The following is a 40883-nucleotide window of genomic DNA, read 5'->3' as shown; positions in this document are numbered from 1 at the left end:
TCAGGGTGCTGAAGTTTGGCACCGCCCAATCCAAGTCGATCAGGTGCAGGAGGCTCTCGACAAACCCCGTCGTCTGCCGCAGCGCCATGCCGAACAGTACTTTCATCGTCAGACATGTCTGGATCGCAGCGTCACTGTAGTCGGGCTGTCGGCCACGTTTTCCGGTCGGCGCAGCCTCCCAGGCCATGGTGGGATCGAACCAAATCGTCAGCGAGCCACGACGCTTGAGCGCTTCGTTATAGGCGGACCAGTTCCTGGTCTTGTAGGCGAGGGGTGTCGGTTTACTCATACCACACAGCTACCATGCTGGATTCACAAGATGAATCCCTCATGGGATTTGTGCAACAGAGCCAAGTCCTATTCACGAATTTCGTAAAGCAAATTTCTGATCGGCACGTTCCGGCGAGATTCATTTTTTGTGGAATTGGTGAAAGCACTGAAAAAATAATGGCCGCACATGCCAGCGCAGATAGGTACTTTCACGCTGTTGGCTTAGGTCAGCTTCCTTGGGAAGCTAGGTTTGAAATTGTCTCAAGTGCGGCAGAGAAGATTGGAATACGAAACGATAGAGATACGACAATAAGAATAGCGCGAATTAGCGACGGCTTCCCTCATTACGTACACTTCATTTCAGAAAAACTATTTTGGCGAGTGTACGAGGCAAAGAATCAAGGCATTATCACAGCAGAGCTTTTTTCCGAAGCAATGGCAGATGCAGCAAGCGCGATGGATATCAGTCTTCGTGGTCCTTATGAGGCAGCTACTCGAAAATATAGTGACGATTATGAAAGCGTTTTATGGGCTGCCGCTGACGGCCATGAGCTTTCGCGCCGCAGCGCGGATATTTTCACTTCCTACGAAAGAATAATGAAAGCCCGAGATCAAAAGCCGCTCGACAGAACACGCTTCAATCAACGGCTAAACAGCCTAAAAAAGCCAACACATGCTTCGATATTAAGTGGAACTAGGCAAGGTTGGTACGAATTTACAGAAAAAATGCTTCGTGGGTACGTCCGGCTTAGAGCAGAACAATCCAACGTAGTACTTGATATGGACCATCCAGCTTAGCCCCCCCTCACCCAAACCTCCGCTCCACCTCGTCCATCACATCTTCCATCAGCATGCCTGTTGCCTCTGGCCCTGTGAACCGCAGGAGCCAGCCTGTGGGGGTGCGTTCTCGGCGGATGAGGAGGCCTTGGCGGGGGGCTAAGGTTCGGCGGGGGCGGCCGGGGGGTTGGGGGGTGTCGGGTTGGGGGGTGCTTTGGTTGGTTTCGGGTTGGGCGAGTTCCAAGAATATCGGTTGAAGGGCGTGCCATTGGGCGGCGGGGGATTTGCCTGTGTTGGCTTGTAGGGTTGCGATGATGAGGGGGGTGAAGTCGGCTCGTAAAGCGGCGGCGAGCCGCAGGAGTTGGCGTTCGGACCATGCTTCGGGCGTGGTGAGGAGGCCGTCGAGGTCTTCGACCACCAAAGCGCAGGCGCGCAGGCGTTGGCGGCGGGATTTGTCGGCGTGGGGGTAGAGGGCCTGTGTGGCGGCGTCCAAGGTTTCAAATTCACCATTGTCGCGCAGGGTGGTGATGATGTGCGCACGCTCCCAAGGGGATAGGTTTTGGCGGATGTCGTTTTCTTCGACCATCGCGGTCAGCGCCTCGGCCAAGGTTTTGGGGGTGCGGATGAAGGCGTCGATTTCGGCGGGCTGGCCGCGCAATTGGGCGATGTTGGTGACGGCGGTGAGGCGGCGCAGGCCGGAGATGAGGGCGTAGGGGCGGGGGCCGGTGGTGGCAAACACCTCAATCGGCATGCGCAGACCGTTTTGAGCGATGGAGGTTTGGAGTTCGTTTAGGGCCGCGGCATCAAGGTGGGTGCGATCGCGCGGCAGGGCGTTTGTGTCGATTTGGTCGATGAGGAGGCGGTGGAGCATCTAGATTGCCTTGCATGGGGGGGCGATAGCGGCCATTTATGGGGGAACGTTTGAATTAAAGGTGGGTGCGATGGATATTGAGCAGTTTATTGGTGGCAATGCGGTGTTCATTGCGGTCGCGGTGTTTATCATTGTTTGTATTTTTCTGGGGGTGCGGATTGTGCCGCAATCGGAAAAGCATGTGGTGGAGCGGTTTGGGCGGTTGCGGGCGGTGCTGGGGCCGGGGATTAACTTTGTCGTGCCGTTTTTGGATAAGGTGGCGCATAAGATTTCCATCCTAGAGCGGCAGTTGCCGACCGCGTTGCAGGACGCAATTACGACGGACAACGTGTTGGTGAAGGTGGAGACGAGCGTGTTTTACCGGATTATTGAGCCGGAAAAGACAGTGTACCGGATCCGCGATGTGGATGCCGCGATTGCGACGACGGTGGCGGGAATTGTGCGGTCCGAGATTGGCAAGATGGAATTGGACCAAGTGCAGAGCAATCGCGCCGAGGTGGCCACGAATGTGCGCGAGCAGGTGCGGCTGTTGGTCGATGACTGGGGGATTGAGGTGACGCGGGCCGAGATTTTGGACGTGAACCTTGATGAGGCGACGCGCACGGCGATGTTGCAGCAGTTGAACGCGGAACGCGCGCGGCGGGCGCAAGTGACCGAGGCCGAGGGCAAGAAGCGGGCGGTTGAGCTGAACGCGGATGCGGAGTTGTATGCGGCCGAGCAGGAGGCCAAGGCGCGGCGCGTGTTGGCCGATGCCGAAGCCTATGCCACCGGGGTGATCGCCGTTGCCATTAAGGAAAGCGGGATTGAGGCGGCGCAGTACCAAGTCGCGTTGAAGCAGGTGGAGGCGTTGACCGCCGTGGGCCAAGGGGCGGGCAAGCAGATGATTATTGTGCCTGCGCAGGCGTTGGATGCGTTTGGCGATGCGTTCAAGATGCTGAAGGGCCGGGCATGAGTTGGTTTGGCATTTGGTGGGCCTGGATTGTGTTTGGGTTCGCGATGGGGGTGTTGGAGGTGATCGCGCCGGCCTATGTCTTTCTTGGGTTTGCGATTGGTGCGGTGGTGACGGGGGTTTTGGTGGGGATTGGCGTGTTGGGGGGATTGCCCGCAACGCTGCTGGTGTTTGCGCTGGCGTCGCTGGCTGCGTGGTTTATGACGCGGCGGATGTTGGGGCCACAGGCGGGGACAGCGAAAATCTGGGACCGCGATATTAACGACAACTGAAAAAACCCCTTATGCCGATTATTTTCTTGGTTGCTGTGTTGGCTGTGGTTTTGGTGGCTTGGGTGGTGCGCCGCAGGGGTGTTTTGCACAGAGCATCGGGGTGCCGTTGGGTGAAAAGCCACCCACGGCGCAGTTCGGGGTTGCGGGAGTTTCGCTGTGAGACTTGTGGCGAGATCGGCTATAGCGCGGAAGATCGCGGGCCTGCGAATTGCCTGAAAGGGATACGCGGGGGATTGTGACCAAGGTCGGTGGGGGCGCTGCCCCCAACCCCGAGGTATTTTTACCCAGATGAAATCAGTCGCCGTTTTGAAGCAAGCTTTGTAGCCCCGCGCGGTAGGTGGGGTGGAGGAGGCTGACCCCGAGTTCGGTTTTGAGGCGGGTGTTATCCACCCGTTTGCTTTCGGCGTAAAAGCTGCGGGCCATGGGCGTCATATCCGCGTCTTGCCAGTTTTCGGCCGCAGGGATGGGCAGGCCCAAAAGTGCGGCGGCGTGAGCGATCACATCTTCGGGCGGGGCGGGGTCGTTGTCGCAGACGTTGTAGATACGGCCTGCGTTCGGGTTTGCGATGGAGGCGGCAAGGGTTTGGCCGATATCATCGACATGGATGCGCGAAAACACTTGGTTCGGTTTGAGGATGCGGCGGGCGGTGCCATCGCGGACCTTGGCGAAGGGGCCACGACCGGGGCCATAGATGCCTGCAAGGCGAAAAATATGCAGCGGCAGGCCAAGGGCGCGCCATTGCTGTTCGGCATGGATGCGCTGTTGGCCGCGGGTGGTGCCGGCGGTTAAGGGGGTTTCTTCATCCACCCATCCGCCTTGATGATCGCCGTAAACGCCCGTTGTGGACAGATACCCCGCCCATTCCAACGGTGCGGCGGCAATTTGGGCGGCGTGGGCGGCAAGGACCGGATCGCCGCCTGCATCGGGTGCGATGGACGCAAGCAGATGCGTGGCCTGCGCCAAGGCGGGGCCAAGATCATCGCCCGGCCAGATCAGCGGTTCCACCCCATCTGCGCGCAAGGCATCGGCACGGGCCGCACTGCGGGTGGTGCCGATGATACGCCAGCCAAGGGGCCGCAAAATGCGGGCCAAAGATTGCGCGGAATAGCCATGACCAAGGGAGAGGAGTGTTTTCATGCCCCTGTTATCCAGCGCCCTTACCCGAGGTGCAACTTGATTTTACGGGAAAGATAGGGCTTGGTGAGGGCCACGCGGGCCAGCGCGCCCCAAAGACATAACAAGAAAAAGACCTGACCCATGCATGATGATAAAACCCTCTCTATTTTAACGCCAGATCACCCGATCAGTGACCAATTCACCGCGGCCGAGGCGGCAGTGGACCAGTTGGAGGCGCTGTATGCGCAGGCCACGGCATTTTTGGCGCGCCATTTCAGCGCGGCGGTGTTGGGCGACAAGCCCGCCACGCGCATCCGGGCATTTTACCCCGAAATCCGGTTGACCACGACCAGCCATACCAAAAGCGACAGCCGATTGAGTTTTGGCCATGTGGCCCAGCCCGGCACCTATTCCACCACGATCACCCGGCCCGATCTGTTCCGGCAATACCTGATCCAGCAAATTGATTTGTTGATGAAAAACCACGGGGTCACGGTGCAAATTGGGCCGTCCGACACGCCAATCCCCGTGCATTTTGCCGTGGCGGGCAATCCCGGTGTGTCCATCCCGCAAGAGGGCGTGTTGGAGTTTTCGCTGCGCGATGTGTTTGACGTGCCAGATTTGGCGACGACAAACGATGATATTGTGAATGGCACGCGCACGGCGCATCCCGATGGGTCATTCCCGCTAGCGCCGTTTACCGCGCAGCGCGTCGATTACAGCCTTGCGCGCCTGACGCATTACACCGCCACCTACCCCGAACATTTCCAAAACCATGTGCTGTTCACCAACTATCAGTTTTATGTGGAGGAGTTTGAGGCCTATGCCCGCCAGATGTTGGCAGACCCCGCCAGCGGATATACGGCGTTTGTGGGCACGGGCAACGCGGTTTTGACGGATGCGGACGGCGTGCTGGCAGCACCATTAAAGCTGCCGCAAATGCCAACCTATCATTTGAAACGCGCCGATGGGCAGGGGATTACCTTGGTCAACATCGGGGTGGGGCCAAGCAACGCGAAAACCGCGACCGACCATATTGCCGTGCTGCGCCCCCATGCCTGGATGATGGTGGGCCATTGCGCGGGCCTGCGCAACAGCCAGCGCCTGGGGGATTTTGTGCTGGCCCATGCGTATTTGCGCGAGGACCATGTGTTGGATGATGACCTGCCCGTGTGGGTGCCCATCCCCGCGCTGGCCGAAATTCAGATCGCACTGGAGGCGGCGGTGGCCGATGTGACGCAATTGCAGGGGTTCGATTTGAAGCGGATCATGCGGACCGGCACGGTGGCCACGATTGACAACCGCAACTGGGAATTGCGCGACCAATCGGGCCCGGTGAAGCGGCTGTCACAATCGCGCGCGATTGCGCTGGATATGGAATCTGCAACCATTGCCGCCAATGGCTTTCGGTTTCGGGTGCCTTATGGCACGCTGCTGTGTGTGTCCGACAAGCCCTTGCATGGGGAGTTGAAGCTGCCAGGCATGGCGTCTGATTTCTACAAAACCCAAGTGGCGCGACATTTGCAGATTGGTATTCGCGCGATGGAACGGTTGCGCGAAATGCCGCTGGAACGCATCCACAGCCGCAAGTTGCGCAGTTTTGAGGAAACGGCCTTCCTGTAAAGCGGTGCAAACCTGCCTATATCGGTTGGTTTTATGGAATTTGGGCTTGATTTAGGTGGCAAAAACCTGTGTAGCAGGGGCATCTGCCCCAAAGGGCTGCTTAAGGCCTTGTTTAACGACAGGCAGAAACATGGAGACAGGACGTATGAACAAGCCAATGACCAAGACGCAGTTGATTGCAGCGCTGGCCGAAGAAATGGGCGCAGACAAGAAAACTGCCGGTGCAGCACTGGATGCGGTTGCAGCGATTGTAACGCGCGAAGTGGCAACCGGTGGGGCGATCACCCTGCCCGGTTTGGGCAAAATGGCGTGCCGCGCCCGTCCGGAGCGTCAAGTGCGCAACCCGGCCACAGGTGAGACGATGACCAAAGGCGCCGACAAGCAGGTGAAGTTCACCATCGCCAAGGCGTTGAAAGATTCCGTCAACGACTGATTTTCGGTTTATGCCGATGGATGGGGCCACTTCCGCAAGGGGGTGGCCTTTTTCATAGGGTTTGGGGGTAGGATGCCGAACGCGGAATATGCGGTTGCCATGGCGCGATATAACATGTGGCAGAATGAGAATTTGGTGGAAGCGGCCGGTGGGCTGGATGATGGCGCGCGGCAGTTGGCGCGCGGGGCGTTTTTCGGTTCCATCGAGGCGACGTTTGCGCATGTGCTGTGGGGCGATCAGATGTGGATGCACCGATTTGCCGCGACGGGGTTGCCTGCGGCGACCACCATTCCGGGGTCCGTGGATATGGGCATGGGGTGGGATGCGTTTTGCGCGGCCCGTGTGGTGTTTGATGGCCGGATTTTGGATTGGGCGCATGGGGTGGATGCGGTGTGGTTTGACGGTGATTTGACATGGTATTCAGGCGCATTGGGCCGCGATGTGACCAAGCCAAAGGGCCTGTTGGTGTTGCAGCTGTTCAACCATCAAACCCATCATCGCGGCCAAATTCATGCGATGTTGACGGCGGCGGGGGCAAAACCTGGCGATACCGATGTGCCGTTCATGCCCGCGCGGTTTGACGCGCTGTAAAGGGGATTTGTCGATGGATATTCGCGCAATGTTCATGGGGCTCGCGTTCGCGCTGATGTGGTCGTCGGCGTTTACATCGGCGCGGATGATTGTGGCGGATGCGCCGCCGCTGACCGCGCTGGCGCTGCGGTTTTTGGTGTCGGGGATGATTGGGGTCGCGATTGCGCTGGCGCTGGGGCAAAGCGCGCGGTTATCGCGGGCGCAGTGGCGGGCCACGGTGATTTTCGGGGTTTGCCAGAACGCGCTGTACCTTGGGTTTAACTTTGTCGCGATGCAGTGGGTGGAGGCGTCGCTGGCCGCAATCGTGGCATCGACCATGCCGTTGTTGGTGGCGCTGTCGGGGTGGCTGATTTTCCGCGAACGGCTTGCGCCTTTGGCCTATGCCGGGTTGATTGCGGGGATTGTGGGTGTGGCGATTATCATGGGCCACCGCATTTCGGGCGGGATGGATTTGATGGGGCTGGCATTTTTGGGGATTGGCGTTTTGGCGCTGACATTTGCCACGCTGTCGGTGCGGGGCGCATCATCGGGGGGGAACCTGTTGATGATTGTGGGTTTGCAGATGTTGGTGGGGGCCAGCCTGCTGGCTGTGGCCGCCGTGGCGTTGGAAAGCTGGGATATCAACTGGACGCCGCGTTTGGGGTTGGCCTTTGCCTATACCACCTTGGTGCCGGGGTTACTGGCCACTTGGGTTTGGTTTTTGCTGGTGGCGCGGATTGGGGCGGTGCGCGCGGCGGCGTTTCATTTCCTGAACCCGTTTTTCGGAGTGGCGATTGCGGCGGCGTTGCTGGGGGAAAGCCTGACCCTGTGGGATGTGGCGGGTGTGGTGATTATTGCCGGCGGCATTTTGGCGGTGCAGATGAGTAGGGTTGCGCGGACCACATAAGGTTCCCGCAGGCAACCGCTTGAGGGTCGCGCGCGCGGAAAGCTCAGCCCGCCTCTTGGGCCTGCGTTTGCACATAGGCCGCGCGCGCGGCGCAGCGGGCCGCCCAATCAACGATCAACGGATCATCGGGCATCATGTCGGGAAACCACGCATAGGGCGAATGGACCAACAAATCGGCGGCGGAATAAGTATCACCCAACAGCCAAGGGCCCTGTTGCAACGCTGCACACAGACGCGCCACCACGGCATCATGGTCGCGAAAGGTGGCGTGCAGCGCGGGATGGTCGATGCCAATCGCATTCAGCACAATCACGGGTTCCATCACCGACCCGTACCAATACATCCATGTCAAAAACGCACCGCGATTGGCATCACCGGGTTGGGGCGCAAGGGGGCCGGGAAACAGCTCGGTCAAATAAAGCATGATCGCCCCGGTTTCAAAAATCAGGGTGCCGTCATGGTCCAGCAACGGCACCTTTCCTTCAGGGTGGGGGTTTGATGGGTCGCGCGCGCCGCTGCCATCACGGCGCGGGATGGTGACATGGCGCACGGTCACGCGGTCGGTCGGCCCCGAGTTCGGCGATCAACGTCAGGATGCGGGACGACCGGGATGGGCCAGCGTGATACAACGTCAACATGATATGTCCTTTGCGGGTTTCGGTCAGGAGGCATTGAAACCACGCCCGGTCACCCGCTCGCGCAGGTCAGTTCATTTGGAATTGCAGGGGGTAACGCCCATCTTCAAAATCACCGAACAGGTCGGGCAGGTCCGGGTGATCGACCGGGTCGCCCGTTTCATCGGGCATCAGGTTTTGTTCAGAGACATAGGCCACATAATAGCTTTGATCGTTTTCGGCCAGCAGGTGGTAAAACGGCTGATCCTTGGCGGGGCGGCTTTCCTCGGGGATGTTTTCATACCATTCGTCGGTGTTTGAAAACAGCGCATCCACATCAAAGACCACGCCCCGAAAGGGGTGTTTGCGGTGCCGCAGCACTTGGCCCAAATGATATTTCGCCCGCGTTTTCAGCAATTGTTGCATCCCCCAACTGTGCTTAGTACTCCTTTGCCATATGGCTTGTCCACCAGTCTGGACCGCAAATTAAGGAAACAGTCTGTGAACCTTATTTTAACAGTGTTGGAAATTGTGGCCCCGGTGGGGATTTTGGCGGGGGTGGGATTTGCGTGGGTTAAGGCGGGGTTTGACTACCCGATGGCGTTTGTTTCGCGGCTGGCGATGACGCTGGCGACGCCGTGTTTGATCTTTACCGCGCTGATGCAGACCGAGATTGGCCCAAGCGCGCTGACCAAACTGTTGTTCGCGGCGATTGCGGCTTATGCCCTGTTAACGCTGGTGTTTTGGGGGCTGACGGTTGCGTTGCGGTTGGAACGGCGGACGTATTTATCGCCGTTGATTTTTGGCAATACGGGCAATTTGGGCCTGCCGCTGGCACTGTTTGCCTTTGGGCAAACGGGGCTGGGATATGCCGTGGTGATTTTCGCGGTGGCGGGGATTTGGGGCTTTACCTTTGGCGTGTGGCTGGTCAGCCAAGGCGGGTCGCCGCTGCGCGTGTTGAAAGAGCCGCTGGTGGCGGGCACCCTGCTGGGGGCGCTGTTTTTGTGGCAGGGCTGGCAGACGCCGGGTTGGTTGACCAACGCGCTGGAACTGCTGGGGCAAATGGCGATCCCGTTGATGTTGATCACGCTGGGGGTGGCCGTGGCGCGGTTGGCACCGGGGCGGTTGGGGCAGGCCATGTGGCTGTCGGTGTTGCGCGTGGTGGTTTGTGTGGCGGTGGGCGTGGGGGTGGGGCATGTGTTCGCGCTGGACCCGGTGGCGATTGCGGTTTTGGTGTTGCAGGTCAGCACGCCCGTGGCCGTGACCACCTATATGCTGGCGGGCAAATACGGCGCCGATGCCGATGCGGTGGCGGGGATGGTGATTGTGTCGACCGTGCTGTCGATCATCACTTTGCCGCTGACGCTTGCATTTGTGATCTAAGGGGGCCGCGTGCCCCATTTCCCTTTGGCGCAATTTACGCTATGAACATTGCAATAATAAATGTGCGAGGGGCATATGAGCAGGTTTCTCCGCGCGTCGATCGTGTTTTTGTTGCTGGCCTCTTGTGGTGGTGGTGACTTTTCGGCGCCCCGTGATTTGGACAACGCGTGCAGCATCGTGCGCGAACGTCCGCAATATTACCGCGCCATGCAGGCGACCGAACGCAAATGGGGTATCCCCGTGCATGTGCAGATGGCGACGATCCATCAGGAATCAAAATTCATCGGCAATGCGCGCACGCCGCATAAATATGCGCTGGGGATTATACCCTTGGGGCGGCAAAGTTCGGCCTTTGGGTACGGGCAAGCGTTGGATGGGACTTGGGAAGAGTATCAAGACCAGCAGCGGCGCGGATCGGCAAAGCGGGACCGGATTGCCGATGCCACCGATTTCATGGGCTGGTATATGGACCAATCCGAAAAAGGGCTTGGCATCGCCAAGGATGACGCGCGGGCGCATTATCTGGCCTATCACGAAGGGCGGACAGGGTATGCGCGGGGCAGCTACAACAGCAAACCGTGGTTGTTGGAGGTGTCGCAGCGCGTGGCCAACCGCGCCGACATGTACCAATCGCAATTGGCGAGTTGTCGGCGATAGGTTGGCGCTGGGGTTTTGTCCGCTTTTGGCGTGACGTTGTCGCGAAAAGCGGGAGAGTGCGGCGTCAATAAACAGGGGCGTCCAGCAGGTCGCGGCCATAGCGGTTTGTGCCGATTGTGCCCGGCACAACCATGAAGGCGATTGCCGCCACAATCCCGATGTAGGGCACTGCGGTCAGCAAGACAGCCCAGCCGGTCCAGCCAAAATCACGGCAGCGTTGCCCGCCCACGGCCCAACTGGACACCATGATTGGTAGAAAGACGAGCAGGCCAGCAATCACCGCAAGCACCGGCAAGATTGCCGCAAGTAGGGCGATGACAAAGGCTGCGGAAATTGAGATGACAATCACAATGAGAATGTAGAAAACGTAACTTTTGCGGTTTCTTCGCCCGGAAAACGTGAACAGGTCGGACATTGCTGGCTTTGACATATGACCTCTTATCAATTCATGCGCTTTTACAACGCCAGAGTGAGTGAGGGGCGCGCTGCCTGCAACTGCTATTTGTGGCAGCATGCGCTAAATTTTCCAAGCGGGCGCAGATGTTGCGCGAAAGCGGCAGGGTGTGGGGGTTTAACGCCGCTGCGCAATCGCTGCCGAGATGTCGAACAAAGACGCGCGCAACCTGCCGCCTTTCTTCATTTCCCCCAAGATCACCGTGGTTTCTGCGCCGCTGTCATCGCGGATCACCCATTGGCGCAGTTCAGTCGGGGCGGCGGTGAACACCAGTTCAATGGAGCCGTATTCAGGGTTCTCGGGGTCTTGGGCGCGCACGCGGGTCGTGTTGCCATCGGCCTTGTGGCCCACCACCATTTTCGCGCGGGCCAGATCGACATTGGCGGCAAGGATGATAGACAGCGGCGTGCGCGACAGGGGGTATTGTTCGGGGGCTTGGTTGGATTTGGCATCCACAATCGCCACAGACCCGTTGCCCGCCACCACCAGATTGCTGTCGGGGGGGCTGTATTCGAAACGGGCGCGGCCGGGACGCTGGATAAAGATGCGACCTGTTGAGATGGTGCCATCGGAATTGATCTGCGTAAATTCCGCCTCGGCCGTGGTCAGCGCGTTCAGATAGCGCGACAATTCACCCAAGGGCAGCTTTTCCGCGGCGGCGGGCAAGGCGAGGGCGGTCAACAGCGCCATGGCCGCAAAGGGCATGCTGGCCGAACGGAAAAAGGATCTGCGGTTCATTTGGTGGGTCCCACTCATTACGCCTTATCCCATTAGTATAGGAGGCGCGGGGCGGGGCTGCACCCCTTTTGCAATCAATGACACAGGGATGTGAGAGGACGGTGTTAAAGACGCAAAGGGGCGGTGGGTTGGCACCCACCCTACCCGTTATGGTGTAGGGTGGGTGCCCACCCTACCGCCCCTTGCAGTTCAATGTTCGGGCAGCAGAATTTCGCGTTTGCCCACATGGTTGGCGGTGGTGATGACGTGGTTTTCTTCCATCTGTTCCACCAGTTTTGCCGCCTTGTTATACCCGATGCCCAGTTTGCGCTGGATATAGGAGGTGGAGCATTTGCGATCTTTTGCCACCACGGCCACCGCTTGGTCATACAACTCGTTTTCTGAACTATCGCCAGACCCAAGGCCAAGGACGAGGTCGATATCGCCTTCTTTATCTTCATCCACACCTTCGACCACGCCGGACATATAGCTGGGCGGGCCGAATGATTTGAGGTGGTTCACGATTTCTTCCACCTCCTCATCCGACACGAACGGCCCGTGGATACGGGTGATTTTCGCGCCGCCTGCCATATAAAGCATATCGCCCATGCCCAGCAGTTGTTCCGCACCCATTTCGCCCAAAATGGTGCGGCTGTCGATTCTCGAGGTCACTTGAAACGAGATTCGCGTGGGGAAGTTGGCCTTGATCGTGCCCGTAATCACGTCCACAGACGGGCGCTGTGTGGCCATGATCAGGTGGATGCCGGACGCACGCGCCATTTGGGCAAGTCGCTGAATACAGGCTTCAATCTCTTTGCCGGCGACCATCATCAGGTCGGCCATTTCGTCGACGATCACAACGATATAAGGCAGAGACACGGGTGTGTCCTGTTCGGTTTCAAACACTGGCTCGCCGGTATCTTCGTCAAATCCGGTTTGGATGGTGCGTTTGAACATCTCGCCTTTGGCCAGTGCCTCGCGCACTTTGCCGTTATAGCCTTCAATGTTGCGCACGCCCATTTTGGACATTTTGCGGTACCGTTCTTCCATCTCGCCCACCACCCATTTCAGGGCGATCACGGCCTTTTTCGGGTCGGTCACAACGGGCGAGAGCAGGTGCGGGATGCCGTCATAAACGCTGAGTTCCAGCATCTTGGGGTCGATCATAATCATCCGACATTCGGCGGGCGAAAGTTTGTACAAAAGCGACAAGATCATCGTGTTGATCGCCACCGATTTGCCCGACCCCGTGGTCCCCGCGATCAGTAGGTGGGGCATTTTGGCGAGGTTGGCGACGATGGGTTCGCCTGCAATATCTTTGCCAAGTGCCAGTGGCAGGCTCATGCTGCTGTCACCAAAATCGCGGGCGGCAAGGATTTCGCGCAGCACGACCTTTTCGCGCCAAGCGTTTGGCAATTCGATACCAATCACTGAACGGCCCGGCACGGTAGAGACGCGGGCCGACAGGGCCGACATGGAGCGTGCGATATCATCCGCAAGCCCGATCACGCGGCTGGCCTTTAGGCCCGGTGCGGGTTCAAGTTCGTACTGTGTGACCACAGGACCGGGGCGCACGGCGACGATTTCGCCCTTCACGCCGTAATCATCCAGCACCGCCTCTAGCATGCGGGCGTTTTCCTCCAACGCCTCCTCGGCCAAGGTGTGGCGTTGGACGCTGTCGGGGTTGGCGAGCAGGTTGAGGGGGGGCAGTTCGTAGTCGCTGTGCTGTTCCTCAAACTTCAAACGCGGCTGCGCCTCGGCCATCGCTTGGCGGGACGGGGTGATGGGTTTGGCGGTGCTGGGCTGCACGATGCGGCGCTGTTCGGGGGCGGGCGCGCGCAAGGGGGCCGACACGCGGATGATTTGCGGTTCGGGCGCGGCTGTTTCGTATTCATCTGCGCCATGGGCCTCTGAATAGGGGTCGATATCGTCGTAACCCGCGTAATCGCCGTAATCGGTGTTGGTGTTGGTGTTGGCGTTGGCGTTGGCGTTGATGCCAAAATTATCCACGGCAAACTGGGTGTCGGTGGTGTGGTCTTGCTCCTCCCACTCCAGTGATGGGGGGGCGGGTGGCAGCGCCATGCGGGTGGCAGATGTGACGGTCAGGCGGGCCATGTTGGGGCCGTGATCCAGCATCAAAGGGGCGGCTGGGGTTGCCGCATTGCGCGGGGTGGCGATCAAGGGTATTGGGCCGCGGCGGCCCATAACGGGGGGGTCGCGGCGGGCCAAAGCGGCCTGCACGGCGGTTTGCACCGTGGGCTGGGCGGTGGGGGATTGGCGCACGCGCGACCGGATCACGTCATTGATGCGCGCTTTGATGCGGTCTTCGGTTTCAACCGGGGTGCTGTGTTCGATTTCGGTGGCAGGCATCGCGGCGCGGCGGATCATTTGCGGCATGCGGGCCAAAAGCCCTTGTTTGACCGGCGCGCGGGGCGTCATGGGTTCGGCGGAAAAGCCTGTGGCATAGGGTGCGGGCGGCTGTGGCGCGGCCTGCAATGGCGGTTCGGCCATCCGTGACGTTTGGGGGCGGGTGTTTTGCACGCGGGCACCGGGGCGCAGTTGATCGGGGCGACCAAAGCCGCCCGCAGGTTCGGCCCGCAGGGGGGGCGCACGCATTGGCGTATCGGCATAGATCAAGTCATCATGGGCCGCAGATTGCGCAAATTCCCGGCGCTGGCGACTTTTTTCAGCCACTGCTTGGCCCGCGGCACTGGCGGCGCGCGCGGTGCCAGCGGCGGATTTTCCGGCAAGGGTTAGGATGGTCGCATAGGTGGTGATCGTGCCAAAGCGCACAAACGCCCAGATGCGCTGCAATTCGCGCATATCAAACCCCATCACGAACAATCCCATCACCAACAAGCCCACACCAAACAGCACCGACAGCAGTTTTAACCCAAAGCCCGCGCCGATGGGCAAAATGGCCAGCAAAGCGCCCAAAACGGTGTCGCCAAACAGCCCACCCAGCCCAATCGCCGCATGGGGCCAGTCCGGCCCCGGCACATGGGTTGCGGCGAAAACCGATGCCAGTGCCACCGCGATCACCGCAAACACCACGCGGCCCATCGCACGTTCCGCCCCGATATGGGCCACAAAACGCACACCCCATGCGCCAAGGATCAACGGGATGCCCCAAGACCCAAGGCCCCCGATGATAAACAGCGTCGATGCGATGGAGGCACCAAAACGGCCCAGCCAATTGTTAACGGGTGCGTCGGTCGCGATCATCCAGCCCGGATCAGTGGCGGAATAGCTGCCCAAAATCGCGGCAAACAGCAGCGCCAGCACAATAAGCCCCACGCCAAGCAATTCACGCCCGCGCCGTTCCAGCATTGCGGCCGTGTTTTGATCCACCAGCGGGTCGCGCTGTCTGACCTGATAGGATGCCATATATTACCGTCCTTGCCCGTAAAGACAGTCGCGAAGCAGGGTAAGCCCGCGCTGTGTTTCTTGTTTTGGGGCGACCAATGCCACCCGAATATAGCCTGCGCCGGGGTTTTCACCGTTCGCATCGCGCGACAGATACGCCCCCGGCAGCACCCGCACGCCGGTTTCCCGCCACAGTTTTAACGCAGCCGCCTCGCCGTCTTGGACGGGCAGCCACAGGAAAAACCCAGCCTCGGGCGATTGGTAACTTTGGATGCCGGCGAAAATTTCATCCGCCAGTTCGAATTTTTCAACATACATCGCGCGAGAGGCTGTGACATGCGCTTCGTCTTCCCACGCGGCCTGCGACACTTTTTGGATGGGCAAGGGCAAGGGTGCGCCTGCGAATGCGCGCAACTGACGGATGCGGGTGATGGATTGCACACCGCCTGCCACAAAGCCGGACCGCAGACCCGGCAGGTTGGAGCGTTTGGACAGCGAATGAAACGTCAGCGCGCGTTCGGGGTCCGCGCCTGTGGTTTTGGCGACCGACAAGATGCCGGGCGGGGGCGTGTTGCGGTACACCTCGGCGTAACATTCATCGGCGAAGATTTGGAAATCATGCTTTTCGGCCAAGGCCAGCAGATCGGCCCAATAATCGGTGCTGGCCACGGCCCCTTGGGGGTTGGCAGGCGAACACAGATAGGCGATTGCGGTGCGGTCCAAAATGTCACGCGGCAGGTTTGCGTAATCGGGCAAAAACCCGGTCGCGGCGGTGGCTGGCACATAAACAGGGTCGGCCCCCATGGCGAGGGCGGCCAGCGCGTAAACCTGATAAAACGGGTTTGGCATCAAGATGACAGGGCGTTTACCGTTCTTGATTTCAGGGCAAAGGGCGACGGAGGCGTTGAACAACCCTTCGCGTGTGCCATTCAGGGCCATGATTTGATTGGGGTTCAGGGCCACATCATAGCGGCGCTGCACCCAAGCGGCGATGGCGGCCAGCAGTTCGGGCGTGCCATCATTCGGGGGATAGACCGCGAAACCGTCCAGATTTGCCGCCAGAATGGGGCCAACAAAATCGGGCATCGGGTGGCGCGGTTCGCCTATGGTCATAGAAATAAGGTCGCCACCACCGAGGTGGGGGTCGAGGAGCGCACGCAAGCGCGGAAACGCGTATTCTGGCAGGTTCGAAAACCGCTCAGGAAATGCCATATCTGCCTCATCTTTCGGGGTCATATCGCCCCGTACAAGCCCGACGATAACGAGGGTTTGCGCGCGGGTCCAGAAAAACGCTTTGATTTGGTGTGCTTGGGGGCGCGTTGTGTCTTTTTCGTCCCGCTTCTACTATAGGTGGGCTTGCGCGGGCTGCCCGTGCGTTAGCCCAGCACGCGTTCTGCGGCGGATGTCAGGCGCAAAATGCGTTCTTCCTGCCCCGGTCCGGCCATAAAACTGATCCCGCAAGACGGTTGGCCCGTAGGCAAAGTGACGCCGCACAGACCAAAGAGATTGCCGATGCGCGTGTTGCGCAGGGCCAGCAGGTTTTCGGTGACGTAATAGGCGTCATCCTCCATCAACCGTTGGGCGTTGGGGGGCAAGATGGGGGCGGTGGGCAAAATCACCGCATCATAGGCGGCGGTTTTTTGGGCCCAGATTTTGCGCAAAGCGTCCAACCTGCGCCATGCGGCAACATAATCGGCCCCCGTGAACTGCGCGCCGGACCGAAAGCGTTCCAGGATGCGGGGGAACATTTTTTCGGGCGCGGATTCGATGGTGTCACGCCAAATGCCATACGCCTCGGCGGTAAAGGTGATCGCGGCAAGGGTCATCGCCTCTGTCACCTCGGGGATTTTGACGGTTTCAACGCGGGCCCCGGCGCGGGCAAGGCGTTCCACCGCCCCTTCAAAACCGCTGGCGGGTTCATGGCGCAGATCGTCCAGCGCCACGGTGTCCAGCACCAAAAGGCGCATCCCCTTGATGCTGGCCCCGGCCAGATCGGCGGGTTTGCCCCCTTCCATCGCGGCCAGCAGCAGCGCGCAATCTTCGACACTGCGCGCAATGGGGCCAACGGTATCGAACCGTTCGCATAGCGGCACCACACCGCGCAGCGACAGCCTACCGGGGGTGGTTTTCAGCCCCACAAGGTCGTTCCACGCGGCAGGAATACGCACCGACCCGCCCGTATCCGACCCAATCCCTGCGGGTGCCAGCCCAAACGCCACCGATGCCGCCGCCCCCGAGGAGGAGCCGCCCGGCACAGCCCCTTGGTCGTTCACATTGGGCGGCGTGGCGGTGATGGGGTTCAGGCCAAGCCCGGAAAACGCAAGTTCCGACATATGGGTTTTACCAAGGCAAACAAGACCTTGGCTGGTGGCGGTGGTCAGCACTTCGGCGTCCACCTCGGGGATACGCCCGCGCAGCAGGGCTGATCCCGCCTCACAGGGCGCGCCGGATGCATCAAACAAATCCTTCCACGAAATTGGCACACCGTCCAAAGGCCCGATGCGGCGGCCCAGTTTGGCGCGGTCAGCGGCGGCCATTGACATGGAGCGCGCACGGCGGGGCGTGGTGCGGGTATAGATGCGGTCGGCCTGCGGGTGGCGGTTGATCGCGTCCAAAAACGCCTCGGTCAGCTCCACCGGGTGAATTTTGCCTGCGTCAATGCCGCGCCCCAAATCCGCAGCCGTCATCCAAAGCCAATTGCCTGCCATAACCCACCTTTTGCCAACCTTTGCGCAAACGCTAACGCGGGGGCGGCGGTTAGACAATCGGGCGCATGGACAATCGGTGCTGATGCGCCATATTTGGGGCATGAAACAGGATGCAGATATTATGATTGTGGGCGGCGGCTTGAACGGGCCCGCCTTGGCATTGGCGCTGGCGGGGGCCGGTTTGCGCGTGATGGTGGTGGATGCGCGCGCCGCCCCTGCGCGGGCCGAGGTGGGGTTTGACGGGCGGGCCTATTCGCTGGCGCTGGCGTCCAAGCGGTTGCTGTCAGTGCTGGGCGTTTGGCCCGCGCTGGACGCCGTGGCGCAGCCGATTTTGCAGGTGAAGGCATCGGACGGGCGGGCAGGCACCGGCGCTGCGCCGTGTTTCCTGCATTTCGATCATGCCGAGATTGAAGAAGGCCCGATGGGTTTTATGGTCGAGGACAGGCATCTTTACGCCGCGTTTTTGGCCGCGATGCAGGCCACGCCGGGGATTACGTTGGTATCGGGCGAAACGGTGGTGGCGCAAGATATGACACCGCAGGGGGCGACGGTCACGCTTGGGTCCGGGGCTACGCTGTCGGCGCGGGTGCTGGTGGGCTGCGATGGGCGGCAAAGCGGGGTGGCTGCGCGTGCGGGTATCACGCGGACCGGGCGCGATTACGGTCAAACGGCGTTGGTTACTGCGGTATCGCACACCCTGCCCCACCACGGCATCGCGCATCAGTTTTTCATGCCCGAAGGGCCGCTGGCCATTTTGCCCCTGCATGGCGGGCATCGGTCGCAGATTGTGTGGACCACCAGCACCGCGCGGGCCGCAGCCATTCAGGCACTGGGCGACGCAGATTATCTGGCCGCGCTGCGCCCGCGCTTTGGCGATTTTCTGGGGGAAATTGCGCTGGCAGGGGTGCGGTTCACCTATCCTCTGTCGCTGTCACTGGTCGCGCAATTTGCGGCCCCCCGTTTGGCGCTGGTGGGTGATGCGGCGCATGGCGTGCATCCGATCGCGGGCCAAGGGTTGAACCTTGGGCTGCGCGACGTGGGCGCGCTGGCGCAAGTGGTGATCGAGGCCGCGCGGCGGGGTGAGGATATTGGTGGCGCGGACGTGCTGGACCGCTACCAGCAATGGCGGCGGTTTGATACAACGGCACTGGCGCTGGGGATGGATGCAGTCAACACGCTGTTTTCAAACGATAATCCGCTTATGCGCTTGGGGCGTGATCTGGGCATGGGAGCCATTAGCGCCTTGCCCGCCCTGCGCCGCCGCTTCGTTCGCACGGCGGCGGGGCTGGAAGGTGATTTGCCTCGGCTGTTGCAGGGGCAAAAGATCTGAGGCAAAAGATCTAAATCAGCTTTCGGCCTTCTTGGTCTCGGCCTTTTTCGCCTCAACTGCGGCTTTCATGCGGGCCAACAGCTCTGCTTTGGGCGCTGCTGCGCCGTAAGGGTTTTTGTCGGTGCCTTTGGCGTTATGTTCCGAATGGCGTGGCGTGTTCTTGCCCATCTTGGCACTCCCTGATGCGTTGTAATCCATGATGCACTCCTATGCTTGGGGCGCTTTTGCCTGAAATCAGCGCGCGGTTCAATCCCGCGCGGCGCAGCACACAGAACCGCCCCCAATTCGGCTTGGCTTAAATACCTCCTTGCCGCCCTATCCCCAAATCATGGCTTTGATCGCACGCGCATGGTCTGGCGTCGCCGCAATCGCATCGGCCACCAGCGCGCGGGCGCTGGGCAACAAATCATCAACAGCCACCACGCGGTCGATCAGGCCCCACGCCAGCGCCTCCTCCGCCGCAATCTTTTGCCCTGCCATCAAGATCATTGACGCCCGCGCTGGCCCGATCAACCGCACAAGGCGCGGCACATCGCCGGGTTGGGGCAAAAACCCAAGACGCATCACGGGGTAAAACAGCTTGGCCCCCGGCACCGCGATGCGCATATCGCAGGCCAGCGCCATGCCCATGGCCCCCCCGGCCAGCGTGCCGTTCAGCACCGCAATCGTGAGGCAAGGCAGCCGCGCGATGGCCTCTGAAAGCTGGTCCCACACAGGGCTGGTGGCAAGGCCTGCTTGCGCTTCAATCAGGTCGGCGCCTGCGGAAAATACCTTGCCTGTCGCGGTGATAACAAAGGCGCGCGCGCCTTGCCCCCCTGCCCGTTCGGCAATGTCCAACAGGGTTTGCAGCATGGAACCCGTTAGGGAATTAGCCTTTTCGGGGCGATTTAACGTGACCACCCAAACATCGTTTTCAACTGACAGATCAATCACGGGATTAGGCCCACGGCGCGGCGGATGCTATCGTCGCGCAGAGCGATCTCTTGGCCCAAATACGCGTCCCCACCCGGCCCGCACATCCACAGCAAGGCCCGCGCGGGCCAATCAGCAGGGATATGCACCGATGGGTCCAGCGCGCTGACGGGGTTGATGCCGCTGGCCTTAATGCGCACCTGCATGTCGGTGGCCACCGTGCCGGGCGACAGGCCCATAATGCGCAGGCCATGCGCCGCCTCCTCTAGATGGGCGGCGCGGGTCAGCATGGCGGCCCCTGCTTTGGCGGCGCAATACGCGCTCCACCCTTCCAGCGGGTTGTGCGCCGCGCCGGATGATACGGTGATGATGGTGCCACCATGGCCGCGCATCAGGGGAATGGCGGCGTGCATGCCGTAAAACACGCCCTTTAGGTTGATATCAATCGCATCTGACCATGCGGCGGGGTTGGTGTCTGCGATGCGCGCGATGGGGTCGATCACGCCTGCGTTGCCGATTAACACATCCAAGCCCCCGCAGGTCGTGACAATATGCGCGAACGCGTCGGCCACCGCATCGGCGCGGCCAATGTCACAGGGCAGCGCCATCGCGCCGCACCCAATATCATCCGCCAATTCGGTGATTTGCCCTGCCGACCGCGCCAGCAGCACCACGCGCGCGCCCGCATCCGCAAACACCCGTGCCGCTGCGGCCCCGATGCCCCGGCTTGCGCCCGTAATTGCAACAACTTTACCCTGCATCCGCGTGTCCTTTTCAATTTTCCCAAAGCTAACCCAGCTTTTGACCAAGGACCAGCCGAACCGCCCCTTTGCGCAGCACAACGTGATCAGGCGCGGCATGCATCAGCCCTTGACCCCGCGCGGCGTGGGGTAAATGCTGCCACAACCTTTTTTGCATTTCGGAGTGCCCAGCCATGCCGTTCGGTCTTTTCAAAACAACCGCTTTTTGCGCATTGATGATTTTCACCACCGCCCCCGCCTTTGCCGATGTGACGCCAGAGGAAGTTTGGCAGAGCTGGCAAGACCTTGGCGGCGTTTATGGCCAAACGTACAGCGCCGGGTCACAAACACGGGCGGGCGACAGCCTGATCGTGAAGGATATGAAAATCGCGGTTGATCAAGACGGAACCAAACTGTCGGGCACCCTGCCCGAAGTGACGTTTCGCGATATGGGCGATGGCCGCGTCGAGGTGGGGATGCCCGCCACCTATGCCTTGCAAATGGAAACGCTGAATGGGGTGGGCAAGCCTGTCACCAATTCCATCACCGTGACCCAAGCGGGTGTAAGCTTGATTGCTAGCGGCACGGCGCAGGACGTTACGCATGATTTTAGCGCGGATACTGTGGGCCTTCGTGCCGCAGATGTCGTGGTTGACAGTGAACCCCGCGACATGGCGTTTGATTTGACCATGTCCAAGCTGGCGATGATGTACCGCATGGCGGCAGGCGACATGGTGGCGACCACATCCACCTTTGCGGCGCAGCGGTTTGATTACAAGGCCGCTGGCAAGCCTGATGCTGGGGCGGGCAGCTTTGACGTGTCGGGCAGCATGGTTAATTTGGCCGGGGCATCGGCAGGTGCCATGCCAAAAGGGGCCATTGGTGGGGATATGATTGCCCAATTGGCGCAAGGGATGAACACGGATGCATCCTTTACCTATGACAGCGGCAATTTGACCGTGGCCGGGACGGATGAAAACAGCGGCAAGATGAATTTCGCCAGCACGTCACAGGGCGGCACTGTGAATGTGTCGGTTGACAAAGCGCGCCTTGCCTATGGGTTGACCGGGCGCGGCGTGCAGATGACCGCATCGGGGTCGTCGATCCCGTTCCCCGAATTGACGGCCGGATATGACACCGCCGGGTTGACGCTTTTGATTCCGGTTGCCAAGTCGGATGAGCCGCGCGATTTCGTGATTGAAACGCGGCTGGAGGGGTTGACCGTGTCGGATATGATCTGGTCGATGGTCGATCCGGGGGCCACTTTGCCCCGCGACCCGGCAACCTTGATCATGTCCTTGAAAGGCACCGCCAAAGTCCTGGCGGATCTGATGGTGGATGATGGCCCCGGCCCCGACATGATGGAAAGCCCGTTTCAGGTGGAAACTTTGGATATTGATGCCTTGCAATTGACCGTGGCGGGCGCGGAATTGAAGGGCGATGGTGCGCTGACCTTTGACAATGCCCAAGCGCCCATTTTGGGGGGTGTGGCCCCGATGCCTGTGGGCAAGGTGAACCTGTCACTGACCGGGGCAACCGGGTTGTTGGAAAAACTGGTGGCGCTGGGGTTGGTGGACCCGCAGATGACCGCGATGTTTGGCATGTTCGCGGGCATGTTGGCCAAACCCGGCCCAACACCAGACAGCCTGATCGCTGAGGTGGAGATCAAAGAGGGTGGGCAAATCCTGTCGAACGGTAACCCGCTGCCGTTTTGATCTTTGGGTGATTGACGAGAGGGCGGCCGCGTTGGTCGCCCTTTTGCATGGCTGCGCTTGCCTTGGGGGGACTTGCCTTGGGGGGTGGGGCGGCTTACCTGCCGTTTGGATGGAATATAGGAGAGTGTCATGACCCGATCGCTGGAAACGCTGACCGAGGCCTTGCTGACTGCCGCCAAACGGGCGGGTGCAGACGCCGCCGATGCGATTGCGGTAGACGGTATTGCAACCGCAATCGACATTCGCGCGGAGCAGTTGGAACAGGCAGAACGGTCCGAAGGGGTGGAATTGGGCCTGCGCGTGCTGATCGGGCAGCGTCAAGCCTGCGTTTCGGTGTCGGACACATCGGACGCCAGCATCCGCGCGGTGGCCGAACGGGCGGTGGCCATGGCACGCGAGGCACCCGAGGATAAATATGTCGGTTTGGCGGACCCATCGCAGCTGGCCCAAGGCTGGGACATGGCCGCGCTGGAGCTGTGCGACCCCAGCGATGAAGTGAGTGCGGCGGTGCTGGAGGCCGATGCGCGCCGTGCGGAAGCGGCGGCAATGGCTGTTGGCGGCATCACGCAGGTCGAAGCATCGGCCAGCCAATCGCGCCGCCAAATCCATATGGCGGCCAGCAATGGGTTTGCGGGCGGCTATGCGCGGTCATCACGCTCGCTTTCTGCCGTGGCATTCACCGGGTCGGGCACGGGAATGGAACGCGATTGGGCCGCCGAGGGGCGCATTTACGCCGCCGATTTGCCAAGTGCCGAGGATATTGGCCTGTTGGCCGCCACCCGCGCGCTGGAACGGGTGGGCGCGCGGCAGCCCAAAACTGGGGCCTATCCGGTGCTGTATGATGAACGGATATCGTCGGGGATTATTGGGCATGTGCTGGGCGCGATCAATGGCGCGTCCATCGCGCGGGGTTCCAGTTGGCTGCGCGATGCGCTGGGCACCCAGATTTTGCCGCGCGGGTTGTCGGTGATCGAGGACCCGCACCGCGCGCGGATTTCGGGCAGCCGCGCGTTTGATGGTGAGGGCCTGCCCACAGCGCGGCGGGCAATTGTGGAGGATGGCGTGTTGATGGGTTGGGTGTTGGACCTTGCCACAGGGCGCAAGCTGGGGATGCCGTCCTCGGCCAACGCGGCGCGGGGCACATCGTCGCCACCATCACCCGGCACGTCGAACATTGATTTGACCCAAGGGGTAAAATCACGCGCCGAATTGTTGGCCGATATGGGCACGGGGTTGTTTGTGACATCGCTTATCGGGTCGTCGATCAACCCCACCACGGGCGATTATTCGCGCGGGGCATCGGGGTTTTGGGTGGAAAATGGCCAGATCACCTATGCCGTGAATGAATGCACGATTGCGGGGAATTTGCGCGATATGTTGCTACGCATGACGCCTGCGAATGATGCGCGGATGCATATGTCGACGCGCGTGCCGTCCTTGTTGATCGAAGGGTTGACGCTTGCCGGGGCATGACGCGGATTTGGCGCTGCTGGTGGATGCAGCGCGGGCGGCGGGGGCGATTGCCCTGCGCTATTTCAAGCGCGACCCGCAAGTTTGGGACAAGGGTGATGGCGCTGGCCCCGTGACCGAGGCCGATTTGGCCGTAAACGCGATGCTGGTGGAACGGTTGCGCACAGCGCGACCCGGTTATGGTTGGCTGTCCGAGGAGACGCCGGATTCTGCCGATCGGCTGACGGCAGAGCGGGTGTTTATTATTGATCCCATCGACGGGACGCGGGCGTTTATCGACGGGCAAGACAGTTTCGCCCATTCGCTGGCGGTGGTGGAACGCGGCGTTGTGGTGGCGGGGGCGGTGTTTATACCGGCCAAAAACCGAATGTATGGGGCGACGCTGGACGGGCCTGCGACCTGCAATGGCGCGGTGATTGCCGCCTCGGCGCCGGGCGGGGTTGCGGGGGCGACTGTTCTGACATCAAAACCCAATATGGCAGATATGCATTGGCCGGGCGGCGTGCCGGGGGTGGAGCGGGCGTTTCGGCCCTCGCTTGCCTATCGGTTGTGTTTGGTCGCCGAAGGGCGGTTTGACGCGATGTTGGCGTTTCGCGCGACGTGGGAATGGGACATCGCGGCGGGGGCGCTGATTGCAGCGCGCGCCGGGGCGGTGGCGAGTGATGGGCGCGGGGCGGCGTTGCGGTTCAACGCGGCAGACCCGCGCACGGATGGGGTTGTGGTGGCCGGGCCTGCGCTGCATGGGGCGTTGATGGCGCTGCGGGGCTGACGCCGTTTAGGTATTTAAGCCAAGATGAATTTACAGAGTTTTAAGGGCTACCGCGATTGCCGTGGCCAAAGCTGCGTGGCCCGCGGGTTCAAAATGAATGCCATCGGTGGGGCTGGTTTGCAGGATGGTTGCGGCATCCAAGAAGCCGAGGTTGCGGGCGTTTGCGTAGGTTGCCAGCAGGGGGCCGAGAGCGCGGCTTTTGGCGGCACCGCCTGTGAATTCGGCAACCAGGGGACCGATTTCTTGGACATGCGGCGGCGCGACCAGCAGGATTTTTAGGCCGGAGTGACGCAGCGCCATATCGGGGGCCAGCGCCATATCCACCAGCGCCGCGATACCTGCCATGATGCGGTCGGGCGTAGCCCCAAAGCGGGTTTTTACGTCATTTGTGCCCAGCATCAAAACCATATGCGTCAGCGGGCCGTGGCTGTTCAACGCGATGCGCAGGCCCATGGTGCCGTTCATATGATCGCCCATCACGGGGTCGTTGAAGGCGGTGGTGCGGCCTGGCAGACCTTCCTCCACCAATTGCCAATCGGGGCCGAGGGTTTGGGCGGCGCGGGTGGGCCAGCGGGTGGCGGCATCATAACGGGCGTAAAGGCCGCGCGTGGTTATGGGTGGGGTGCCGTGGGTGTTACTGTCGCCATAGGTCAGTAGGATGGGCATTTGAACCTCTGCTTGGGGTGGTTGCAAGGTATGGGCGGGCGCGGGATTTGCATAGGGGGCATCAAAGCCCCTTGGCCTTTTGGGTTTGGGTGGCCATATAAGGGACAACAGTTTTGACGAAAGAGGGACGATATGCTGACATTTGGCGAACAACCCGCTGCAGCGGCAGAGTTGATCAAGGACACCACCGAGGCCACATTTATGGCCGATGTGATTGACGGCAGCGCCGAGATTCCCGTGATCGTGGATTTCTGGGCCCCTTGGTGTGCGCCGTGCAAACAGCTTGGGCCAGCGCTGGAGGCGGCGGTGACGGCGGCCAAGGGCCGTGTGCGCATGGTCAAGGTGAACGTCGATGAAAACCCCGGCATATCCGAGCAGCTGCGGATTCAATCGCTGCCAACGGTTTACGCGTTTTTCCAAGGCAAACCGGTGGACGGGTTCCAAGGCGCGCTGCCTGCGTCCGAATTGAAGGTGTTTGTGGACAAACTGGCCGCGCTGGGTGGCGATGATGGTTTGGCGGACGCGATTGAGGCCGCAGAAACCATGCTGACCGAGGGTGCGGCTGCGGACGCCGCCGAAACATTCGCCGCGATTTTGGGTGAGGAGCCGGAAAACGCGGTCGCTTTTGGCGGATTGTTGCGGTCGCATTTGGCGCTGGGCGAGGTGGCGCAGGCCGAGGCGTTGCTGGACGCTGTGCCCGCGAAAATTGCCGGGGCCAAGGAGGTGGAGGCGGTGCGCGCCCAAATCGCGCTGCTGCATCAAGCCGCCAATGCTGGCCCCGAGGCGGAGCTGCGCGCGGCGGTGGAGGCGGCACCAGACGACCACCAAGCCCGGTTCGACCTTGCGTTGGCCCTGCACGCGGCGGGCAAGGTGGAGGAGGCGGTGACCACCCTGTTGGACCTGTTTCGCCGCGACCGCGCGTGGAATGATGGCGCGGCAAAAACCCAATTGTTCACCATTTTTGATGCCTTGCCGCCCAAAGACCCCATTGCGTTGACGGGTCGACGCAAACTGTCATCAATGATATTTGCCTAAGGGGGAAAGCGGCCTAGCTGCACCTTATGAAACATATTCGCGACTTGCCCGACACCCTTCCCGTTTTCCCGCTGCCCGGCGCATTGCTGCTGCCGCGCGCGCGTTTGCCGCTGCACATCTTTGAGCCGCGCTATTTGCAAATGCTGGAAGATTGCATGAAAACACCCGAACGGTTGATCGGTATGATCCAACCGCGCGAGGTTCCGGCAGGCAAAGAAGCCGAGCCGCGCCTGCATGCCATTGGCTGTGCAGGCCGTATGACCGGGTTTTCCGAGACGGAGGATGGCCGTTATATGGTCACACTGTCGGGCCTGTCGCGGTTCCGGCTGCGTGAGGAGGTTAAGGGGTTCACCCCTTACCGCCGAGCGCGTGTGGAATGGCAAGGGTTTGAACGGGACCAAGGCGGCGAGGAAAGCGACCCCGGTTTTGATCGCCCAAAGTTCATGGATTTGCTGGGGCGGTTTTTCGAGTCGATGGACCTGTCCACCGACTGGGAAAGCTTGAGCGGGGCAGAGGAGGAGTTGCTGATAAACTCCCTTTCCATGCTGTGCCCGTTTTCGGCGGAAGATAAGCAAGCGCTGTTGGAGGCGCCGACCCTGACCACGCGGCGCGAAACCATGGTGACCCTGATCGAGTTCGCGCTGCGCGGCGGAACGGGTGAGGAAATGATGCAATGAGTGATGCGCCCACCGAGACTGACCCAGACATTGGCCCCGAAATTGGCACCCAGTCCGGCCCCGTGATTGATCGCCGCATGTTAGAGGCGTTGGTGTGCCCGCTGTCGCACGCCACGCTGTCCTATGATGCCGAGGCGCAGGAGTTGATCTCTCGTCCTGCCAAACTGGCCTTTCCCATCCGCAACGGGATTCCGATTATGTTGGTATCTGAAGCGCGGGCCATGGAATGACCCGCACGGTTTTGGTTCATCTGGCGTTTATTCTCGCCGTTATGGCCGCTGGGGCGTTCATCGGCACCTCGACCATTCCTGGGGAATGGTATGCGGGGTTGAACAAGCCGTTCTTTTCGCCGCCAAACTGGGTGTTTGGGCCGGTTTGGACCCTGATCTATTTGATGATCGGCTGGGTTGGCGCGCGCAAGTTTTTGTACGGCGGCGCGCGGGGTCTTTGGGGCGCGCAGATGGTGTTTAACTTTGCGTGGTCGCCGGTGTTTTTTGGACTGCAATTGGCGGGCATTGCCTTGGTGATTATCGCGCTGATGTGGATGGCAATAGTGCTGTTTATTCGACGGGAATGGGTGGCGGACCGGGTTTCGGCGCTGATGTTTGTGCCGTATTTGGCATGGGTTAGTTTTGCAACAGCGCTGAACGCAGCGATTGTTTTGTTAAACTGAGGGTTGGTTAGCGGTCCACAGCTGGGGGGTTTCACCCCCCCCCAGCCTGACCGGGGGGCAGGCGTTCTTTGCTAAAACGCCCCACTGTGGCGTTTTTTAACACTCATCACCCCCGTGAGGTATTTTTACCAATGCGAATTATGGCGCGGTGCGTCGGAAAACCGGGGTGGTGTCTGTGGAGCGCGCGAGATCATATGCGTATCCGCCGGTGGTGAAGCCTTGCAAATCTTTGGGATCTGTCAGGCGGTTTTCCGCGATGAAGCGGGCCATGGCACCGCGGGCCTTTTTTGCGTAAAAACTGACGATTTTCGCCTCGCCGTTTTTTTCCTCTAGGAACGTCGGGGTGATGACCGGGATGGTTAGCGCGCTTGTATCCACAGCCCCAAAATACTCGACAGAGGCGCAGTTGATCAGGGCGCGGGCGCGCGTGGTTTTGGCGATTTCATTGATCGCGGGGGCCAGCGTTGCGCGCCAATAGGCGTAAAGATCTGGGCCGCACGGGTTTTCCATTTTGCTGCCCATTTCAAGGCGGTAAGCGGCGATTTCATCCAGCGGGCGCAGCAAGCCATAAAGGCCCGACAGGATGCGCAAATGATCTTGGGCCCAGCGCAGGGTGTCTGGGTCCAGCGTTTTCGCCTCTAGCCCCGCGTAAGTGTCGCCTGCGAAAAACAGGGCGGCGGGCTTGGTGGGGGCATCCGAAAATTCCGCGAAACGGGTGACGTTTAGGTCTGCCAGCGGTTGGGAAATATGCATCAATTTGCGCAGATCGGCGGCGGTAAGGTCGCGCGCAACGGTGGCAAGTTCGCGGGCTTGCGCGCCAAATTGCGGTTTTGTGGCGGCCAGCCCGGCGGGCAAGGCGGCGGCATCATCAAGACGTTTGGCGGGGGAAATTACTGTGAGCATGAGGTGGAACCTAGGGCTGGGGCGCGAAGCGGCAAGGGGTTAATCGCCCGCAATGGCGGCGAGGAAGGCCAGACCGAAACGGTCGGTGCGCGCGCCGTCCATGCCTGGGATACGGTCCAGATCCGACAGCGATGTGGGTTTGCGTTCCGCGATTTGGCGCAGGGTGGATTGCGTGCAAGACAGCGGTTTGTCAATGCCATCTGTGCCGCGTTGCAAATCAAGGTGGATTTGCGCCAGTTTATCAAACAGCGGGCCAGCATCGCGACCTGCAAGGCGCATGCGTTGGGGGTGCAATTGTTCGGCGCCAGCGCCTGTGATCACGGCCAAAAACGCCGCGCCGTAGCTTTCCAGTTTCTTTGCGCCGATGCCGTTGATGCGGGCCATACCGTCCAGATCGCGGGGTTTGGTTTCGGCCATTTCAATCAACGTGCGGTCGGGGAAAATAACATAGGCGGGGACGCGCGCACCTTCGGCCAAGGCACGGCGTTTGGCCTTCAGGGCGGACAGCAGGGGCGCGTCCTCTTCGGACACTTGCATTTTGACCACAGGGCGGGAGGTTGCGGTCTCGATCGTGTCTTTGCGCAAAGTGATCGTTTCCTCGCCACGCAGGATGGGACGGGCGGCATCGGTCATGCGCAAGGCACCGTAACGTTCCGTGTCGGGGCGCACCAAATCGCGGCCCATCATTTGGCGAAACACAGCGCCCCATGCGGGTTTGGACAGATCGCGCCCCACGGCGAATGTGGGCAGTTGGTCATGGCCGCGTTGCAGCACCTTGGGCGTGGCGTTTCCGGTTAGGATGTCGATCAGATGCCCCGCGCCGAAACTTTCCCCGGTGCGCAGAATGGCCGACAGCGCCTTGCGCACGGCGTCTGTCGCGTCGAATAGCAGCGCGGGGCGGTCACAGATATCGCAATTGCCGCAAGGGGTGCTGGTTTCGCCGAAATAGCCCAGCAGCACTTGGCGGCGGCAGCCTGTCGCCTCCGCCAATCCCAAGAGCGCGTTCAGGCGGGCGTGGTCGGCATCCTTGCGGTCATTCGGGGCCATGCCTTCGTCGATTTGGCTGCGGCGCAGGCGAATATCATCGGGGCCATAGAGGGTTAGGGTTTCGGCGGGGGCACTGTCACGGCCCGCCCGGCCAATTTCCTGATAATACCCTTCGATGGATTTGGGCAAATCGGCATGGGCGACCCAGCGGATATCGGGTTTGTCGATGCCCATCCCGAACGCCACGGTGGCGACCACGATCAACCCATCCTCGCGTTGAAACCGGGCTTCGGTTGCGCGACGATCTTCGGCATCCATGCCGCCGTGATAGGCGGTCGCGGGATGGTTTTCATCGCGCAACGCCTGCGCCAGCGTTTCGGTTTTGGCGCGGGTGCCGCAATAAACGATACCAGATTGGGTTTTGCGCGCGGCGGCAAAGGCAAGGATTTGCTTGCGCGGGTTGTCCTTTACCGCAAAGGCCAGATGGATGTTGGGCCGATCAAAGCCGCGCAGGAAGGTGGACGGGGTTTGACCATCAAACAGCCGGCTGATGATTTCGGTGCGGGTTTCCTCATCCGCCGTGGCGGTGAAGGCGGCCAGCGGCACGTCCAGCGCGCGGCGGAGTTCACCGATGCGCAGGTAATCGGGGCGAAAATCATGGCCCCATTGGGATACGCAATGCGCCTCATCCACCGCAATGGCCGTGACATTGATGCGGCGCAGCATCGACATGGCCCCAGAGGAGGCAAGGCGTTCGGGCGCGAGATAGAGGAGTTTCAGGCGGCCTTCGTCCAGCGCTGTGAAAACCTCCTCCGTCTCCTCATCCGTGTTGCCAGATGTCAGCGCCCCCGCCTCCACCCCTGCTGCCTTGAGCGCGCGCACTTGGTCACGCATCAACGCGATCAGGGGGGAAATAACAATCGTCACCCCATCCCGGCACATCGCAGGCAGTTGGAAACACAGGGATTTACCACCCCCCGTGGGCATAATCGCCAGCGTGTTTTGCCCCGCCAACACAGCATCCACAATTTCCGCCTGACCGGGGCGAAATTCGGAAAAGCCAAAGACCGAGGCCAGAAGGTCGCTAGGTGCAGCCATGGATCAAAAGAAATATTCTTGATTATTGGTCAGGATGGTGCGCAGCGCAAAGATCACCAGAATGGCCACCAATGGGGCCAAATCCAGCCCCAGATTTTGCGGCAAAAACGACCGGATGCGGCCATACACGGGTTCCAACAAGCGGTTCACCCCATCCCAGATTTGCGCGACCAGCGGTTGGCGCAGGTTCAACACCTGAAAGTTGATCAACCAGCTAAGGATGATATGCACAATGATGATAAATTGCGCGACTTGCAGCACCATCATCAGGATTTGGAACAAAGAGGTCATTTTGCGGGCTCCGGCCACTAGGGATAGTGGATAGCTATGCTGCACAGGGGCAAAGAGCAACCGTTTCCGCAGCGTTTCGCTTGACCATTGCGCCGCAGTGCGGCAACGCATCCGGCAAAGGAGCCGCCGATGTACCCCTACCTGCGCATGTTCAAAGAATTGTGGAAATTCCGCAACGCCCCCGCCCTGCCAATTTTGGGCGCGCATATCAGCCACCATCGCTGCTGGCCCCAAGATATTGACCCGTGGCGCGAGCTGAACAATGGCCGCACCCTGACGCTGTATGACCTTGGGCGCATCCCGCTGGGCAAGCGCACGGGGCTGCACAAGGTGTTGGCGCGCAACCAGTGGGGCATGACCGTGGCAGGCAACAGCACACGGTATCGCGCGCGGGTGCGGTTGTTTGAACGGGTGGAAATGGTCAGCCGCTGTGTGGGTTGGGATGCGCGGTTTATCTATATGGAACAGTCGATGTGGAAAGATGGGGCCTGCACCAGCCATGTGTTGATCCGATCTGCAGTCACGTCCAAGGCGGGGATTGTGCCGCCCGAACAGGTGCTGAAAGCGCTGGGGCATCCGGTGCAAAGCCCGGTGTTGCCCGATTTTGTGCAAGCGTGGATTGCCGCCGATGCGCAGCGGCCTTGGCCACCCGTTCGCCCGTAACACCGCTTGCGCAGGCGCGCGGTTTGGGGCTTGATTGCCCCAAATGGGGGGGCCGGCATGACAAGCGCATCAAAACGGATTTGGGGCTGGTTCTTTTTCGATTGGGCCAGCCAGCCTTATAACACCCTGCTGATCACCTTTATCTTTGCGCCCTATATGAACGACCTGTTGGGCAGCGGCAGCGCGGCGCAAACGGTCTGGGGCTATGGCATTGGCGCGGCGGGGCTGTGCATTGCGCTGCTGGCCCCCCTGTTGGGTGTGGTCGCGGATAAGGCGGGCGGGCGGATGCGGTTTATCGCGCTGTTTTCTGGCCTGTATGTCGCGGGGGCGTGGGGGCTGTGGTACGCGGTGCCGGGTGATTTTAGCTTGATCTGGGTGATGGGCTGTTTCGCGCTTGGCCTGATCGGGATGGAATTTGCGACGATTTTCACCAATGCGATGCTGCCAGATTTGGGGACCAAAGAACAGATCGGGCGGATTTCGGGGTCTGGCTGGGCGTTTGGGTATTGGGGCGGGTTGGTGTCGCTGGTGCTGATGCTGTTTTTTCTGGCGGAAAACGCGCAGGGGGTCACGTTGCTGGGCACCGCGCCCTTGTTCGGGCTGGATGCGGCGGCGCGCGAAGGGACGCGGTCGGTGGGGCCGTTGACCGCGATTTGGTTCGCGGTGTTCATGATCCCATTTTTCTTGTGGGTGCGCGAACCGCGCCGTGCGGGTCAAATCAGCATCCGCGCCGCATTGCGCCGCGCCTTGCCGGATTTAAGGCAAAGCCTGCGGGGGCTGCCGCAAAATCGCAGCTTATTCGCCTATCTGGGCAGTTCGATGTTTTACCGTGATGCGCTGAACGGCATGTATGCCTTTGGCGGTATCTATGCGGCGGGCGTGCTGGGGTGGAGCGTGATTGACGTGGGTGTGTTCGGCATTTTGGCCGTGATCAGCGGGGCGATTTTCGCGTGGTTGGGCGGGTTGGCCGACAGCCGCTTTGGCCCCAAACCCGTGATCGCGCTTTCGGTTTTGGTGCTGGCGGGCGTGGCGATTGGGGTGGTGATGGTGTCGCGCACATCGGTGTTTGGGGTGGCCGTGGGGCCAGACAGCGCACTGCCGGATATTGCGTTTTACATCCTTGGCGCGCTGATCGGGGCGGCGGGCGGGTCGCTGCAAGGGGCCAGCCGCACGATGCTGGTGCGCCAATCGGACCCCGCGCAGATTACCGAAAATTTTGGGCTGTACGCGCTGGCAGGCAAGGCAACCGCCTTCATCGCGCCTTTGTCCATCGGGGTGGTTACGCAAGTGACGGGCAGCCAGCAAATGGGGATTATCCCCTTGATCGCCCTGTTCCTTATTGGGTTAATTCTGCTACTGTGGGTGAAACCAGACGGTGCAGGACCCACAGCATGACCCCTATGTTCAAAGTATTTTCCATTGCCGTCCCCTTGGTTGCGGCCTGTTCTGTGCCCCTGTCAGGGCAGGCAGAGGCGTTGGCAAACCAGTTGTTCGGGGCCAAATCCGACGCATCGGCCCAAGCCCCCATGCCCGTTGGCAGCTATGCCAAAGGCTGCGGCGCGGGCCAAGTGCAGCTAGCCGAAACTGGTCCAACATGGCAAGCGATGCGCCTGTCGCGGGGCCGCAATTGGGGCCAACCCGTGATGATCGACTATTTGCAGGATCTTAGCCGTGCTGCAGTGTCCGTAGGGTGGAACGGGCTGTATATCGGCGACATTTCGCAGCCGCGCGGCGGGCCCATGACATCGGGCCATGCCAGCCACCAAATTGGCCTTGATGCCGATATTTGGATGCTGCCGCCCAGCCGTTTGAACCTGTCGCGGTCGGAGCGTGAAAAGATCAGCTCCATCCCTGTGCGGTCTGCCGACCAGCGTTCTGTGACCCGCAATTGGACCGCCAGCCACAGCGCGTTGTTGAAAGCGGCGGCATCGGATAAACGCGTGGACCGGATTTTCGTTGCCGCTGCCGTGAAGCTGGAAATGTGCAAAACCGCCCAATCCTCGGACAAGGCATGGATGCAGAAAATTCGCCCCGTGGCCGGCCATGACACGCATTTTCATGTGCGGCTGAAATGCCCGGCGGGTGCGTCGTCGTGCGAAACGCAAAAGCCGACCGTGGCGGACCTGTCCAAGGGTGGGAATGGCTGCGATGATACGCTGACATGGTGGGTGACGGATTATTTGAACCCGCCAAAATCCACCGCGCCCAAAACCCCGAAAAAACCGGAGCCAAAAAAGCGCGGTGCCCGCCAATACACCATGACGGATTTGCCGGGCCAATGCAAAAACGTCCTCGCCTCGCGCTGATTGCGGGGGTTTGCGGGGTTATGGCGCTGCACAGCAGTGCCGCCCCGCTGTTTTCGCCGACCTTCATCGACAGTTTTGTCTGGAACCGCGCGAACCCGCTGCATGGCGGGTTTTCGGGGCTGGAAATCTCGGATGATGGGCTGGGTTTCACCACCATCAGCGACCGCGCGACATGGGTTGCGGGGCAAATCACCCGCGATGCACAAGGCCGGATTGCGGGTATCACCGCCACTGACCCCGCCCCGTTGCATGACCAAAACGGCCCCCTAAAAGGCTTTCGCGCCGATACCGAAGGGTTGGCGGTGGCGCAGGGCCACACCTTCATCAGCTTTGAAGGGCGCGGGATGGCACGGCTGATGGTGTTCACCGCGCTGGACCAACCCGGCACCGACCTGCCCCGCCCCCCCGATTTCGCCACGTTTCGCCAAAACGCAAGCCTGGAGGCGTTGGCAATTGATGCCAACGGCACGCTGTACACCCTGCCCGAAAGCCCGCGTGGCACAGGCCCCCTGCCCGTTTACCGCTTTCAAAATGGCAGCTGGGACCACGCGCTAACCCTGCCCCGCGATGCAGGGTTTGACCCCGTGGGCGCCGATTTTGGCCCCGATGGGCGGTTTTACCTGCTGGAACGCGGGTTTCACGGCATCATGGGGTTTTCCAGCCGCGTGCGCAGCTTTGCGCTTGGCCCCCAAGGGTTCGCGGACGCCCGCACCGACATGCAAAGCGCGCCCGGCACGCATGATAATCTGGAAGGGTTGGCGGTGTGGCGCGATGCGCGTGGCGACATCCGGCTGACGATGATTTCAGACGATAATTTCTTTTGGCCGCAGCGCACGGAATTGGTGGAATACCGCGCGCTGCCTTGACACGCGGCCCCGCGCGGGCTTATGCCCCACGCGTCCCCATGGTGGGGTCCAAGTATCCGCGACCTTGATAAAACGGAAAAAACACATGACCCGAAATTTCACGATTGGCGTTATCGCCATGGCCGCCATTGTTGTGGCCTCAAACATTCTTGTGCAGCATTTGTTTGGCAATTGGCTGACATGGGGCGCGTTCACCTATCCGTTGGCGTTTTTGGTGACGGACCTGATGAACCGGTTTTACGGGGCACAGGCCGCGCGGCGCGTGGTGCTGGTGGGGTTTGGCGTGGGCCTGATCTGTTCGGTGATTGGCACGCAGATTATGGGCGAATTTGGCCCCTTGGTGACATTGCGGGTGGCGCTGGCATCGGGGGTGGCGTTTTTATGCGCGCAACTGCTGGACGTGGCGATTTTTGACCGGCTGCGCAGTGGCGCGTGGTGGCGTGCGCCTTTGGTATCCACGTTGGTAGGCGCATCGGCGGATACGGCGCTGTTTTTCACCATCGCGTTTTCAGCGGGGCTGGTGTGGCTGGAACCCGGCAATGACGTGTCTTGGGCGAATGAGGCGCTGCCTTTGCTGGGCTTTGGCCCCGTTGCCCCCTTATGGGTGTCGCTGGCGGTAGCCGATTGGGGGGTAAAACTGGCGCTGGCGCTGCTGGCCTTGGTGCCGTTCCGCCTGATCGTGCGCAAATTTCACCCACAGCCTGCGTAAAAAACTTTTGACAATCGCGGAAAATGTGCCAACCTCCCTCTATCGGAAACATATTTGAAAGGAGGTGGTCCAGTGTCTAGAGTGATTGCGGAGACAGGTGTCGGGACAGTCAGCGGAGGTGTTTTGCGGGGGTAGGTCCTTGGAAACATATCACTGATTGGGCTTCGTGCATCTAACTGGCCCATCTCCTTGAACTCGGAAAGGGTCGCCCGCAAAGGCGACCCTTTCTTCGTTTTACCCTACAGCGTCACACCGCCCCACCACACCTGCGACAGATGCCAATCATCGGTCAAATGCACCATATCGGCGCGCCGTCCGGTCTCTAGGTGGCCCAAACTACCCTGCATCCCAATCACGCCCGCCGGGATGGAGGTGGCCATGGCAAGCGCACGCTGCACGGGCACACCCGCCACCCGCACCATCACGCCCAACGCCGCATCCAACCGCAAATCCGCGCCCGCCAAGGTGCCATCCGCCAACGTCAAACGCCCCGCTTGGCGCAAAATCTGACGACCGCCCAAGGTCATCTGGGTCATATCCGTACCCGCAAAGGCCATGCAGTCGGACACCAAAAACATCCCCTCTGCCCGCGCGCCCATCGCAAGGCGCAGCATGGCGGGGGCCACATGAATACCGTCCGCGATAATGCCCGCCGCCAAATCCCCGTCCAGTACCGCCCCCGCCAACCCCGGTGCGCGTGCCGACAGAGGGGCCATCGCATTGAACAAATGCGTGGCACAGCGCGCACCCGCATGGGTATAGGCAACCGCTTGATCATAGCTGCAATCAGTATGGCCCAAACTGACCAAAACCCCCGCCCGCGCCAATGCTGCCACCTGCGCCAAAGTCACGGATGCCGGGGCCAGCGTCACCTTTAACACTGGCAACTGCGCTTTGGCCGCGATCAGGGCTGCCACATCGGCCTGCGTCATCGGCCGGATCAGGCGGGGGTCATGCGCCCCTGCCCGCGTGGGGTCTAGGTGCGGCCCTTCCAGATGCAGGCCCAAAAACCCCGGCACATTGGCCTGCGCCGCCTCAATCGCTGCTGCGATCACCCGGTCCGTCGCGGCCTTGGTATCGGTGATCAGGGTCGGCAACACACCCGCACAGCCCAGCAAAATATGCGTGGCACAAATCGCCGCAATCCGCCCCGCATCGGCACTGCCATCCAGCATGATGCCGCCGCCGCCATTCACCTGCAAATCCACAAAAGCCGGGGCCAAAATACCGCCATTCAGCACAACATCACCGTGCCGCGCCTTTTCCACACCTGCAACCCTGCCGTTTTCAACGACCAGCGCATGATTTGCCAGCAACCGCGTGCCGTCAAAAATCTGCGCCCCTGAAAACACCTGTCGCATGTGTCACCCTTCACAAACCGAAGCATATTTGGGGGTTGCCCGGACCCCACTGTGCCAAAATTACACCATTTTCGCGCCGACAAACAGCCCTTGCTGCACAATCTCTGCGGGTAAGGCGCCGCGCAAAAGATAGTATATTTATGCAAAAGATACATTTTTTTGGGCCAAACTGCCCGAAATTGCAATTTTTGCCTAAAGCAGGCCGGGCCGCGGCTTGCGCCAAAAACTATAAAAAACGAACAATTTGCGTCAGCGCCAATCAAAACCTCTAGAAATAGTGTCCGAAACTAGGTATTTATGGGGTAATAGGGCAAAAGCCCGATAACAAACTGGGCTAAAACAAGCCCGGGCATGAGGCGGAGTAGTTATTATGGTAAAAGCGATTGATTTCGCTGTCCGCACATCTGCGGACAAATTGGTTAATGGTGCCGTGTCCGGCGACGGCGGCAGCCAGTTCCTTCAGGTTGGGTCGGGTGAAACCGTTTCCTTGAACCTGTCGCAGTCCAGCGTGCTGGGCTATGAACGTCAGGGCACCGACCTTATTCTGAAGCTGGCGGATGGCCGCGAAATTACCCTTAGCGGGTATTTTGAATCCAACCCGGGCGAAGATAACAAACTCTACCTCAGCTCCAACGGTGATGTGACCGAGGTCTTTTTGACCGATGGCGGCGATGGCACGATGTATGCCAACTATGGCGCGGTTGACACTTGGAACAAATATTCCAACGTTGATGATATTCGTTTTACCGATGAAAACAGTCTGGCATCCGCAGGGTATGCCGATGACACCGTGGGCATGGGCGCGTTTGCACCGGGCCTGTTGGGTGGCGGCGGTGGCGGTCTGGGCCTTGCTGCGGCGGGTCTGGGTGGCCTCGGCCTGCTGGGCGCCTTGGCAGGCGGCGGCGGTGGTGGCGGCACACCCACCACTGGCGGTCCGGCGCCCGTAACGCCAACCCCCACAACACCAACTGTGCCCGTAACACCGGTGCGCATCCCCCCAACGGTCAATGATCCTGCAGCCACCAAGGACGTGTCCACCGTCACACCAGAAAAAAATCCTGTGGTTTCGGGCACCGGACAGCCCGGCGAAACCGTCGTTGTTAAGCTTGGTGATAAAACCCAAACCACAACCATCAAAGACGATGGCAAGTGGGAAACCAAATTCGAGGGTCCAAATGACCCCGGCGAAGGCAAGTTTGAGGCCGTGGTCACCGTGACCCCCGGCAACGGCCGCCCTGCCGAAGTGTTGGACGGCCCGGGCTTTGTCATCGACCGGACATCTGTGGTTTCCACCACAGACGGCACGACCAAACATGGCGCTGTTGAAAATCTGGTGGAATATGCTGATGGCGTGACCGTCAAAGGCGAAGGTGAACCCGGTGCGCGGATTGAAGCGACATTGACCGCCACAGGCGGCAAGCAATCGGTTGTCGTTGGCACCGACGGCAAATGGGAAGTCACCTTTACTCAAACACAGATCCCCGGCGGCGATTACAAAGAGATTGATGTCACCATCATCGCGACAGACAAGATGGGCAACGTCAGCCTGCCAGTGAACGAAAAAATCGCGATTGATACCGTGCCGCACACCATCACCTTCGACACTGTTGCGGGTGATAACGTGGTCAGCAAACTGGAATCTGATGGGTCGGTTACTGTTTCGGGCAAGGTTTCTGGCACCGCCAGCAGTGACGCGATGGTCAACATCACACTGAACAACGGCGGCGGCAGCCAAGATGTCAAAGCGGTTAACGGCACTTGGTCTGTCACCTATCCAAAAGGCACGTTCACCGTTGACGGCGATCGCAGCTTCTCGGCCTCGACCATTGATGCGGCGGGCAACAAATCTGTTCCAACCACGCACACCATCAAGGTGGACGTGACCGCCACAGTCGCATTCACCCCCGGCAATATGCCCGGTGATACGAATGGCGATGGCACGCTGAACGCGGCCGAAACATCAAACGGCGTGACCATGACGGGCACCGCCGAAGTTGGGTCGCGGTCGGTCACTGTCATGTGGAACGGCTTTCCCCAAACCACAACCAATATCGACGCCGCTGGCAATTGGTCGGTCACCTTCCCACAAGCGCAAATGCCCGTGCAAGGCAGCGTTGCGGCGGCCACCACCCGGGCGACCGTTACCGCGGTTGACCAATACGGCAACACCAGCGAAGTGGCGACCCGCGACGTCAAAATTGACCGCGAAACATCCGTGTTCATTGATGGCAACCAAACTGCCAACGGCGACAACATCATCACAGCGGCTGAAAAGGCGAACGGCGTTAATTTGACCGGCAAAGCCGAAACAGGCTCGATGGTTGATGTGACCTATCAAGGTAAAACCGTGACCGTGACTGCGGTCAACGGGTCGTGGTCCGCCAACTTTCCGGATGCGTCGCTGAAAAGCGGTACGTTCATGACAGATGGCGCTAACACACGGGTCACCGTCACCTCCACGGATCCGGCAGGCAACAAGGCGACCGCGACACCAAAATTGGTGTTCGTCGATACCGAAGTGCCACTGACCGCTGGGACAGATTCCTACAACTCCATCAAAGCCGACAACATCTTGAACCATGCCGAGGCAGGGCGCGGTCTGACCGTGACCGGCACTGTCGAGGCTGGGTCTGTCGTCAAGTTGAAGCTGGGCAACGGGGCCGAAGTTACGGTCAATGTGTCGGGCGAAAATTGGTCCTACACCTTTACCGGTAACCAAATTCCGGGGGCCAACAACACCACCGCACCAGGGGGCGCGATCACCGCCGATCTGGTTGTGACCGCGACCGATGGTTTGGGCAACAAATCCGAGCCTTACCGCGAAACCATCACGATTGACCGGACCGTGACACCGTTCACGCTGGACGGGACCATCGGCGGCGACAACATTCTGAACGCAACTGAAGTGGCGAACGGCGTCAATCTGACGGGCACGGGCGAACTTGGGGCGGTTGGCAAGGTGGCCTTGTCGAATGGTCAGTCCCAAAGCTTCACTGTGGGGATTGACGGCAAATGGCAGGTGGGATTTGACGCGGCCCAAATGCCACGCGGCAATAATGAACGGTTGAACTTTACTTTTGAATCGACCGATGCGGCGGGCGACGTCACCAGCTTCCCTGTCAACAACGTGTTGGTTGATACAGTTGCGCCGGATTCAGTCGATATTGTCCAATTTACCAAAGACTCACAATTGGGTCTGGTTGGCATCAGGCTTGACGAGGCTGTTAACGTAAACGACTTCACGGCGCATCGTGTTGATCATAATGGCAATCATTCTGCGATAAATTTCGACATTGGTACAAGCCCCGGCGGGCTCACCAATGATACCATGGGCTTCAACAGAAACCCGGTTCCTGAGGGCAACTTCTTGGTCGTAAACCACGCGGATGCGGCTGGAAACAACTCTGCCACGTTGTATCTGACCAACAACTCGGGCACCGCCACCAACATTAATCTGAATGATAAAGTCTTTAAAGATTTTGACTTTACACAATTGGACCTGACTGCGGCCAAGACGACCCTTTCGATCAGTGCGGAACAACTGGTCGCCATGACCGGGCCAGACAACACGCTGATCATCAAAGGTGGCATTGACGACACGGTAAACCTGGTCGGTGGCAAGCTGGGCAGCACAACCGGGGTACCAGCGGGGTTTGTTCATTACACCCTCGATGGGCACTCGCTGTATATCGAAGACGACATCAAGCCCAACTTCTGATCGGGGCAGTCAAATGTCCAACAGATGGGGATGGAAAACAGGCGGCGGGGCAAAACGCTCCGCTGCGACAGCGGGGGTATTCGCGCTGGCGGGCCTGCTTGCAGGCTGCATGACCACAGACGGCCCCGGCGTGTCGATGTTCGGCGGGGCCAAACCATCCGATCCAGTTGCGATCGGGTCCAGTCCTGCCGAAATCGCCTTGGCAGCGCATGACAAGGCCGACCGGGGCGAACAACGCTCTGCGATCATCGATGATTTGATTGCACGCCGGGCGATTTTGCCCACCAGCGGCCCCTATGCGCAAGTC

42 protein-coding genes (1 of these 42 cut by a window edge) are annotated in these 40883 nt (G+C 60.3%); 24 read left to right on the top strand and 18 right to left on the bottom strand.

Annotated features, from left to right (window positions below):
• Positions 1-289 (bottom strand): transposase (locus BMY36_RS03295; protein WP_175469239.1); only part of this gene is annotated, 289 nt, incomplete at its 3' end.
• 14 nt (positions 290-303) lie between these two features.
• On the opposite strand from BMY36_RS03295, the gene BMY36_RS19390 reads away from it, so the two are divergent.
• The gene (locus BMY36_RS19390; protein ID WP_139193919.1) at positions 304-1068 is read left to right on the top strand and encodes a hypothetical protein; all 765 of its coding nucleotides are present in this window, start codon (positions 304-306) and stop codon (positions 1066-1068) included.
• A gap of 7 nt (positions 1069-1075) precedes the next feature.
• On the opposite strand, the gene BMY36_RS03290 is transcribed toward BMY36_RS19390, so the two are convergent.
• Entirely contained in the window at positions 1076-1918 is an 843-nt protein-coding gene (locus BMY36_RS03290) for a ParB/RepB/Spo0J family partition protein (RefSeq protein WP_074818406.1), read from the bottom strand.
• Between the two features lie 70 nt (positions 1919-1988).
• Here BMY36_RS03290 and BMY36_RS03285 point away from each other — a divergent pair, with 70 nt between their 5' ends.
• Both BMY36_RS03285 and BMY36_RS03280 read left to right on the top strand, forming a co-directional pair.
• A complete protein-coding gene (locus BMY36_RS03285; RefSeq protein WP_050517956.1) occupies positions 1989-2870 on the top strand; it encodes an SPFH domain-containing protein in 882 nt (293 codons plus the stop codon).
• The gene (locus tag BMY36_RS03280) at positions 2867-3139 is read left to right on the top strand and encodes an NfeD family protein (protein ID WP_050517957.1); all 273 of its coding nucleotides are present in this window, start codon (positions 2867-2869) and stop codon (positions 3137-3139) included. Before BMY36_RS03285 ends, BMY36_RS03280 begins: the two co-directional genes overlap by 4 nt.
• Positions 3140-3433: 294 nt before the next feature.
• Here the strand turns inward: BMY36_RS03280 and BMY36_RS03270 are convergent, their stop codons facing one another.
• Positions 3434-4276 (bottom strand): SDR family oxidoreductase, encoded by an 843-nt coding sequence (locus BMY36_RS03270; RefSeq protein ID WP_050517959.1) that lies wholly within the window; start codon positions 4274-4276, stop codon positions 3434-3436.
• Between the two features lie 120 nt (positions 4277-4396).
• On the opposite strand from BMY36_RS03270, the gene BMY36_RS03265 reads away from it, so the two are divergent.
• The 4 genes from BMY36_RS03265 to BMY36_RS03250 all read left to right on the top strand — a co-directional run bounded on the left by BMY36_RS03265 (position 4397) and on the right by BMY36_RS03250 (position 7788).
• Complete coding sequence (locus BMY36_RS03265) at positions 4397-5878, top strand: AMP nucleosidase (RefSeq protein WP_050517960.1); 1482 nt, start codon at positions 4397-4399, stop codon at positions 5876-5878.
• Positions 5879-6023: 145 nt separating this feature from the next.
• Positions 6024-6311 carry an HU family DNA-binding protein gene (locus BMY36_RS03260; protein WP_050517961.1) on the top strand — a complete coding sequence of 96 codons (288 nt, stop codon included), beginning with the start codon at positions 6024-6026 and terminating at the stop codon, positions 6309-6311.
• Positions 6312-6383: 72 nt separating this feature from the next.
• Positions 6384-6902: a DinB family protein gene (locus BMY36_RS03255; protein ID WP_050517962.1), complete on the top strand. Its 519-nt coding sequence runs from the start codon at positions 6384-6386 to the stop codon at positions 6900-6902.
• 13 nt (positions 6903-6915) lie between these two features.
• Positions 6916-7788: a DMT family transporter gene (locus BMY36_RS03250; protein ID WP_050517963.1), complete on the top strand. Its 873-nt coding sequence runs from the start codon at positions 6916-6918 to the stop codon at positions 7786-7788.
• A gap of 43 nt (positions 7789-7831) precedes the next feature.
• On the opposite strand, the gene BMY36_RS03245 is transcribed toward BMY36_RS03250, so the two are convergent.
• Positions 7832-8344 (bottom strand): glutathione S-transferase family protein, encoded by a 513-nt coding sequence (locus BMY36_RS03245; RefSeq protein ID WP_331458110.1) that lies wholly within the window; start codon positions 8342-8344, stop codon positions 7832-7834.
• A 148-nt stretch (positions 8345-8492) separates the two neighbouring features.
• Positions 8493-8819, bottom strand: coding sequence for a heat shock protein HspQ (gene hspQ / locus BMY36_RS03240; RefSeq protein WP_050518075.1), 327 nt, complete (start codon positions 8817-8819; stop codon positions 8493-8495).
• Positions 8820-8903: 84 nt separating this feature from the next.
• Between hspQ and BMY36_RS03235 the strand changes: the two genes are divergently transcribed.
• Both BMY36_RS03235 and BMY36_RS03230 read left to right on the top strand, forming a co-directional pair.
• The gene (locus tag BMY36_RS03235; protein WP_050517964.1) at positions 8904-9785 is read left to right on the top strand and encodes an AEC family transporter; all 882 of its coding nucleotides are present in this window, start codon (positions 8904-8906) and stop codon (positions 9783-9785) included.
• Between the two features lie 75 nt (positions 9786-9860).
• The gene (locus BMY36_RS03230; protein ID WP_050517965.1) at positions 9861-10442 is read left to right on the top strand and encodes a transglycosylase SLT domain-containing protein; all 582 of its coding nucleotides are present in this window, start codon (positions 9861-9863) and stop codon (positions 10440-10442) included.
• 64 nt (positions 10443-10506) lie between these two features.
• On the opposite strand, the gene BMY36_RS03225 is transcribed toward BMY36_RS03230, so the two are convergent.
• From BMY36_RS03225 to BMY36_RS03205, 5 genes are all read right to left on the bottom strand, one after another.
• Positions 10507-10872: a DUF805 domain-containing protein gene (locus BMY36_RS03225; protein ID WP_175469238.1), complete on the bottom strand. Its 366-nt coding sequence runs from the start codon at positions 10870-10872 to the stop codon at positions 10507-10509.
• Positions 10873-11013: 141 nt separating this feature from the next.
• The gene (locus BMY36_RS03220) at positions 11014-11634 is read right to left on the bottom strand and encodes a LolA family protein (RefSeq protein ID WP_231579629.1); all 621 of its coding nucleotides are present in this window, start codon (positions 11632-11634) and stop codon (positions 11014-11016) included.
• 189 nt (positions 11635-11823) lie between these two features.
• Positions 11824-15000 carry a DNA translocase FtsK gene (locus BMY36_RS03215; RefSeq protein ID WP_050517968.1) on the bottom strand — a complete coding sequence of 1059 codons (3177 nt, stop codon included), beginning with the start codon at positions 14998-15000 and terminating at the stop codon, positions 11824-11826.
• A gap of 3 nt (positions 15001-15003) precedes the next feature.
• Positions 15004-16191: an aminotransferase class I/II-fold pyridoxal phosphate-dependent enzyme gene (locus tag BMY36_RS03210; protein WP_050518076.1), complete on the bottom strand. Its 1188-nt coding sequence runs from the start codon at positions 16189-16191 to the stop codon at positions 15004-15006.
• Between the two features lie 164 nt (positions 16192-16355).
• Positions 16356-17687, bottom strand: coding sequence for an amidase (locus BMY36_RS03205; protein ID WP_050517969.1), 1332 nt, complete (start codon positions 17685-17687; stop codon positions 16356-16358).
• Between the two features lie 100 nt (positions 17688-17787).
• On the opposite strand from BMY36_RS03205, the gene BMY36_RS03200 reads away from it, so the two are divergent.
• Positions 17788-19017 (top strand): UbiH/UbiF/VisC/COQ6 family ubiquinone biosynthesis hydroxylase, encoded by a 1230-nt coding sequence (locus BMY36_RS03200; protein WP_050518077.1) that lies wholly within the window; start codon positions 17788-17790, stop codon positions 19015-19017.
• 15 nt (positions 19018-19032) lie between these two features.
• Here the strand turns inward: BMY36_RS03200 and BMY36_RS03195 are convergent, their stop codons facing one another.
• The 3 genes from BMY36_RS03195 to BMY36_RS03185 form a co-directional block, all read right to left on the bottom strand.
• The gene (locus BMY36_RS03195) at positions 19033-19215 is read right to left on the bottom strand and encodes a hypothetical protein (protein WP_050517970.1); all 183 of its coding nucleotides are present in this window, start codon (positions 19213-19215) and stop codon (positions 19033-19035) included.
• Between the two features lie 117 nt (positions 19216-19332).
• Positions 19333-19950, bottom strand: coding sequence for an enoyl-CoA hydratase/isomerase family protein (locus BMY36_RS03190; RefSeq protein WP_050517971.1), 618 nt, complete (start codon positions 19948-19950; stop codon positions 19333-19335).
• Positions 19947-20690: an SDR family oxidoreductase gene (locus BMY36_RS03185; protein WP_050517972.1), complete on the bottom strand. Its 744-nt coding sequence runs from the start codon at positions 20688-20690 to the stop codon at positions 19947-19949. The genes BMY36_RS03190 and BMY36_RS03185 overlap by 4 nt, the downstream gene beginning before the upstream one ends.
• A 215-nt stretch (positions 20691-20905) precedes the next feature.
• Between BMY36_RS03185 and BMY36_RS03180 the strand changes: the two genes are divergently transcribed.
• From BMY36_RS03180 to BMY36_RS03170, 3 genes are all read left to right on the top strand, one after another.
• A complete protein-coding gene (locus tag BMY36_RS03180) occupies positions 20906-22384 on the top strand; it encodes a DUF2125 domain-containing protein (protein ID WP_175469237.1) in 1479 nt (492 codons plus the stop codon).
• Between the two features lie 129 nt (positions 22385-22513).
• Entirely contained in the window at positions 22514-23857 is a 1344-nt protein-coding gene (locus tag BMY36_RS03175) for a TldD/PmbA family protein (RefSeq protein WP_050517974.1), read from the top strand.
• Entirely contained in the window at positions 23844-24623 is a 780-nt protein-coding gene (locus BMY36_RS03170; protein ID WP_050517975.1) for a 3'(2'),5'-bisphosphate nucleotidase CysQ, read from the top strand. Before BMY36_RS03175 ends, BMY36_RS03170 begins: the two co-directional genes overlap by 14 nt.
• Positions 24624-24653: 30 nt before the next feature.
• Here the strand turns inward: BMY36_RS03170 and BMY36_RS03165 are convergent, their stop codons facing one another.
• Positions 24654-25289 (bottom strand): GDSL-type esterase/lipase family protein, encoded by a 636-nt coding sequence (locus tag BMY36_RS03165; RefSeq protein WP_050517976.1) that lies wholly within the window; start codon positions 25287-25289, stop codon positions 24654-24656.
• A 132-nt stretch (positions 25290-25421) separates the two neighbouring features.
• Here BMY36_RS03165 and BMY36_RS03160 point away from each other — a divergent pair, with 132 nt between their 5' ends.
• Genes BMY36_RS03160 through BMY36_RS03145 form a run of 4 tightly spaced genes read left to right on the top strand, consistent with a single transcriptional unit; the run spans position 25422 to position 27674 of the window.
• Complete coding sequence (locus BMY36_RS03160; protein ID WP_050517977.1) at positions 25422-26324, top strand: thioredoxin family protein; 903 nt, start codon at positions 25422-25424, stop codon at positions 26322-26324.
• Positions 26325-26350: 26 nt separating this feature from the next.
• Positions 26351-27001 carry an LON peptidase substrate-binding domain-containing protein gene (locus tag BMY36_RS03155; protein WP_050517978.1) on the top strand — a complete coding sequence of 217 codons (651 nt, stop codon included), beginning with the start codon at positions 26351-26353 and terminating at the stop codon, positions 26999-27001.
• Positions 26998-27231 (top strand): Trm112 family protein, encoded by a 234-nt coding sequence (locus BMY36_RS03150; protein WP_050517979.1) that lies wholly within the window; start codon positions 26998-27000, stop codon positions 27229-27231. The genes BMY36_RS03155 and BMY36_RS03150 overlap by 4 nt, the downstream gene beginning before the upstream one ends.
• Positions 27228-27674, top strand: coding sequence for a TspO/MBR family protein (locus tag BMY36_RS03145; protein WP_050517980.1), 447 nt, complete (start codon positions 27228-27230; stop codon positions 27672-27674). Before BMY36_RS03150 ends, BMY36_RS03145 begins: the two co-directional genes overlap by 4 nt.
• 138 nt (positions 27675-27812) lie before the next feature.
• Here the strand turns inward: BMY36_RS03145 and yaaA are convergent, their stop codons facing one another.
• The 3 genes from yaaA to BMY36_RS03130 are packed head-to-tail and all read right to left on the bottom strand — an operon-like array spanning position 27813 to position 30953.
• Complete coding sequence (gene yaaA, locus BMY36_RS03140) at positions 27813-28577, bottom strand: peroxide stress protein YaaA (protein WP_050517981.1); 765 nt, start codon at positions 28575-28577, stop codon at positions 27813-27815.
• Between the two features lie 39 nt (positions 28578-28616).
• Positions 28617-30662, bottom strand: a complete 2046-nt coding sequence (gene recQ, locus BMY36_RS03135; protein WP_050517982.1) for a DNA helicase RecQ — start codon at positions 30660-30662, stop codon at positions 28617-28619.
• A 3-nt stretch (positions 30663-30665) separates the two neighbouring features.
• Positions 30666-30953 carry a YggT family protein gene (locus BMY36_RS03130; RefSeq protein ID WP_050517983.1) on the bottom strand — a complete coding sequence of 96 codons (288 nt, stop codon included), beginning with the start codon at positions 30951-30953 and terminating at the stop codon, positions 30666-30668.
• 129 nt (positions 30954-31082) lie between these two features.
• Here BMY36_RS03130 and BMY36_RS03125 point away from each other — a divergent pair, with 129 nt between their 5' ends.
• The 5 genes from BMY36_RS03125 (at position 31083) to BMY36_RS03105 (ending at position 35497) form a co-directional block, all read left to right on the top strand.
• Complete coding sequence (locus tag BMY36_RS03125) at positions 31083-31616, top strand: acyl-CoA thioesterase (protein ID WP_050517984.1); 534 nt, start codon at positions 31083-31085, stop codon at positions 31614-31616.
• 57 nt (positions 31617-31673) lie between these two features.
• Positions 31674-33011, top strand: coding sequence for an MFS transporter (locus BMY36_RS03120; protein ID WP_050517985.1), 1338 nt, complete (start codon positions 31674-31676; stop codon positions 33009-33011).
• Positions 33008-33922: a penicillin-insensitive murein endopeptidase gene (mepA, locus tag BMY36_RS03115; protein WP_139193918.1), complete on the top strand. Its 915-nt coding sequence runs from the start codon at positions 33008-33010 to the stop codon at positions 33920-33922. Before BMY36_RS03120 ends, mepA begins: the two co-directional genes overlap by 4 nt.
• Entirely contained in the window at positions 33895-34788 is an 894-nt protein-coding gene (locus tag BMY36_RS03110) for an esterase-like activity of phytase family protein (RefSeq protein ID WP_074818403.1), read from the top strand. The genes mepA and BMY36_RS03110 overlap by 28 nt, the downstream gene beginning before the upstream one ends.
• An 85-nt stretch (positions 34789-34873) precedes the next feature.
• Positions 34874-35497, top strand: a complete 624-nt coding sequence (locus BMY36_RS03105; RefSeq protein ID WP_050517986.1) for a queuosine precursor transporter — start codon at positions 34874-34876, stop codon at positions 35495-35497.
• A gap of 239 nt (positions 35498-35736) precedes the next feature.
• On the opposite strand, the gene nagA is transcribed toward BMY36_RS03105, so the two are convergent.
• Positions 35737-36858 carry an N-acetylglucosamine-6-phosphate deacetylase gene (gene nagA, locus BMY36_RS03100; RefSeq protein ID WP_050517987.1) on the bottom strand — a complete coding sequence of 374 codons (1122 nt, stop codon included), beginning with the start codon at positions 36856-36858 and terminating at the stop codon, positions 35737-35739.
• A gap of 370 nt (positions 36859-37228) precedes the next feature.
• Here nagA and BMY36_RS03095 point away from each other — a divergent pair, with 370 nt between their 5' ends.
• Together BMY36_RS03095 and BMY36_RS03090 are read left to right on the top strand one after the other, a co-directional pair.
• A complete protein-coding gene (locus tag BMY36_RS03095) occupies positions 37229-40576 on the top strand; it encodes an Ig-like domain-containing protein (RefSeq protein WP_050517988.1) in 3348 nt (1115 codons plus the stop codon).
• Between the two features lie 13 nt (positions 40577-40589).
• Positions 40590-40883, top strand: partial view of a TolC family protein gene (locus BMY36_RS03090; protein WP_050517989.1) — the beginning only. The gene runs 1083 nt beyond the window's last position; only the first 294 of its 1377 coding nucleotides appear in the window; its start codon is at positions 40590-40592; its stop codon lies off the right edge, out of view.

This window comes from Pseudorhodobacter antarcticus, assembly GCF_900110135.1.
In the GTDB taxonomy this organism is placed as follows: domain Bacteria; phylum Pseudomonadota; class Alphaproteobacteria; order Rhodobacterales; family Rhodobacteraceae; genus Pseudorhodobacter; species Pseudorhodobacter antarcticus.
This window is presented reverse-complemented; position numbering and strand designations above follow the sequence as displayed.

Bases quoted from the DNA above. Each gene is read 5' to 3' on its own strand.
- BMY36_RS03260 (WP_050517961.1), top strand. From the start codon at position 6,024: ATGAACAAGCCAATGACCAAGACGCAGTTGATTGCAGCGCTGGCCGAA.
- BMY36_RS03225 (WP_175469238.1), bottom strand. From the start codon at position 10,872: ATGTCAAAGCCAGCAATGTCCGACCTGTTCACGTTTTCCGGGCGAAGA.
- BMY36_RS03285 (WP_050517956.1), top strand. From the start codon at position 1,989: ATGGATATTGAGCAGTTTATTGGTGGCAATGCGGTGTTCATTGCGGTC.
- BMY36_RS03120 (WP_050517985.1), top strand. From the start codon at position 31,674: ATGACAAGCGCATCAAAACGGATTTGGGGCTGGTTCTTTTTCGATTGG.
- BMY36_RS03200 (WP_050518077.1), top strand. From the start codon at position 17,788: ATGAAACAGGATGCAGATATTATGATTGTGGGCGGCGGCTTGAACGGG.
- BMY36_RS03255 (WP_050517962.1), top strand. From the start codon at position 6,384: ATGCCGAACGCGGAATATGCGGTTGCCATGGCGCGATATAACATGTGG.
- BMY36_RS03145 (WP_050517980.1), top strand. From the start codon at position 27,228: ATGACCCGCACGGTTTTGGTTCATCTGGCGTTTATTCTCGCCGTTATG.
- BMY36_RS03205 (WP_050517969.1), bottom strand. From the start codon at position 17,687: ATGGCAGGCAATTGGCTTTGGATGACGGCTGCGGATTTGGGGCGCGGC.
- BMY36_RS03230 (WP_050517965.1), top strand. From the start codon at position 9,861: ATGAGCAGGTTTCTCCGCGCGTCGATCGTGTTTTTGTTGCTGGCCTCT.
- BMY36_RS03175 (WP_050517974.1), top strand. From the start codon at position 22,514: ATGACCCGATCGCTGGAAACGCTGACCGAGGCCTTGCTGACTGCCGCC.
- BMY36_RS03155 (WP_050517978.1), top strand. From the start codon at position 26,351: ATGAAACATATTCGCGACTTGCCCGACACCCTTCCCGTTTTCCCGCTG.
- BMY36_RS03290 (WP_074818406.1), bottom strand. From the start codon at position 1,918: ATGCTCCACCGCCTCCTCATCGACCAAATCGACACAAACGCCCTGCCG.
- BMY36_RS03280 (WP_050517957.1), top strand. From the start codon at position 2,867: ATGAGTTGGTTTGGCATTTGGTGGGCCTGGATTGTGTTTGGGTTCGCG.
- BMY36_RS03210 (WP_050518076.1), bottom strand. From the start codon at position 16,191: ATGGCATTTCCTGAGCGGTTTTCGAACCTGCCAGAATACGCGTTTCCG.
- BMY36_RS19390 (WP_139193919.1), top strand. From the start codon at position 304: ATGCTGGATTCACAAGATGAATCCCTCATGGGATTTGTGCAACAGAGC.
- nagA (WP_050517987.1), bottom strand. From the start codon at position 36,858: ATGCGACAGGTGTTTTCAGGGGCGCAGATTTTTGACGGCACGCGGTTG.
- BMY36_RS03110 (WP_074818403.1), top strand. From the start codon at position 33,895: ATGCAAAAACGTCCTCGCCTCGCGCTGATTGCGGGGGTTTGCGGGGTT.
- BMY36_RS03105 (WP_050517986.1), top strand. From the start codon at position 34,874: ATGACCCGAAATTTCACGATTGGCGTTATCGCCATGGCCGCCATTGTT.
- BMY36_RS03220 (WP_231579629.1), bottom strand. From the start codon at position 11,634: ATGAACCGCAGATCCTTTTTCCGTTCGGCCAGCATGCCCTTTGCGGCC.
- BMY36_RS03125 (WP_050517984.1), top strand. From the start codon at position 31,083: ATGTACCCCTACCTGCGCATGTTCAAAGAATTGTGGAAATTCCGCAAC.
- BMY36_RS03195 (WP_050517970.1), bottom strand. From the start codon at position 19,215: ATGGATTACAACGCATCAGGGAGTGCCAAGATGGGCAAGAACACGCCA.
- BMY36_RS03250 (WP_050517963.1), top strand. From the start codon at position 6,916: ATGGATATTCGCGCAATGTTCATGGGGCTCGCGTTCGCGCTGATGTGG.
- BMY36_RS03185 (WP_050517972.1), bottom strand. From the start codon at position 20,690: ATGCAGGGTAAAGTTGTTGCAATTACGGGCGCAAGCCGGGGCATCGGG.
- mepA (WP_139193918.1), top strand. From the start codon at position 33,008: ATGACCCCTATGTTCAAAGTATTTTCCATTGCCGTCCCCTTGGTTGCG.
- BMY36_RS03215 (WP_050517968.1), bottom strand. From the start codon at position 15,000: ATGGCATCCTATCAGGTCAGACAGCGCGACCCGCTGGTGGATCAAAAC.
- yaaA (WP_050517981.1), bottom strand. From the start codon at position 28,577: ATGCTCACAGTAATTTCCCCCGCCAAACGTCTTGATGATGCCGCCGCC.
- BMY36_RS03160 (WP_050517977.1), top strand. From the start codon at position 25,422: ATGCTGACATTTGGCGAACAACCCGCTGCAGCGGCAGAGTTGATCAAG.
- BMY36_RS03130 (WP_050517983.1), bottom strand. From the start codon at position 30,953: ATGACCTCTTTGTTCCAAATCCTGATGATGGTGCTGCAAGTCGCGCAA.
- BMY36_RS03165 (WP_050517976.1), bottom strand. From the start codon at position 25,289: ATGCCCATCCTACTGACCTATGGCGACAGTAACACCCACGGCACCCCA.
- BMY36_RS03095 (WP_050517988.1), top strand. From the start codon at position 37,229: ATGGTAAAAGCGATTGATTTCGCTGTCCGCACATCTGCGGACAAATTG.
- BMY36_RS03180 (WP_175469237.1), top strand. From the start codon at position 20,906: ATGATTTTCACCACCGCCCCCGCCTTTGCCGATGTGACGCCAGAGGAA.
- BMY36_RS03270 (WP_050517959.1), bottom strand. From the start codon at position 4,276: ATGAAAACACTCCTCTCCCTTGGTCATGGCTATTCCGCGCAATCTTTG.
- BMY36_RS03265 (WP_050517960.1), top strand. From the start codon at position 4,397: ATGCATGATGATAAAACCCTCTCTATTTTAACGCCAGATCACCCGATC.
- BMY36_RS03150 (WP_050517979.1), top strand. From the start codon at position 26,998: ATGAGTGATGCGCCCACCGAGACTGACCCAGACATTGGCCCCGAAATT.
- recQ (WP_050517982.1), bottom strand. From the start codon at position 30,662: ATGGCTGCACCTAGCGACCTTCTGGCCTCGGTCTTTGGCTTTTCCGAA.